50 protein-coding genes, 1 tRNA gene and 1 pseudogene (2 of these 52 cut by a window edge) are annotated in these 56,600 nt (G+C 65.8%); 35 read left to right on the forward strand and 17 right to left on the reverse strand.

Features of this window, described 5'->3' with window-relative positions; genetic code table 11:
- A protein-coding gene (locus tag ACODS2_RS00690; RefSeq protein ID WP_488997147.1) for a TonB-dependent receptor crosses the window boundary here: on the forward strand, positions 1–1,611 show its 3' portion. 729 nt of this gene lie to the left of the window's left edge; 1,611 of the gene's 2,340 nt are visible here — the last part of the coding sequence; its start codon lies off the left edge, out of view; it ends in the stop codon at positions 1,609–1,611.
- A 49-nt stretch (positions 1,612–1,660) separates the two neighbouring features.
- Here the strand turns inward: ACODS2_RS00690 and ACODS2_RS00695 are convergent, their stop codons facing one another.
- Positions 1,661–2,341 (reverse strand): YggS family pyridoxal phosphate-dependent enzyme, encoded by a 681-nt coding sequence (locus ACODS2_RS00695; RefSeq protein ID WP_488997148.1) that lies wholly within the window; start codon positions 2,339–2,341, stop codon positions 1,661–1,663.
- Positions 2,342–2,363: 22 nt separating this feature from the next.
- Here ACODS2_RS00695 and ACODS2_RS00700 point away from each other — a divergent pair, with 22 nt between their 5' ends.
- From ACODS2_RS00700 to ACODS2_RS00710, 3 genes are all read left to right on the forward strand, one after another.
- On the forward strand, positions 2,364–2,909 hold the full coding sequence (locus tag ACODS2_RS00700; protein ID WP_488997149.1) for a thiamine phosphate synthase: 546 nt from the start codon (positions 2,364–2,366) through the stop codon (positions 2,907–2,909).
- A gap of 110 nt (positions 2,910–3,019) precedes the next feature.
- Positions 3,020–5,419 carry an FtsK/SpoIIIE family DNA translocase gene (locus ACODS2_RS00705; protein WP_488997150.1) on the forward strand — a complete coding sequence of 800 codons (2,400 nt, stop codon included), beginning with the start codon at positions 3,020–3,022 and terminating at the stop codon, positions 5,417–5,419.
- Positions 5,420–5,634: 215 nt separating this feature from the next.
- On the forward strand, positions 5,635–6,006 hold the full coding sequence (locus ACODS2_RS00710; protein WP_488997151.1) for a hypothetical protein: 372 nt from the start codon (positions 5,635–5,637) through the stop codon (positions 6,004–6,006).
- Here ACODS2_RS00710 and ACODS2_RS00715 read toward each other — a convergent pair.
- Complete coding sequence (locus ACODS2_RS00715; RefSeq protein WP_298168898.1) at positions 5,963–6,430, reverse strand: Lrp/AsnC family transcriptional regulator; 468 nt, start codon at positions 6,428–6,430, stop codon at positions 5,963–5,965. The two genes, ACODS2_RS00710 and ACODS2_RS00715, sit on opposite strands and share 44 nt — an antisense overlap.
- A gap of 135 nt (positions 6,431–6,565) precedes the next feature.
- On the opposite strand from ACODS2_RS00715, the gene ald reads away from it, so the two are divergent.
- Positions 6,566–7,681 carry an alanine dehydrogenase gene (gene ald / locus ACODS2_RS00720; protein WP_488997152.1) on the forward strand — a complete coding sequence of 372 codons (1,116 nt, stop codon included), beginning with the start codon at positions 6,566–6,568 and terminating at the stop codon, positions 7,679–7,681.
- A gap of 52 nt (positions 7,682–7,733) precedes the next feature.
- Complete coding sequence (locus ACODS2_RS00725; RefSeq protein ID WP_488997153.1) at positions 7,734–9,443, forward strand: GGDEF domain-containing protein; 1,710 nt, start codon at positions 7,734–7,736, stop codon at positions 9,441–9,443.
- On the opposite strand, the gene ACODS2_RS00730 is transcribed toward ACODS2_RS00725, so the two are convergent.
- Both ACODS2_RS00730 and ACODS2_RS00735 read right to left on the reverse strand, forming a co-directional pair.
- Positions 9,440–9,826: an acyl-CoA thioesterase gene (locus tag ACODS2_RS00730; protein ID WP_488997154.1), complete on the reverse strand. Its 387-nt coding sequence runs from the start codon at positions 9,824–9,826 to the stop codon at positions 9,440–9,442. The two genes, ACODS2_RS00725 and ACODS2_RS00730, sit on opposite strands and share 4 nt — an antisense overlap.
- Before the next feature lie 2 nt (positions 9,827–9,828).
- Positions 9,829–11,892, reverse strand: a complete 2,064-nt coding sequence (locus ACODS2_RS00735) for a S9 family peptidase (RefSeq protein ID WP_488997155.1) — start codon at positions 11,890–11,892, stop codon at positions 9,829–9,831.
- Positions 11,893–11,956: 64 nt separating this feature from the next.
- Between ACODS2_RS00735 and ACODS2_RS00740 the strand changes: the two genes are divergently transcribed.
- From ACODS2_RS00740 to ACODS2_RS00765, 6 genes are all read left to right on the forward strand, one after another.
- On the forward strand, positions 11,957–13,774 hold the full coding sequence (locus ACODS2_RS00740) for an aminopeptidase P family protein (RefSeq protein ID WP_488997156.1): 1,818 nt from the start codon (positions 11,957–11,959) through the stop codon (positions 13,772–13,774).
- Between the two features lie 56 nt (positions 13,775–13,830).
- The gene (locus ACODS2_RS00745; protein WP_298168880.1) at positions 13,831–14,205 is read left to right on the forward strand and encodes a VOC family protein; all 375 of its coding nucleotides are present in this window, start codon (positions 13,831–13,833) and stop codon (positions 14,203–14,205) included.
- 5 nt (positions 14,206–14,210) lie between these two features.
- Complete coding sequence (locus tag ACODS2_RS00750; RefSeq protein ID WP_488997157.1) at positions 14,211–14,606, forward strand: cupin domain-containing protein; 396 nt, start codon at positions 14,211–14,213, stop codon at positions 14,604–14,606.
- 127 nt (positions 14,607–14,733) lie between these two features.
- A complete protein-coding gene (locus ACODS2_RS00755; RefSeq protein WP_488997158.1) occupies positions 14,734–15,426 on the forward strand; it encodes an EF-hand domain-containing protein in 693 nt (230 codons plus the stop codon).
- A gap of 3 nt (positions 15,427–15,429) precedes the next feature.
- Positions 15,430–16,188: a response regulator gene (locus ACODS2_RS00760; RefSeq protein WP_421836245.1), complete on the forward strand. Its 759-nt coding sequence runs from the start codon at positions 15,430–15,432 to the stop codon at positions 16,186–16,188.
- A complete protein-coding gene (locus tag ACODS2_RS00765; protein WP_488997159.1) occupies positions 16,181–17,605 on the forward strand; it encodes a sensor histidine kinase in 1,425 nt (474 codons plus the stop codon). The genes ACODS2_RS00760 and ACODS2_RS00765 overlap by 8 nt, the downstream gene beginning before the upstream one ends.
- 47 nt (positions 17,606–17,652) lie before the next feature.
- Here ACODS2_RS00765 and ACODS2_RS00770 read toward each other — a convergent pair whose 3' ends face one another.
- Together ACODS2_RS00770 and ACODS2_RS00775 are read right to left on the reverse strand one after the other, a co-directional pair.
- Positions 17,653–20,331, reverse strand: a complete 2,679-nt coding sequence (locus ACODS2_RS00770; RefSeq protein ID WP_488997160.1) for a M1 family metallopeptidase — start codon at positions 20,329–20,331, stop codon at positions 17,653–17,655.
- A gap of 130 nt (positions 20,332–20,461) precedes the next feature.
- Positions 20,462–22,036 (reverse strand): helicase HerA-like domain-containing protein, encoded by a 1,575-nt coding sequence (locus tag ACODS2_RS00775; protein ID WP_488997161.1) that lies wholly within the window; start codon positions 22,034–22,036, stop codon positions 20,462–20,464.
- Positions 22,037–22,160: 124 nt separating this feature from the next.
- Between ACODS2_RS00775 and pabB the strand changes: the two genes are divergently transcribed.
- From pabB to arfB, 4 genes are read left to right on the forward strand one after another with little or no spacing between them, the layout of a single operon-like run.
- Positions 22,161–23,966, forward strand: a complete 1,806-nt coding sequence (gene pabB, locus ACODS2_RS00780) for an aminodeoxychorismate synthase component I (protein WP_488997162.1) — start codon at positions 22,161–22,163, stop codon at positions 23,964–23,966.
- Positions 23,963–25,153 carry a pyridoxal phosphate-dependent aminotransferase gene (locus ACODS2_RS00785; protein ID WP_488997163.1) on the forward strand — a complete coding sequence of 397 codons (1,191 nt, stop codon included), beginning with the start codon at positions 23,963–23,965 and terminating at the stop codon, positions 25,151–25,153. The genes pabB and ACODS2_RS00785 overlap by 4 nt, the downstream gene beginning before the upstream one ends.
- A gap of 10 nt (positions 25,154–25,163) precedes the next feature.
- Positions 25,164–25,877: an RluA family pseudouridine synthase gene (locus ACODS2_RS00790; RefSeq protein WP_488997164.1), complete on the forward strand. Its 714-nt coding sequence runs from the start codon at positions 25,164–25,166 to the stop codon at positions 25,875–25,877.
- Entirely contained in the window at positions 25,859–26,272 is a 414-nt protein-coding gene (gene arfB / locus ACODS2_RS00795) for an alternative ribosome rescue aminoacyl-tRNA hydrolase ArfB (protein ID WP_298168856.1), read from the forward strand. Before ACODS2_RS00790 ends, arfB begins: the two co-directional genes overlap by 19 nt.
- Before the next feature lie 168 nt (positions 26,273–26,440).
- Here the strand turns inward: arfB and ACODS2_RS00800 are convergent, their stop codons facing one another.
- Complete coding sequence (locus tag ACODS2_RS00800) at positions 26,441–26,680, reverse strand: hypothetical protein (protein ID WP_488997165.1); 240 nt, start codon at positions 26,678–26,680, stop codon at positions 26,441–26,443.
- A 14-nt stretch (positions 26,681–26,694) separates the two neighbouring features.
- On the reverse strand, positions 26,695–27,006 hold the full coding sequence (locus ACODS2_RS00805) for a hypothetical protein (RefSeq protein WP_298168757.1): 312 nt from the start codon (positions 27,004–27,006) through the stop codon (positions 26,695–26,697).
- Between the two features lie 181 nt (positions 27,007–27,187).
- Here ACODS2_RS00805 and ACODS2_RS00810 point away from each other — a divergent pair, with 181 nt between their 5' ends.
- From ACODS2_RS00810 to recQ, 7 genes are all read left to right on the forward strand, one after another.
- Positions 27,188–28,207: an ArsR/SmtB family transcription factor gene (locus ACODS2_RS00810; protein WP_488997166.1), complete on the forward strand. Its 1,020-nt coding sequence runs from the start codon at positions 27,188–27,190 to the stop codon at positions 28,205–28,207.
- Complete coding sequence (gene metF / locus ACODS2_RS00815; protein WP_488997167.1) at positions 28,204–29,145, forward strand: methylenetetrahydrofolate reductase [NAD(P)H]; 942 nt, start codon at positions 28,204–28,206, stop codon at positions 29,143–29,145. Before ACODS2_RS00810 ends, metF begins: the two co-directional genes overlap by 4 nt.
- On the forward strand, positions 29,142–30,200 hold the full coding sequence (locus ACODS2_RS00820; protein WP_298168747.1) for a homocysteine S-methyltransferase family protein: 1,059 nt from the start codon (positions 29,142–29,144) through the stop codon (positions 30,198–30,200). Before metF ends, ACODS2_RS00820 begins: the two co-directional genes overlap by 4 nt.
- Positions 30,201–30,315: 115 nt before the next feature.
- Positions 30,316–32,946 carry a methionine synthase gene (gene metH, locus ACODS2_RS00825; protein ID WP_488997168.1) on the forward strand — a complete coding sequence of 877 codons (2,631 nt, stop codon included), beginning with the start codon at positions 30,316–30,318 and terminating at the stop codon, positions 32,944–32,946.
- Between the two features lie 159 nt (positions 32,947–33,105).
- Positions 33,106–34,308 carry a cation:proton antiporter gene (locus ACODS2_RS00830; protein WP_488997169.1) on the forward strand — a complete coding sequence of 401 codons (1,203 nt, stop codon included), beginning with the start codon at positions 33,106–33,108 and terminating at the stop codon, positions 34,306–34,308.
- A complete protein-coding gene (locus ACODS2_RS00835) occupies positions 34,305–35,486 on the forward strand; it encodes a serine hydrolase domain-containing protein (protein ID WP_488997170.1) in 1,182 nt (393 codons plus the stop codon). Before ACODS2_RS00830 ends, ACODS2_RS00835 begins: the two co-directional genes overlap by 4 nt.
- A gap of 69 nt (positions 35,487–35,555) precedes the next feature.
- Complete coding sequence (gene recQ / locus ACODS2_RS00840; RefSeq protein ID WP_488997171.1) at positions 35,556–37,361, forward strand: DNA helicase RecQ; 1,806 nt, start codon at positions 35,556–35,558, stop codon at positions 37,359–37,361.
- Positions 37,362–37,367: 6 nt separating this feature from the next.
- Here the strand turns inward: recQ and ACODS2_RS00845 are convergent, their stop codons facing one another.
- Entirely contained in the window at positions 37,368–38,099 is a 732-nt protein-coding gene (locus tag ACODS2_RS00845; protein WP_488997172.1) for an SDR family NAD(P)-dependent oxidoreductase, read from the reverse strand.
- A 160-nt stretch (positions 38,100–38,259) separates the two neighbouring features.
- On the opposite strand from ACODS2_RS00845, the gene ACODS2_RS00850 reads away from it, so the two are divergent.
- Genes ACODS2_RS00850 through ACODS2_RS00860 form a run of 3 tightly spaced genes read left to right on the forward strand, consistent with a single transcriptional unit; the run spans position 38,260 to position 40,548 of the window.
- On the forward strand, positions 38,260–39,465 hold the full coding sequence (locus ACODS2_RS00850; protein WP_421836230.1) for a toxic anion resistance protein: 1,206 nt from the start codon (positions 38,260–38,262) through the stop codon (positions 39,463–39,465).
- Positions 39,466–39,472: 7 nt separating this feature from the next.
- Positions 39,473–40,243, forward strand: a complete 771-nt coding sequence (locus ACODS2_RS00855) for a hypothetical protein (protein WP_488997173.1) — start codon at positions 39,473–39,475, stop codon at positions 40,241–40,243.
- Positions 40,243–40,548 (forward strand): hypothetical protein, encoded by a 306-nt coding sequence (locus ACODS2_RS00860; RefSeq protein ID WP_488997174.1) that lies wholly within the window; start codon positions 40,243–40,245, stop codon positions 40,546–40,548. The genes ACODS2_RS00855 and ACODS2_RS00860 overlap by 1 nt, the downstream gene beginning before the upstream one ends.
- Before the next feature lie 12 nt (positions 40,549–40,560).
- On the opposite strand, the gene ACODS2_RS00865 is transcribed toward ACODS2_RS00860, so the two are convergent.
- Both ACODS2_RS00865 and ACODS2_RS00870 read right to left on the reverse strand, forming a co-directional pair.
- Positions 40,561–40,854: a hypothetical protein gene (locus ACODS2_RS00865; RefSeq protein WP_488997175.1), complete on the reverse strand. Its 294-nt coding sequence runs from the start codon at positions 40,852–40,854 to the stop codon at positions 40,561–40,563.
- Between the two features lie 68 nt (positions 40,855–40,922).
- Positions 40,923–42,680 (reverse strand): fatty acyl-AMP ligase, encoded by a 1,758-nt coding sequence (locus ACODS2_RS00870; RefSeq protein ID WP_488997176.1) that lies wholly within the window; start codon positions 42,678–42,680, stop codon positions 40,923–40,925.
- Between the two features lie 134 nt (positions 42,681–42,814).
- Between ACODS2_RS00870 and ACODS2_RS00875 the strand changes: the two genes are divergently transcribed.
- Positions 42,815–43,378: a regulatory protein RecX gene (locus ACODS2_RS00875; protein ID WP_488997177.1), complete on the forward strand. Its 564-nt coding sequence runs from the start codon at positions 42,815–42,817 to the stop codon at positions 43,376–43,378.
- Positions 43,365–43,901 carry a DUF192 domain-containing protein gene (locus tag ACODS2_RS00880; protein ID WP_488997178.1) on the forward strand — a complete coding sequence of 179 codons (537 nt, stop codon included), beginning with the start codon at positions 43,365–43,367 and terminating at the stop codon, positions 43,899–43,901. The genes ACODS2_RS00875 and ACODS2_RS00880 overlap by 14 nt, the downstream gene beginning before the upstream one ends.
- Positions 43,902–43,959: 58 nt before the next feature.
- Here ACODS2_RS00880 and ACODS2_RS00885 read toward each other — a convergent pair whose 3' ends face one another.
- On the reverse strand, positions 43,960–45,009 hold the full coding sequence (locus ACODS2_RS00885) for a medium chain dehydrogenase/reductase family protein (protein WP_488997179.1): 1,050 nt from the start codon (positions 45,007–45,009) through the stop codon (positions 43,960–43,962).
- Between the two features lie 101 nt (positions 45,010–45,110).
- Here ACODS2_RS00885 and ACODS2_RS00890 point away from each other — a divergent pair, with 101 nt between their 5' ends.
- Together ACODS2_RS00890 and ACODS2_RS00895 are read left to right on the forward strand one after the other, a co-directional pair.
- Positions 45,111–45,524 (forward strand): NADH:ubiquinone oxidoreductase subunit NDUFA12, encoded by a 414-nt coding sequence (locus ACODS2_RS00890; RefSeq protein ID WP_488997180.1) that lies wholly within the window; start codon positions 45,111–45,113, stop codon positions 45,522–45,524.
- Positions 45,524–45,949, forward strand: a pseudogene (locus ACODS2_RS00895) (DUF2155 domain-containing protein); the annotation flags it as partial. The gene ACODS2_RS00890 and the pseudogene ACODS2_RS00895, both read left to right, overlap by 1 nt.
- Positions 45,950–45,984: 35 nt before the next feature.
- Here ACODS2_RS00895 and aat read toward each other — a convergent pair.
- The gene (gene aat / locus ACODS2_RS00900) at positions 45,985–46,782 is read right to left on the reverse strand and encodes a leucyl/phenylalanyl-tRNA--protein transferase (RefSeq protein ID WP_488997181.1); all 798 of its coding nucleotides are present in this window, start codon (positions 46,780–46,782) and stop codon (positions 45,985–45,987) included.
- A gap of 64 nt (positions 46,783–46,846) precedes the next feature.
- Here aat and ACODS2_RS00905 point away from each other — a divergent pair.
- The 4 genes from ACODS2_RS00905 (at position 46,847) to nusG (ending at position 49,103) form a co-directional block, all read left to right on the forward strand.
- Positions 46,847–46,922: transfer RNA gene (locus ACODS2_RS00905), tRNA-Trp, on the forward strand.
- A 125-nt stretch (positions 46,923–47,047) separates the two neighbouring features.
- A complete protein-coding gene (locus ACODS2_RS00910) occupies positions 47,048–48,094 on the forward strand; it encodes an NAD(P)-dependent alcohol dehydrogenase (protein ID WP_488997182.1) in 1,047 nt (348 codons plus the stop codon).
- Positions 48,095–48,333: 239 nt separating this feature from the next.
- A complete protein-coding gene (gene secE / locus ACODS2_RS00915; RefSeq protein WP_298168698.1) occupies positions 48,334–48,528 on the forward strand; it encodes a preprotein translocase subunit SecE in 195 nt (64 codons plus the stop codon).
- Between the two features lie 38 nt (positions 48,529–48,566).
- Positions 48,567–49,103 carry a transcription termination/antitermination protein NusG gene (gene nusG / locus ACODS2_RS00920; RefSeq protein ID WP_298168695.1) on the forward strand — a complete coding sequence of 179 codons (537 nt, stop codon included), beginning with the start codon at positions 48,567–48,569 and terminating at the stop codon, positions 49,101–49,103.
- On the opposite strand, the gene ACODS2_RS00925 is transcribed toward nusG, so the two are convergent.
- From ACODS2_RS00925 to ACODS2_RS00940, 4 genes are all read right to left on the reverse strand, one after another.
- Positions 49,096–49,797, reverse strand: a complete 702-nt coding sequence (locus tag ACODS2_RS00925) for a transposase (protein ID WP_488997183.1) — start codon at positions 49,795–49,797, stop codon at positions 49,096–49,098. The two genes, nusG and ACODS2_RS00925, sit on opposite strands and share 8 nt — an antisense overlap.
- 86 nt (positions 49,798–49,883) lie before the next feature.
- Positions 49,884–50,465, reverse strand: coding sequence for a hypothetical protein (locus ACODS2_RS00930; RefSeq protein ID WP_488997184.1), 582 nt, complete (start codon positions 50,463–50,465; stop codon positions 49,884–49,886).
- A 137-nt stretch (positions 50,466–50,602) separates the two neighbouring features.
- Positions 50,603–50,812: a CPCC family cysteine-rich protein gene (locus ACODS2_RS00935; protein ID WP_488997185.1), complete on the reverse strand. Its 210-nt coding sequence runs from the start codon at positions 50,810–50,812 to the stop codon at positions 50,603–50,605.
- A gap of 262 nt (positions 50,813–51,074) precedes the next feature.
- Positions 51,075–53,870 carry a DUF3857 domain-containing protein gene (locus tag ACODS2_RS00940; RefSeq protein WP_488997186.1) on the reverse strand — a complete coding sequence of 932 codons (2,796 nt, stop codon included), beginning with the start codon at positions 53,868–53,870 and terminating at the stop codon, positions 51,075–51,077.
- Positions 53,871–54,538: 668 nt separating this feature from the next.
- Between ACODS2_RS00940 and ACODS2_RS00945 the strand changes: the two genes are divergently transcribed.
- On the forward strand, positions 54,539–56,600 hold the 5' portion of the coding sequence (locus tag ACODS2_RS00945) for a hypothetical protein (RefSeq protein ID WP_488997187.1). Its footprint extends 5,798 nt past the window's final position; only the first 2,062 of its 7,860 coding nucleotides appear in the window; its start codon is at positions 54,539–54,541; its stop codon lies beyond the right edge, outside the window.

Genomic DNA, 56,600 nt, shown 5'->3' on the forward strand with positions numbered 1-56,600 from the left:
GATGGCCGCAACTTCGGCAAGGCGGAAACCCAGATCGTGCGCGGCGCGCTGGAATTCCTGCCGACAGACGGCATCCGCATGGTCGCCAAGGTGGAATACTTCAACAGTGATGGTGATGGCCCGGCAGCGCAGAACCACGGCGTCTACAAGCGTGACACCTTCGATTTCGCGGTCGACAATCGCGGCTTCTACCGCAACCGCACCTGGTTCGCGACGCACAAGACCGAAATCGACGTCGGCACCGGCAAGATCACCAACATCTTCGGTTTCCGCGATTTCGACGCGGCGACTGGCGGCGATATCGATGCCAAGCCTGTGTTCGTCTTCCACTCGAACACCCTGTTCAAGCAGCGCCAGTATTCGGACGAAATCCGCTACAACAACCGCTTTGGTGCGCTGGATTTCACCGCAGGCGGGTTCTGGTTCACGCAGGACCTCAGGTACGATGAACTGCGCTTCTTCCCGAGCTTCATCAGCCCGCTGACCCAGATCGGCGGCGGCCGGCAGGATCATGACGTGCTCGGCCTCTTCGCCTCGGGTGACTTTGCCGCGACCGACAGGCTGACCCTGACGGCAGGTATCCGCTGGTCGCGCGAGACCAAGGACGTGGCGGTGACCTACATTCGCCCTCGCACCAACTGCTCGGTCGTGGCCGGGACCTGCCCCACTTCGGGCACCAACTCGCTGATCCCCAACGAGAACAACGGCTTCAAGGACAAGCGTTCGTGGGAGAACTGGAGCCCCAAGCTCGGCTTCCAGTACAAGTTCAACAGCGACGCGCAGGCCTATGGCAACTGGACCCGTGGTTTCCGTTCGGGCGGCTACAACTTCCGCATCACCAACGCCCGCGCCTTCGAGGCGGTTGCCGCCACGCGCGGTCTCTCGTTCGATGAGGAGCAGGTCGACAGCTTCGAACTCGGCGTGAAGTACCGCTCGCCTGATCGCAAGCTGACGCTGAACCTCGCGGCCTTCCGCACCGAGGTTGGCAACATGCAGCGTGAAGTGAACGAGGGCTCGGCAGCGGGTGTGGCGCAGTCGATCTTCAACACGGCTGACGCGCGCATCGATGGTATCGAAGGCGAGGGCCGCTATGCGCTGGGCAAGCACTTCCTGCTCACCGCGAACTTCGGCTACATCAACGCCCGCTACACCAACGTGCTGTTCGACATCTCGAGCGACGGCAAGGTCGATGCGGCGGACAAGGCACTGGCATTGCCGCGCACCCCGAACTGGACCTACGGCTTCGGCGTGGTCGGCGATTTCAAGCTGAGCAGCGGCAAGGCGATCGTCGCACGGGCCAACTTCCAGCACCGCGACCGCTTCGCCTATACCGACAACAACTTCGGCTGGATCACTGCGTCAGACAACCTCGACGCCTCGCTCAGCTACAAGACCGGCGGGCTGACCTTCACGGTCTATGGTCGCAACCTGCTCGATCAGGTCCAGCATGGCGGTGATACGCAGCTGGGCACTGCGGCGCAGATTCCGGTCTTCGGTGGCCCGCTCTCGACCGGAGTGGATCAGCCGTTCGGTCAGAACCCCAAGGCGGGCACCTTCTCGCCGCTGGTGCGCGGCCGGGTGCTTGGCATCGAAGTGAACGCCGACTTCTGATGAGCGGCGCTGCGCGGGGGGGGCCTCCTGCGCAGCGCTTCGCTTGCCTTCAGCCGCGCGCGCCGAATAGCGCCGAGCCGACGCGGATATGCGTCGCGCCCAGCATCACGGCGGTCTCGAAATCGTCGCTCATGCCCATCGAGCGGCTGGCCAGGCCATGGTCGTCCGCCAGCTTGGCGAGGAGCGCGAAGAACGGCGCTGCCTCGATCCCGGCGGGCGGCACGCACATCAGGCCGATCACCGGCAGATCGGCAGCGCGCGCTTCGGCGAGCAGCGCGGGCAGGTCGGCAACCGCGCAGCCGCCCTTCTGGGCCTCGTCGCCGATATTGACCTGCACGAACAGCGGCACGCGGCGGCCGGTCTTGTCCATCGCGCGGGCAAGGGCGGTGAGCAGCGAAAGCCGGTCGAGCGAATGGATGCAGTCGAAGCGCCGCACCGCCTCTTCCGCCTTGTTGGACTGAAGCTGGCCGACAAGGTGCAATTGCAGATCCGGGTGAGCTTCCTGCAGCGCGGGCCACTTGGCGTCGGCCTCCTGCACGCGGTTCTCGCCGAACACGCGCTGCCCTTCGGCAATCAGCGGCAGGATCGCCTCGACCGGGTGCATCTTGGATACGGCGACAAGCGTCACGTCCTCCGCTTTGCGGCGGGCGATGGCGGCGGTGTGGGCGATGCGCTCGCGGATGGCGGCAAGCGGGGTCATGGCGGCCAATGCGGCCTCTGGATCGATCATGACGCGGTGCTATAGGCGCGGCATGCGCCGGTGTCATCCTGTCCCGCGGGTCGTCCTGCTCACCGATGCGCGCAACGATCATCGGCTGGAATGGGCGATTTCCCGCATGCCGCGCGGCAGTGCGCTGGTGTTCCGGCACTATCATCTGCCGATCGCTGCCCGCCGCGCGCGTTTCGAGGCGCTGCGGCGGCTTTGCGCCCGGCGCGGCGTGCTGGTCATCACCGCTGGGGATGCGCATGGCTGGCGCGCGGATGGGCACTATGGCGCACCGCGCGATCTGGGCCGAGGGTCCGGCCTGCGCCCTGGCCAGCGACCCGGTTTGCGTCTCGCTACTGCCCACTCGCTTGCCGAAATCGGCGCGGCGGTCCGCGCGCGAGCCTGCGCCATCCTGCTCTCGCCAGTCTTCCCCACCCGCTCGCATCCCGGCGCACCCGTCCTCGGGCCGGTCCGCTTTCTGCTGCTCGCCCGCCGCTCGCCGCTCCCGGTCGTCGCGCTGGGCGGCATGACGAAACGCCGCGCGGCGCGCCTCCCCGTCTGGGGCTGGGCGGCGATCGACGGACTCGCGTAGAACCCGCAGAAACCCGCGACTCGCCGGGATTCCTAGGGTTTCGCCTGCCATGAATTCTTGACGCCATCCCCACTCTCGGCGCATGAAGAGCGCAGGAAGGGACAGGCTTCATGGCATCTCGCGCACTCGTTTCGCCCGCCGGAGGGCGCGCCGCCAAGGCTGCAGACTGGCGCGCGATCCTGCGCCGCAGCTTCCGCCGTAGTGCGGAGCTGATCGGGGCGGCCCTGCTGTTTGCCGCAATGATCGCGCTCACCCTCGCGCTGGCGACCTATACCCAGACCGATCCTTCGGGCAGCACCGCCTCCGGCAGCCCGGTCGAAAACTGGATGGGCCTGCCCGGCGCCTGGGCGGCCGAGCGCGTGCTGCTGTTCTTCGGCTTGCCCAGCGTGTTGCTCCTGCCGCTGCTTTATGTCTTCGCGCGGCGGCTGTGGGATGCAGCCGGCGATCTGATCGATATCGACGAGGAGGACGAGGAACTCCAGCCGCTGCCCGCCTGGTGGCGCCTCTCGGCGATGCTCGTGCTCGCCATGGCGCTGATCGGAACGGCCTTTGCGCTGATGTTCACCGGCCCGGGGGGCACGCTTCCCGCCGGTGCGGGCGGGCTCGGCGGGCTGCTTGGCGCGGCGCTCGTGCGCGGCGCGGCGCATTGGCTGCCGGCAGCCGGATTGTGGATCGAGCGCGGGGCGGCTGTCGTCACCGTGGTCGCCGGTCTCGTCGTCACCGCGCAGGTCTTCGCGTTCGACTGGCACCGCCTGCCCCGCATGCCGGCCTTCCTGCGCCGCGGCGGACGTCCGGCGCTTCCTGCGGCTGCGGGTGTCGCCGCGCTTCTGCCGAAGCGCCAGCCCAAGCCGCGCCCCGAGGCGGGCGAGGATGCCGCGGTCGTCGCCTCCGATTTGCCGCCCTCGCGCCGCCGCCCGACCGAGATCACTGATCCCTCGCGCCCGCCAGCGCCCGCGCAGCTTGCCGGGAAGGCACGGCAGGGAGATCTGTTCGACCAGTACGAGCTTCCCGGGCTCGACATTCTCGAGCCGCTTCCTGTCGCGACAGGGCCGAAGATCGACAAGCTCGCGCTCGAACGCAACGCGCGCCTGCTCGAAAACGTGCTCGACGATTTCAACGTGAAGGGCGAAATCACTGCGGTGCGCACCGGCCCGGTCGTCACGATGTACGAACTGGAACCGGCCCCCGGCATCAAGGCCAGCCGCGTCATCGGCCTCGCCGACGATATCGCCCGCAACATGAGCGCGATTTCTGCGCGCGTCTCCTCGATCCCCGGCCGCACCGTGATGGGCATCGAACTGCCCAATGCGGTGCGCGATATGGTCTCGTTCCGCGAGCTCGTTTCCTGCGACAAGTTCGTCAATTCCAAGGGTATGCTGCCGATCATCCTCGGCAAGGATATCGCGGGCGAACCGATCGTGGCGGATCTTGCCACCATGCCGCACCTGCTCGTCGCGGGCACCACCGGCTCGGGCAAGTCGGTCGGGCTCAACTGCATCCTGCTCTCGCTGCTCTACCGCCTCACCCCGCAGCAATGCCGCCTGATCCTCGTCGATCCCAAGGTGCTCGAACTCAAGTCCTACGATGATATCCCGCACCTGCTCTCGCCGGTGGTGACCGAGCCGTCAAAGGCGGTCCGCGCGCTCAAGTGGGCGGTCGAGGAAATGGAGCGGCGCTACCGCATGATGTCCTCGGTCAGCGTGCGCAATATCTCGGGCTTCAACGAAAAGGTCCGCGCCGCTGCCAGCAAGGGCAAGCCGCTCGGCCGCCGCATCCAGGTCGGGTTCGATCCCGATAGCGGCGAGGAACTGTTCGAGGAGCAGCAGCTCGATTATCAGGTGCTGCCGCAGATTGTGGTGATCGTCGACGAGCTTGCCGATCTCATGGTCACCGTCGGCAAGGAAATCGAAGTCCTGATCCAGCGCCTCAGCCAGAAGAGCCGCGCTGCGGGCATCCACCTCATCATGGCGACTCAGCGCCCCTCGGTCGATGTCATCACCGGCGTGATCAAGGCCAACCTGCCGACCCGCATCAGCTTCGCCGTCACCAGCCGCATCGACAGCCGCACGATCCTTGGCGAACAGGGCGCCGAACAGCTGCTCGGTAAGGGCGACATGCTCTACAAGCCCAGCACCGGCGCGATCAGCCGCGTTCACGGCCCCTTCGTGAGCGACGAGGAAGTGGAGCGCGTCGCCGATCACTGGCGCGGGCAGGGCAGCCCTGACTACGTCGATTCGGTGACGGAAGAGCCCGAGGACGGCAGCTTCGGCTTCGACGACCTCGACGCGACCGCATCAGACGCGCCCGAGGAGCGCAAGTACCGCCAGGTCTGCCAGCTCGTGTTCGAAAGCCAGAAGGCTTCGGCCAGCTGGGTCCAGCGCCAGATGGGCGTGGGCTACAACACCGCCTCCAAATGGATCGAGCGCATGGAAGCGGACGGCTTTGTCGGGCCCGCCAACCATGTCGGGCGGCGCGACATTTACCGTGACAAGGACGGCAATCCGCTGTGAAAACGCCGGGCGCGTTCGCGTCCCCTTAATCCTTGCCAGCCGCCGCCGTTCTCACTTCATGACCGGCGGCCTCGTGCTCTGCCCATCGGCGCGGCCGCCGGTCTCCCGGTTCCCGTCCGGGATGGCGTCCAACGAGCGAGAAAGGTCACGGCGTGCCCTATGTTGCGCTGTCTCAGTGCTGGTTCACGCGGCAACATCAGCCGACGGCGTGGCGCGTGCACGAGGACGACGGCGGGATTTACAGCATCTGCCGGCACTGCGGCCGCCGCATCGTCACCTGGGGCCGCCATCGATGGACGATTGCCGACGGCCTCGACATGACGCATCTGGCCGAGACCGTGAGCGGCCGCTTCCTTACTGTGCTCGACAGCGCCGCCGAATTCGTCGTGCGCCGCTTCACGGTCGATCACCTGCCCGATGAGGAGGCGATCGAGGCGTTCAAGCTCGAACTGCGCGAGCGCTATCGCATGGATGAGCCCGGCAACGATCTCACCCTGCTCGACAGCGCCGACAAGAAGGCGCAGCGCCCCCGCAAGCCCCCGCCTATGGCCGCCCGCGCGGCACCGGGTAGCCCGCGAACCGCTTGATCCGGCGCAGCGAAAAGCTCGATCGCATCGAGGAGACACCCGGCAACCGCGCCAGACAATCGCGGTGGATATGGTCATACTGATCAAGGTCCGCCGCCGCCACACGCAGCAGGTAGTCCGCCCCGCCCGACATCAGGTGGCATTCGAGGATATCATCGAAATCCCCCACGGCCCGCTCGAACCGGTCCATCGCTTCGCGGCTCTGGCTGGTCAGCGTGATCTCGACGAACACCTCGACCGCAAGGCCCACGCGTCTCGGATCGATCCTCGCCGCATAGCCGCTGATCACCCCCGCTTCCTCCAGCGCGCGGATGCGGCGGTGGCAGGCCGATGGCGAGAGCGCCACAGCTTCGGCAAGCGCGGCAATGGGCCGCGACGAGTCATGTTGCAGTGCATCAATCAACGCGGCATCAATGCGATCCATGCAAGATTTTCCTGCGTAATGGTGTAAAAGCAGGAAATATCACCAAAACTGGCACCGCGATACCGCCAATGAGGTGAAACAGCGCGCGCGCCAGAGTGTATCCTTTCGCCATCCGAGAACGAAAAGGATCCTGCCATGCGTGTCGGTACCGTCCGTGAAATCAAGAACCACGAATACCGCGTCGGCCTGACGCCCGAGAGCGCGCGCGAGCTTGCCGCGCATGGTCACGAAGTCTGGGTCGAAACCGGCGCCGGGCTCGGTATCGGCGCGGCGGACCGCGACTACGAAGCCGCCGGTGCGGTGATCAGGCCAGATGCGGCAACGATATTCGCAGGCTGCGAGATGGTCGTGAAGGTCAAGGAACCGCAGGCGATCGAGCGCGCGCAGCTGCGCGAAGGTCAGATCCTCTTCACCTATCTCCACCTCGCGCCGGATCCTGAACAGACTGCCGATCTCGTGAAGTCCGGTGTCACCGCGATTGCCTATGAAACCGTGACCGGCCCGGGAGGCCAGCTCCCGCTGCTCAAGCCGATGAGCCAGGTTGCCGGCCGTATGGCGATCCAGGCCGGCGCGACCGCGCTGGAAAAGGCGCATGGCGGACGCGGCGTGCTGCTCGGCGGCGTTCCGGGCGTGCTTCCCGCCAAGGTCGCGGTGATCGGCGGCGGCGTCGTCGGGTTCAACGCGGCGCAGATGGCCGCCGGCCTTGGTGCCGACGTCACCATTCTCGACCGCGATCCCGATGTGCTCGAACGGCTCGGCACGCACTTCGAAAGCCGCGCCAAGACGCGCTTCTCCAATCAGGCCAATCTTGCAGACTGCATCGCCGAAGCGGATCTGGTGATCGGCGCGGTGCTGATACCCGGTGCTGCCGCGCCCAAGCTGGTCACGCGCGCGATGCTCGCCACGATGAAGCCGGGGGCGGTGCTGGTCGATGTCGCTATCGATCAGGGCGGCTGCTTCGAAACCAGCCACGCCACCACCCACGCCGAACCGACCTATGTGGTCGATGGCATCGTCCACTACTGCGTCGCCAACATGCCCGGCGGTGTCGCCCGCACCAGCACGTACGCGCTCAACAACGTGACCCTGCCGCATGCGCTGAAGATCGCCGATCTCGGCTGGAAGGCGGCGCTCGCGGCCAATCCGCACCTCGCCGCAGGGCTCAATGTCCACGCCGGTGAAGTGACTTACGAAGCTGTCGCGCGCGAGCTTGGCTATGCCTATCGCCCGGTCGAGGAACTCCTCGCCTGATCGGGCGGCCAAGTTAACTCCCCAATAAGCCCCTTTCGCTAGAATCGGGCTTATGGACTGGATGTGGCGCAAGTTTGTGCTGTTCGGGCTGGTGGCATTGCTATCCGGCCTGTTCGGCATGCCTGCTGCTGCGGCGCCCATTGTCGCAAGCCAGACCTGCCATGCCTCGGCTGACGCCGCAGAAACCTACGCAGACCTGCGCCGCGCGCCGGACCGGTGGATGTGCTCTGATTCCGAATACGACATCGGGCCTGAAAGCCTGTTCCTTCGCTACCGCCTGACCGATCCGGCCAAGCCGCGCGCGCAGAGCCTTGTCACCCATGCCTCGCCGTTTCGTGCCATCACGATCTGGGTGGTCGACGAGTCTGGCTCGGTCCGCACGCAGCGCTATTCGTCGGCTTCGGCCCACCATCTGATCGACGGGCCGATGATGGTCCTGCCCCTGCCGCAGACCCCGGCGCGCCCGCGCCTTGTTACCGTGCGGATCGATCAGCCGTGGAACAAGACCATCGCCAGCGAGGCGCGCCTCGATAGCGAGCCTGAAGGATCCGGCTGGGATATGGGCGTGGTGGTCGCGATGGCGGCGATCTGCGGCATGCTGGTCGTGCCGCTTCTGCTCAATTTCGGCTTCTACCTCGTGCTGCGCCGCCCGTTCGTGCTGTGGCACATCGTGATGGTTGGGCTGATGCTGGTGGAGACCGTGATCGGCACCGGCTTCATCCACATCGGGGCGGACCCCGATGCGGCGACCGAGATCGCGATCAACAGTCTGTGCTTTGGCGCGGTGGCCGCGGCGGGGCTGATGTTCCTTGTCACCTTCCTCGAACCCGATGCGCTATCGCCATGGCTGCGCCGGTTGATGGTCGGCTGCGCACCGCTGGTCATGGCCGGAGGCATCTTCACCGCGCTCCCGATAGAGGCACTGCGCCCGTGGAGCGCGCTGGGCATCTACTCCGGCATTTCGCTCGCAATCGTGATCATCTTTATCGGCATCTCCGATGCCTGGCGGCGCGGCAGCAAGCTCGTCTCGTTCCTCATGGTCGGCTGGAGCCCTGTGCTGCTGGTCGGGGTCTACCGCATCGGCAGCTACCTCCTGCCAAACGCGCGACCGACGGAATCAGTCGTCATTTTCCAGCTTGCGCTTGCGGCCGAAGTGCTCGCCAATTCGCTGGGCATCGTGATCCGGTTCCTTGAACTGCGGCGCGAGCGCGACCTTGCCAATGCGCGCGCGACCGAGCTTGAAGGCGTTGCCGGCCGCGATGCGCTGACGGGCCTGTGGAATCGCCACTCGATCGAGCGGCGCTTCAACGATCTGTTCTGCCTCGGTTATCGCACTATGGCGGTGATCGATCTCGATCATTTCAAGCGGATCAACGACCTGCATGGCCACGCGGTCGGCGATGCGGTGCTCAAGGTGGTCGCGACCACGCTGGCCGAAGATCCCGAAGCCTGCGCGATCCGCATGGGCGGTGAGGAATTCCTGCTGCTGCTGCGCGGCCCCGGCAGTGCCGAGCGGGCAGAACGCTGCCGCCGCGCGCTCAGCACACGGATCGCTGCTGCCGTGCCGGGCCTCGGCCATGTCGTCACCGCCAGCATGGGGCTGGTCGAACACGACCTTTCCGGCACGCTCGATGTGGAATTTGCAGTGCTCTACAGCCACTGCGACCGCTTGCTCTATGAAGCCAAGCGCCTGGGTCGCAACCGCACGATGCGCGAGCGGCTGACCGGCTTTGCGCCAGAATTGCAGTTGCGAACCGGCTAAGCGGTAAACAGCGCCGCCATCTCCGCCGACACGCGCTGGATGCGCCCGCTGGCCTTGTCGATCAGCACCCACTGCGTGCGCGCGCTGACGATCACCTTGCCTGCGGCGTTGCGGAAATCGACCCGCCGGTCGAACCGCGCCCCGCGTGGGGCATCGGGCACGAAGGTCTCGCCCGTCACGCCTTCGCCCAGCGCGATGTTTCCGCGATAGTCGATCTCGTGCCGCGTCACGACCCACACGTAAGCCGCCTGCCACGCCGCCGGGGCCAGCGCCTCCCAGTGCGAGGTGGCAAGCGCTTCCATCCACTGCACCCACACTGCGTTGTTCACATGGCCCAGCACGTCGATGTGCTCCGGCCCGGCGGTGAAGGTCATGCTATGCATGATCAGGCCGCAACCCCCAGCTGCGCGAGGATGAAAGCAAACTCCTCTGCCGTCTCGCGCAGCCCTTCGAACCGGCCCGACTTGCCGCCATGCCCTGCGCCCATGTTGGTCTTGAGCAGCAGTTCGTTGGCGTCGGTCTTCAACTCGCGCAGCTTCGCCACCCACTTGGCGGGCTCCCAATAGGTTACACGCGGATCGTTGAGGCCTGCCGTCACCAGCATCGGCGGATAGGCTTGGGCAGACACCTGATCGTAGGGCGAATAGGACCGGATCAGCTCGAACGCATCCTTGTCCTCGATCGGATTGCCCCATTCGGGCCACTCGCCCGGCGTCAGCGGCAGTTCGGCATCGAGCATGGTCGCCAGCACATCAACGAACGGCACATGCGCCGCCACCGCGCCCCACAGTTCGGGATCGGAATTGATCACTGCGCCCATCAGTTCGCCGCCTGCCGAGCCGCCCGCAATTGCGATCCGGCCCGCCTGCGTGAACCCTTCCGCGATCAGCCCCTTCGCCACATCGACGAAATCGTTGAACGTGTTGGTGCGCTGCTCAAGCTTGCCCGCCTTGTACCAGCGCCGCCCCAGATCATCGCCGCCGCGGATATGCGCGATGGCGTAGGCAAAGCCGCGGTCGACAAGGCTTAGCCGCGTGGTTGAAAAGCCCGGCCCGATGGCAATGCCATAAGCGCCATAGCCATAGAGATAGAGCGGCCCGCCCGCTTTGCGGCCCTTGCGCCAAACGACCGAGACCGGCACCGCCGTGCCATCCCGCGCGGTGATCTCCAGCCGCGCGGTTTCATAGAGCGAGGCGTCATAGCCGCTCGGGATTTCCTGCGTCTTCAGCAGTTCGAGCCGCTGTTCGCCCACATGATAGTCATAGACCGAGGCTGGGCTCGTCATGGACTCATAGCTGACGCGCAGCTTGTCCATCGCCCATTCCGGATTGTCGCCCAGCGAAGCCTCGTAGCTCGCTTCCGGGAATGCGATGGGTTCGATCCGGCTGGGATCGTCGTAATACCGCACCTCGATCCGATCGAGCCCGCGCACCCGGCCTTCGACCACATAGAAATCGCGGAAAAGGTCGAAGCCCGTAAGATAGAAATCCTCGGTCCCCTCGATCAGCGTAGTCCATTCGCCGGGGCTGGCGAGCGATGCCGTGGCGAGGCGGAAATTCTCGTGGGTGTCGTTGGTATGGATGAACAGCGTCTCGCCGCGCACATCCACATCGTACTCGACGCCGGTCTGCCGCGCCCGCACCAGCAGCGGCGCGGCCAGCGGATCGGCAGCGGGCACCAGCCGCACTTCGCTCGTCTCGTGGTCGCCGGTCGAAATCACCAGCCACTCATCATTGGCCGAAAGCCCGGCGGAAACGCGGAAGCCCTCGTCATCCTCATGATAGAGCTCGACATCGCTTTCCACCGGCGTCCCCAGCCAGTGCAGCCGCGCGTTGTCCGTGCGCCACTGCGCATTGGCGAGGCTGTAGGCCAGCGCCCTGTCGCCCGCCGCCCAGATGAGCGCGGAAAGCGTGCCGGGGATTACATCGGGCAGCACTTCTCCGGTCGCGATCACCTTGATCCGCGCGGTAAACCGCTCCGATCCGTTGTCGTCCACCGCCCAGGCCAGCATGCGCCCATCGTTCGAGACCGAAAGCGCGCCCAGCCGGAAGTACTCCAGCCCCTCGGCAAGGGCGACCTCGTCGAGGATCAGCTCGTCCGGTCCGCCTGCCACGGGCCTGCGCCACCACTTCTTGTACTCGGCGCCTTCCTCGTATTCGATCCAGTAGAGCCAGTCGCCGTCCTTCTGCGGCACCGACTTGTCGGCTTCCTTGATCCGCCCCCGCATTTCGGCAAGCAGCGTTTCGACCGTGCCCTGATGCGGCTTCATCCGCGTTTCGAACCACGCGTTCTCGGCCTCCAGATGCGCGAGCACTTCGGTATCCGTCACCTCGGGATAGCCGGGATCGCGCAGCCAGTTGTAGGGATCCTCGATTGTCACGCCGTGATGGGTGAAGGAATGGGGCTTCTTGGCCGCAACCGGAGGCGCGGTGGGGGTGGTTTCCGTCATTCCCCGCATCTATGGTGTGCAGCATAAGCCCGCAAGGCGGGTGATACGCTTCAGGACACGACCCATGCTGATGAAAGTTGAACAACAGGGGCACGAAGCCCGGCTCGAAGCCCTGCGCAAGGAACTTGCGCGGCAGCAGCTCGATGGCTTTGTCATCCCCATTTCCGATGAGCACATGAGCGAATATGTCGGCGCCTATGCCCAGCGCCTCGGCTGGCTGACCGGCTTCGGCGGCTCGGCGGGCACCGCTGTCGTGCTCAAGGACAAGGCCGCGATCTTCGTCGACGGGCGCTACACGCTGCAGGTGCGCGAGCAGGTCGATGGGCGGCTGTATGAATACCAGTCGGTGCCGCAGACCTCCGTCGCGGCATGGCTGGGTGAAAACGCCCCCGAAGGCGGCCGCATCGGCTATGATGCCTGGCTCCACGGCAAGGGCTGGGCCGATAGCGCCGCCGCCGCGCTGAAGGCACGCAAGACCGCGCTTGTCGCCGTCCAGCAAAACCCGATCGACGCGATCTGGCAGGATCGCCCCGTGCCTTCCGCTGCCCCCGCGCTCGTGCATGCAGACGAATATGCCGGTGCTTCGGCCCACGAAAAGCGCGCCGAAGTCGCCGCCTGGCTCACCGCGCGCGGGCTCGATGCCGCCGTGATCTCCGCGCTCGATTCGGTCGCCTGGCTGCTCAACATGCGCGGCTCGGATGTGGACTGCACGCCGGTTGCGCTCTCCTTCGTGCTCGCTCATGCAGATGGCACGGCAGACCTGTTCATCGCACCCGAAAAGGTCACGCCCGAGCTTGCCCAGCATCTTGGCAACGCGGTGCGTGTGCAGGATCGCGCCGCTTTCACCCCCGCGCTCGCCGCGCTCGCCGGCAAGAAAGTTGCGGTCGATCCCGAACGTGCGGTCGCGGCCATCTATCAGCAGCTTGCCGCCGCCGGTGCCGAAACAGTCTCTGTCACCGATCCCGCGGTGCTGCCCAAGGCCCGCAAGAACCCGGTTGAGCAGGCCGGTCACCGCGCCGCGCAGGCGCGCGATGGCGCTGCGATCACCCGCTTCCTCAACTGGCTCTCGAATACCGCGCCAAAGGGCACTGAAACCGAGCTTTCCGCCGCCGCAGCGCTCCGCGCCGAGCGCGAGAAGACCGGCCTCCTTCGCGATCTTTCGTTCGACACGATCTCTGCCGCCGGCCCCAACGGCGCCAGCCCGCACTACAAGGTGGACGAACATACCAACCGCCAGATCGAGCCGAACAGCGTCTATCTCGTCGATTCGGGCGGCCAGTATCTCGATGGCACGACCGACATCACCCGCACCGTCTGGATCGGCCCCGATGCGCCGCCCGCCGAAGTGAAGGACCGCTTCACCCGCGTGCTCAAGGGCCATATCGCGCTCGATCAGGCGGTGTTCCCCGAGGGCACTAACGGCAGCCAGCTCGATAGCTTCGCGCGGCAGTTCCTGTGGTCGGCGGGGCTCGACTATGCCCATGGCACCGGCCACGGCGTCGGCAGCTTCCTTGCCGTCCACGAAGGCCCGCAGCGCATCGCCAAGGCGGCAGGCGGGCAGGCGGGGACTGGACAGGCCCTGCTCCCCGGCATGATCCTCTCCAACGAGCCCGGCTACTACAAGGCGGGCGAATACGGCATCCGCATCGAGAACCTCGTCCTCGTCGAGGAGCGCGATATCCCCGGCGCCGAGGGCATGTTCATGGGCTTCGAAACGCTGACTTTCGCGCCGATCGACCGCACGCTGGTCGAGCCTGCGCTGCTGCTGGAACACGAGCGCGCGTGGTGGAACACCTATCACGCAAAGGTCGAGGCGCTGCTCGCCCCGCAGCTGTCCGGCGCGGACCTCGCCTGGCTGGAGGCTGCCTGCACCCCGTTGTAAGCTTCTTTGTTCGTGTTATGTTCTGATTATCGCGACTCGGCGAAGAGGAGGTTTGGATGATCGGTTACGTAACTTTGGGGACCAACGATCTGGCGCGCGGCGCCGCGTTCTATGATGCGCTGGCCGCCGAACTGGGCACCAAGCGCATGTACGAATGGGACGGCGCGATTGCGTGGGGCGAAGCGGGCGGTGCCGCCGGCATCGGCCTGATGAAGCCCTACAACGGCGAGCCCGCCACCGTCGGCAACGGCGTGATGGTCGCGCTTGAAGCGAAGGACAATGCGCAGGTGGACCGGCTATACGCCGCTGCGCTCGCCAACGGCGGAACCTGCGAAGGCCCTCCGGGTCCGCGCGGGGAAGGCGGGTTCTATGCCGCCTATTTCCGCGATCCCGATGGCAACAAGCTCAACGCCTTCGTGATGGGGAGCTGAAAGCCATGGCGCACCAGCTCGATAGGCACCCCATCCATATCGGGCCCGGTGCGCGGGCCGTGCCGCAGCCGCCGTTCACCGGCATGGACTGGTATGGCGATTACATGGCCCGCCACGGGGCTGACGGCGCGGAAGGCCGCCTCGTCAGCCAGCATACTTTCACCGAGAGCTGGGACAGCTGGGAAATGCATCCGGCGGGCGACGAGGTTGTCCTGATGCTGAGCGGGGAGGGCGTGCTGCATCAGGTTCTCGCCGATGGATCAACCGTCGAAGTGCGCCTCGTTGCCGGGGAATACGCGGTCAATCCGCCCGGCGCGTGGCACACGATGGACCTGATTTCGGCGGAGGCGACTGCGCTCTTCATCACAGCCGGTCTTGGCACAGAGCACCGCCCGCGCTGAAACCCGCGCGACAAAGTGCGACAAAACAGTCCGCCGGCGGCATAACCCTGCGACATCCCCGGTCTAGACGGCAGTCTGCGGAAAGCCCCCGTTCCGCCTGTGCATTCTGCCTGAAGGACCGAAATCCATGAAGAAATCCACGCTCGCCGCCTCTGCGGCCGTTCTGCTCACCGCCTCCACGGCGCTCTACGCCGTCTATCCCGCCTTCGCCGAGCCTGGCCGCGACCCGATGGGCGACGCGACGGTGACCTGGGCCGATGCCAAGGCCAAGGCCGACACGATGTGGACGAAGCTGGACGTCAACAAGGATGGTGTGCTCAATGCCGCTGACCGCGAGGCCAAGATGGCCGAGATGTTCGACATGATCGATACCAATCACGATGGCTCGATCAGCAAGGCCGAATTCATGGACCACCACAAGAAGATGATGGAAGGCGGCTGGAAGGGCGGAAAGGGCCGCGATGGCGCGCCCGGTGATATGCCGCCGCCGCCTCCCGGTGCAGGCATGGGTAAGGGCATGGGCATGGGCATGATGATGGGCCCCGGCGCGCACATGCTCCACGAAATGGCCGAGAAGGCCGATGCCAACCACGACGGCACGATTACCCGCGCCGAATTCGATGCCGCCGCCAAGGCGCGCTTCGATGCTGCCGATACCAATCACGATGGCAAGCTGACCGCCGCCGAGCGCCGCGCTGCGTGGATGTCCATGCGCAAGGAGCACGGCGGTTGGGGTCAGGGCCGCGGGATGCGCGGTCATCACGGCATGGGCGGTGACATGGGCGATATGCCGCCCCCGCCACCACCCCCGGGTGCCTGAAGCATGGCGGCAGCTCCCGCACCTCTACCTGTGAGCACCCGCGTGCTGGTGGTTGATGACGAGGCTGCTCTGCGCGAGCCCCTGGCGGACTATCTTGTCCGCCAGGGGTTTGCTGCGGAGCAGGCCGCCAGCGCCGCCGAAGCCCGCGCCCGCCTTGCCGCAGAGGCCTTCGATATCGTCCTCCTCGATATCATGATGCCCGGCGAGGATGGCCTCTCGCTCTGCCGTCACCTGATCGAGGCGCGCGGCCTCCCGGTGATCTTCCTCACTGCGCGCGGCGAGGCGACCGACCGCATTGTCGGGCTCGAGATCGGCGCGGACGACTACGTGGTGAAGCCGTTCGATCCGCGCGAGCTGGTCGCCCGCATCCGCTCCGTGCTCCGCCGCGCCGCCCGTGCGGCGGGCACGGCAGACAGCGCGGCTGCGGACGAGTTCCACTACACCTTCGAAGGCTGGCGGCTCGATCCGCTGCGCCGCCGGCTGATCGACAGCGAAGGCGCGGTCGTCGCCATCTCTTCCGCCGAGTTCCGTCTCCTCGTCGCCTTCCTCGATCACCCCCGCCAGGTGCTGGACCGCGACCGCCTGCTCGATATGGTGCAGGGCCGCGAGGCGCATCTGTTCGACCGTGCGGTGGACAACCAGATCAGCCGTCTGCGCCGCAAGATCGAGCGCGACAGCCGCAATCCCGAACTGATCCAGACCGTGTGGGGCGGCGGCTACATGCTCGCTGCCGAAGTGCGCCGGGTCCCTGCTGATGGCTGAACCCGCACAAGGTCTCCGCCTGTGGCCGCGCAGCCTGCAAGGCCAGATGCTCCTTGCCATCGCGCTCGCGCTGATGGTCGCGCAGGGGCTTTCCGCCGCGCTGATGTGGCGCATGCAGCACGAGCGGCATTTCGCCGGACTTGTCAATTATGCCGCGTTCAGCCTGCTTGGCCGCAATCCGCGCGCGCAGTTTGGTCCGCCGCCACCGGCAGACGGGGAGGGGCCCGAAATCGGCTTCCGCATGCCGCGCCCGCTGCGCGTGCAGGAAGAAGCGCGCGCGCCTCAGCTTGCCGGTGATCGCCGCCGGCCCGAAATCGAACAGGCGCTGCGGCAGGTGCTCGAAGCGCAAGGCGTCGATGCCACGCAGCTCTTCGTGGCCGAGCGCGATCCGGCGCGCGATCCGGTCATCACCGAATGGCTGGCGCGGCGCGGACCGCGCATGGCCCGCCCGCTGGGCATGCCGCGCCCCCGCCTGATCGTTGCCGCGATAGGCCGCGCCGATGGCACATGGCTCACGGCGCGTCTGCTCGCCCCGCGCACCGAACGCGCGATGTTAACGACGCTGATCCTGCAGACGCTCTTCATCTACGTGGTGCTGGTCGGCGCCGTCGCGCTGATCCTGCGCCGCATAGCGCGCCCGCTCAAAGCACTCACCGCGCAAGTCGAAGCCTTTGCCCGCTCGCGCGCGCTCGCCGGACAGCTGGAGCCGGAGGGACCGGATGACATCCGCCGGCTGATCGTCGCGCACAACGCGATGGAGCGCCGCGTGGGCGCGCTGCTCGATGAGAAAGACGTGATGCTCGGCGCGATCGGCCACGATCTCAAGACACCGCTCGCCGCGCTGCGCGTGCGGATCGAGGCGGTGGAGGACGATATCGAGCGCGGCCGCATGGCGGCCACCATCGAGGACATCAACCGCTCGCTCGACGATATCCTGAGCCTCGCGCGCGTCGGCCGCCCGTCCGATCCGCTCGAGCAGACCGAGTTCAGCGCCCTCGTTGCCGATGTCGTCGGCGAATACGAGGACATGGGCGAAGACGTCACGCTGGGCGATGCGCCTCGCATCGTCATGCCGCTGCGCGCCACCTGGCTCAGGCGCGCGCTGCGCAATCTCGTCTCGAACGCGCTGCGTTATGGCAGCCGCGCCCGCGTCACCCTCCTGCGCGACGGGGGCGAGGCCGTGCTCATGGTCGAGGATGACGGCCCTGGTATTCCCGAGCACGAGATCGCCCGGATGCTCGAGCCGTTCACCCGGCTCGAAGCCTCGCGCAATTCATCGACCGGCGGCGCGGGCCTGGGCCTGACCCTTGCGCGCGCGATTGCGGACCAGCACGGCGGCTCGCTCACCCTCGCCAATCGGCAGCAGGGCGGCGAGACCATCGGCCTCACCGCCACATTGCGCCTGCCGCTCCAATAGCCCTCTCCCCTTCAGGGGAGAGGGTTGGGAGAGGGGGGGATCGCCGCTTAGTTGAGCTTCGCAATTGCCGCGGTCAGTTCGGCCCCGCGCACGTCCTTGAGCTTGCCGCACGACCGCACGCGTTCGATCGTCCGCTCCAGTTCGAGCGCGCCCGACTTGCCCGCGAACTTTGCGCGCAGCCCGTCGAATTCGTCGGCGGAAGCAACCGAGCAGAAGTTGCCGAGAATCTGCGGAAGCCGCGCGCCGAAGAAGATGCCCGCGCCGCCATTGAGCAACTCGTCGAGGTGCGCCTTCATCCAGCTATAGCCCCAGTCGCGCGTTTCGGGCGTGTAGACCACATAGCGCACGAAATTGAGCTTCTCGGACTGGCGCAGGCGCTTGTCCTGCAACTCGTCGAGCAGCCACTTCGCGGTCTCGGCGTTACCGCTCGATCCGATCGCGCCCAGCGCGGCGGGGCGGAACAGCGGGTCTTCCGAAGCGAGCGCCTTGTCCATCAGGGTCTTCGCGCCGTCGAGCTTGCGCTCGCCGAGCCAGGCATCGAAAGCCGCGCCGAACAGCGCCGGGTCGAGCGCGGACTGGTCACCGCCGAGATAGGCATCGACCGCCTTGCTCAGCTGCGCGCGCAGCGCGCCATCGCGGGCGGTGCCGGCGAGAAGCTCGACAAGCTGGACGCGGCGCTGCTGCTTCTCCGGATCATCCCCGGCATGCGCGCCCGCACGCGGATCGAGCCCGAGCGCCTTCAGCTGCGGGGCATAGAGCCCGTCGACAAAGGCGCGAAACTTCGGCTTGGCGCTTTCCGCAATCACGCCGCGATCCGCCATCGCTTGCAGCAAGCCGGTGGCATCGCCGCTGGCATAGCTGTCCGGGTTGGCGGCCAGTGCGCGCGATCCGGCGATCAGCTGATCGGCGGTGACGCGGCCTGCGTAGAAGCTGGCGTTGAGGCTGTCTTCCACGGCCAGCGCCTCGCTGCCGCTCAGACTAGGGGTTGCCGCGATCAACGCGTCCCAGTCCTTCGCGGGCAGTTCGAAACGGTAGTATCCGGTGCCGCCCGCGTTGGGCATGATCGGCCCTGCGCTCTTGATCGTCACCGTCGTGGTGGTGTCGGTCATCAGCGAGCACTGGCGGATGTCGCCCTGGCGCACGCACAGCGGAATGCCCCACTTCGTCACCGGACCCTTCATGCCGTAGCGCACGTAGCGGCTCTGGGTCACCTTCCAGCTCTGCGGTCCCGCTCTCTCCAGCGTTACCAGCGGCACGCCCTGCTGATCGGTAAAGCTCTGCATCGCGGGCAGGATGCGCGGATCGCCCGCCGCCTCGGCCATCGCTTTGAAGAATTCGGCACTCGTCGCGTTGCCATACTTGTGCGCCGCCATATAGCCGCGCACGCCGTCGCGGAACTTGGTGTCGCCCATGAACGCGGCGATCATCGCGACGACATGGCCGCCCTTGCCATAGGTGATCGTATCGAAGGCGGCGTCGATCTGGGCGTTCTTCTCGATCTTCTGGTGAATCGGCCGGCCCGCGACCAGCGCATCGATGCCCATCGCGCTGAAGCCTTCGGCCAGCGCGCCCGCGCCGATATTGAGATCGGGGCGCCATTCGTTGCCGATGCGGAAGCCCATCCAGTTGGCGAAGCTTTCGTTCAGCCAGATGTCGTCCCACCATGCCGGGGTGACGAGATCGCCGAACCATTGGTGCGCCAGTTCGTGGCTCACCACCATGCCGAAGGTGCGCTTCTGGGCGGTCGAGGCCTTCTCATCCATGACGAGGATGCTGTCGGCATAGAGGTCAGCGCCCGCGTTCTCCATCGCGCCCGGGAGGATCGGTGTCGTGATCTGGTCGAGCTTGGGATAGGGGAAGCTCTGGCCGAAATAGGCCTCGAGGTGCTGGACCACGCCCTTGGTCCCTTCGAGCGCAAAGTCGAGCTTGCCGGCGTTTTCCTTGGTCGAAACGATGCGGATCGGCAGCGGCGCCGGGCGCTGCGGCGTTGGCGGCACCACGCCTTCCACGGTCACGAACGGCCCAACCATCAGCGCCACCAGATAGCTCGGCAAGGGCAGCGTCTGACCGAACGTGTGGACGGTCATGCCGTTCGCGGTCTCGGTCTTCACCTCGGGCGCGTTGCTCACGGCCTTGAGGCCCGCGGGCGTGCGCAAGGTCACGTTCCACGGCACCTTGAAGCCGGGCTCGTCGAACGAGGGGAAGCTGGCGCGCGCATCGATCGATTCGTGCTGGGTCCAGCTGTACCAGTCATCGCCCACCTTGAGGTGAAACATGCCCGCCGGGCCTTCACCGAACGGCGCGTCGTAGTCGAAGGCAAAGGTCGTCTTGCCCGCCGGCAGCGGCGCATCGAACGTGACAAGCGCCACGCCGGTCGGATCGACCTGGCGGAACGTGCCCGAAACCGGCTGGCCGCCGACCATCGCGGTCACCTTGCCGACCTTGAGGTCGCGCCCGTGCATCCACACATAGCGCCCGGCCTTCTTCACCTCGGCGTCGATCTCGACATGGCCGGAGAAGCGCTCCTTGGTCGGATCGACGGTGAGATCGAGCCGGTAGCCCTGCGGCACCACCGCGCCATCGAGCTTGCCTACGGGCATCACGCCCGCTTCGGCAGGGATGGGAGCTTCGGTAGCCGGCTGCTGCGCCAGCGCAGGAGAAGCGAGGAAGGTGCCGGCGAGCAATGTCGCGGCCAGAATAGCCGCCTTGGGCATGATCGAACGCATGAAAACCTTTCAGGTCAAGCCGGGGTTGGCCCGGGTTGGAATGCTGCCTGCCTGCCCCGATCCTGTTGCATCCGCAACCGGATTCGACGAACCGCATGGCCCTGTCGTTGAACGACAGGCAGGCACAATATCAGCGCAGCAGCCCGCCCAGCAGCCCGCGCGCAAACCGCCCGAAGGCCGCACCGCCGATCTGCGTCGCAATCGTGCCGACAATCGCGCTGGCGCCGGATTCGATCGGCGATGCGCGGGATTTCTTGCCGGTCATCTGCGCCGCGATCACCGATCCGGCCGACGCGGCAATCGCGCCGACCGCAGCCTTGCCTGCCTTGCTCCACATCGAAGGCGTCTGGCGCGCGGTAGCCCGCTGTGCGTCCACACCTTCGGCCTCGACCTGCTGCGCGGCAGCCGCCGCATCGGCTGCCTTCTGCGCCAGCACTTCGGCGGCGGATTCGCGGTTTACGGCAGCGTCATACTTGCCGTCGAACGGGCTGACCGACTGGATCACAGCCCGCTCCTTGGGCTCCAGCGGCCCCAGCCGCGAGCGCGGCGGCGCCACCAGCGTGCGTTGCACGATCCCCGGCGCGCCATCGGCATCGAGCGTGGAAACCAGCGCTTCGCCCACCTTCAGCTCGGTGATCACCTTTCCGACATCGAGATCGGGGTTGATGCGGAAGGTCTCCGCCGCGGCGCGAATCGCCTTCTGGTCGCGCGGGGTGAACGCGCGCAGCGCATGCTGCACCCGGTTGCCGAGCTGGCCGGCGATCTTCTCGGGAATGTCGATCGGGTTCTGCGAAACGAAATAGACGCCCACGCCCTTCGAACGGATCAGGCGCACGACCTGCTCCACCTTGTCGAACAGCGCTTGCGGGGCATCGTCGAACAGGAGGTGGGCCTCGTCGAAGAAGAACACCAGCTTGGGCTTTTCCGGATCGCCCACTTCGGGCAGCGCCTCGAACAGCTCGCTCAGCAGCCAGAGCAGGAACGTGGCATAGAGCTTGGGGCTCTGCATCAGCTTCTCGGCGCTGAGCACGTTGACGAAACCGCGCCCCTGATCGTCGGTCTTGATGAAGTCGTTGATTTCGAACGCGGGCTCGCCAAAAAATCGATCCGCGCCCTGGCTTTCGAAGGCCAGCAACTGGCGCTGGATCGTGCCGACGCTCGCCTTGGAAACGTTGCCGTACTTGCCGGCCAGTTCGCCCGCATTCTCGGCGCAGGCCATCAGGGTTGCCTGCAGGTCGGGCAGATCGAGCAGCAGCAGCCCGTTGTCGTCGGCATAGCGGAACGCGATGTTGAGCACGCCTTCCTGCGTCTCGTTGAGGCCCAGCAGCCGCGCCAGCAGCAGCGGGCCCATCTCGGAAATCGTCGTGCGGATCGGGTGCCCCGCCTCGCCGTAAAGGTCCCAGAATACCGCCGGATTATCGGCATAAGTGAAGGGATCGATGCCAAGCTCCTTGGCACGGCTCTCGATCTTGTCGGCGTGCTTGAAGGTCGGGTTGCCCGGCATCGCGATGCCGGCAAGATCGCCCTTCACGTCCGCCAGAAACACCGGCACCCCGCGCGCGGAAAACTGCTCGGCCATGCCCTGAAGGGTGACTGTCTTGCCGGTGCCAGTGGCCCCCGCCACAAGTCCGTGCCGGTTTGCCCGGTCCAGTCGCAGCACCTGACGTTCGCCGCCCGCACCGAGGCCAATGTAGATATCGTCCATATGCAGTATTTCCGCGCCTCTATCGGTTTCTTCCTCGTCCCGGATTTCTTGTCCTCCGGAATGCCAGAGTAGGAAAGCGCTTTTTGCATCCGGATCAGTCCGCCGCTAAAGGCCGCTGGCAAGCATGACACAGGCCCCCTTCATTCTGCTCGACGATGCCCGCGTGGAAGGGGCAAGCCTTGCGCGGCTCTATACCGTGCCCGAGCAGATCATCATCGCGCGCCAGCCGGGAGAAGTGGAAGCTGCGCTCGCCAGCATCGGCGCCGCGCCCGGCCATTGGGCAGGGATTATCGCTTACGAAGCAGGACTTGCGCTCGAACCGCGTCTGGCGCCCCGGCTTCCCGCCCGCACCGGTGCGGCAGGCCCGCTCGTGTGGTTCGCGCGGTTCGCCGAAATGCGCGAGATGACCGAGGCGGAGGCGGAAAGCTGGCTCGATACTGCGGTGGGGGGGACGGGTCGGCTCGGCCCGCTCGATCCGCAGGTTTCGCCGGGCGGCTACGGCCTCGGCTTCGACCGGCTCAAGTCCGCAATCACGGCTGGCGATATCTATCAGGCGAACTACACCTTCGAACTCGGCGGATCGTGGGCGGGTGATCCCCTCGCCATCTACCGCGCGCTGCGCGGTGATGCCCGCTCAGGCTATGGCGCGGTCCTCTGGGATGGCGCGCACTGGCACCTCTCCGTCTCGCCCGAGCTGTTCTTCACGCTGGCTGAGGGCCGCGCCGAAGTCCGCCCGATGAAGGGCACCGCCCCGCGCGGACGCACGCCGGAGGAAGACGCCGCCTTCAAGGCCGCGCTCGCCGCCAGCGTCAAGGATCTCGCCGAGAACCTGATGATCGTCGATCTCATGCGCAACGATCTTGCCCGCGTGGCAGAGCCTGGCAGCGTGCGGGTGGAGGCCCCCTTCGCAGTCGAGACCTACCCCACCGTCCACCAGATGGTGACCACGGTTCACGCCCGGCTCCAGCCCGGCGCGGACGCGCGCGATCTCGTTCGTGCGATTTTCCCCTGCGGCTCGATCACCGGCGCGCCCAAGATCCGCGCAATGGAACTGATCGACGATATCGAGCGCGACGCGCGAGGGCTCTATTGCGGCGCGATCGGGCGGATCGATGTTCCGGCAGATCATCAGGCTGGTGACGCTGCCTTCAATGTGGCAATCCGGACGGTGCGGCTGCTTCCGGACTACTCGGGGGCGGGCCGGGGGCGCGCCACGATGGGGGTCGGTTCCGCAATCGTTGCGGATTCCGCAGCCCTCGCAGAATGGCGCGAATGCCTGGTGAAAGGGGATGTCTTGCGTCTGGAGGCCAGCAGCGCCGATCTGATCGAGACCATGGCGTTCGATCCCGCGCAGGGCATTGCGCTGTTGGAACTGCACCTCGAACGGATGAAAGCCAGTGCAGTCGAACTCGGCTTCGAATTTGATCGCCACGCCTTGCGCAACGCGATCCACGTTTTGTGCTTCGATCTCGATGCGCCGTCGCGGGTGCGGTTGCTTGTCTCTAAAAGCGGTGCCCACGCGCTCGATGCCTCCCCCATGCCGCCCGCCATGCCCGATCCCGCGATCTGCGTGGTGCTCCCGCTCCCCGTGGCAGAGGGCGATTGGCGCCTCCGCCACAAGACGAGCGACCGCCACTTCTACGAAGACGCCTTGCGCGCGGCCAAGGCTGCCGGTGCGCACGAAGCACTGCTGCTGCGCGATGATGGCCGGCTGACCGAGGGCAGCTTCACCAACCTGTTCGTGCCGCGCGGCGATGGTCTGGTCACCCCGCCCGCTGCCTTGGGCCTGCTCCCCGGCGTACTGCGCCGCAGCCTCCTCGAAAGCGGCCGTGCGGTCGAAGGTGATGTCACGATGCAGGATCTCGAGGCGGGCTTTTTCATCGGCAATGGCCTGCGCGGCCTGATGCCTGCCAAGCTGCTCGGCGCATGAGCGAACCGCACTACAGCGCCGCCCACCTTAGTCCGGCATTGCAGCGCATCGCCGCCTCGCGCACCACGGTGATGACCGATCGCGCCATCGCGCTGCGCGGTGAAGGCCGCGATATCATCTCGCTTTCGGTGGGGGAGCCCGATTTTCCCACTCCGCCGCACGTGATCGCAGCCGCCAAGGCCGCGCTCGATGCAGGCGATACGCGCTACACCGCCGTCCCTGGCACCGCCGCCCTGCGCGAGGCTGCGGCGCTCCACTTCGCGCGCGATCTCGGCATCGAAGTGCCGCCCGCGCAAGTCATCGTCAGCGCGGGTGGCAAGCAGGCGATCTTCCTCGCGATGGCTGCCACCGTCGGTCCGGGCGACGAAGTCCTGATCCCCGCGCCGTGGTGGGTCAGCTACCCCGAAATCGTCCGCTTCGCCGGGGCCGAACCGGTCGCGATCCCGACCACGCCCGCGACTGGCTACCGCATCAGTGCCGAACAACTCGAAGCCGCAATAACCCCGCGCACGCGCTGGCTGCTGCTCAACAGCCCCGGCAACCCCACGGGCGCGGTCTATTCCGTGGACGACCTCGCCGCGCTCGGCGAAGTCCTGCGCCGCCACCCGGATGTGCTGGTCCTCAGCGACGATATCTACGCCCCGCTCCGCTACGGCGCAGGCGCGCACGCCACGCTCGCGGTCGTCTGCCCCGATCTGGCCGAACGGGTACTCACAGTCTCGGGCGTCTCCAAAAGCCATGCGATGACCGGCTTTCGCATCGGTGTCTCCGCCGGGCCAGGGTGGCTGATCGGCGCGATGGCCAAGCTGCAGTCGCATGCCTCGGGCAACCCCTGCTCGATCAGCCAGGCCGCCGCCGTTGCGGCCTTTACCGGGCCGCAGGATTTCCTGCTCGATTGGCGCGAGCGCTTCCGCGTGCGGCGCGATATGTCGGTCGCCGCGCTCAATGCCGTGCCTGGGCTTTCCACCCCCGTGCCCGATGGCGCGTTCTACTGCCTTGTCGATGCCGGCCCGCTGATGGCGCGCTTCGGGGATGACGAGGCGCTGGCATTGCACCTGCTGGACCACGGCGTCGCGGTCGTCGCGGCCTCGGCCTTCGGCGGGCACGACGGTTTCCGCATCAGCTTTGCGGCAGACGATGCCCGCCTTGCCGAAGCCCTTTCCCGCATCGCCAAGGCCCTGAAATGACAATGGCGCAATGACCACGCTTCCCATCCTGTTCGAGGACGCCGAGGCGCTCGTCATCGACAAGCCCGCCGGCCTGCCCATCGATCGCCCGCGCGCCGGGGGCACCAGCCTCGAAAACTATCTCGATGCCCTGCGCCTCGGCTTCCAGCGCTTGCCGCTCGCGGTCCATCGGCTCGATCAGGATACCTCGGGCTGCCTGCTCCTCGCGCGCAACGCCAAGGCGCACAAGCGCTTTGCCGCCGCTTTCGAGGCGCGGCAGGTGGAGAAGGTCTATCTCGGCGTCGTCGCCGGTCCTGTCGCGGAAGACACTGGAACTATCGCGCTCAACCTGTCCAAGATCAGCAGCGCGGAGAAGGGCTGGCGGATGATTCCCGCGCGCGCCGGAAAGCCTGCCGTCACGCATTGGCGCGTGCTTGATCGTAAAGAGGGTATGACCCTCGTCGAATTCCGCCCCGAAACCGGGCGCACTCACCAGATCCGCATTCATGCGCTGGCAGGGCTCGGTGCGGCACTGCTCGGCGATCCGATCTACGGCAGCGGGGCCGATGCAGCGAGGGGCGCGCGGCGCACCATGCTCCATGCCGCCGCGCTCACCGTCCCGCGCGAAGGCAAGGCGCCGATTGCCGCCACCGCGCCGCTCCCGGCCGATTTCGCCGCACTGGGGTTTGTCGCGGCCCAGCCCGAGGCCGAACCCGAGGCCGAGTCATGTCCACCGACGCCCTGATCGAACGCGCCCTTGGCCTGATCGAGGAAAGCTTCATCGCCTCGGCCGGGCCCGGCGGGCAGAACGTCAACAAGGTGGCGACGGCGGTGCAGATCCGCCTCGACGTTTTCGCGCTGCGCCTTGAGCCGCAAGTGTTCCATCGCCTCAAGGAACTCGCCGGCAGCAAGATGACCGCGCGCGGCGAGATCGTGATGACGGCGCGCAGCTATCGCACGCAGGAACAGAACCGCGAGGACGCGCGCAGCCGCCTCGGCGATCTGCTGCGCGAGGCCGCGACATTGCCCGCCCGCCGCGCGAAATCCCGGCTCAACCGCGTGGGCAAGACCGAACGTCTGGCAGGCAAGAAGAACCGCAGCGCCATCAAGGCCGGGCGCGGCAAAGTGCGTTTCGATTAGGCCGTAAACTCATGAACCGCGCCATTTGGTCGCCCCGAAGGGGTTTAGCCAGAATCGCCCATTGCTGCGTCGGAAAGGCTTGAGATATCGAGATATCCCTGCGCCTTCCCTCCTTGCACTGAGCCATTATGCCCTAAACCTCGATGGCGCGGTTTATGAGTTTACGGCCTAAGGCTTCGCGCTGGCGCTGCCGGTCGCCCCGGCGGCCGGAGCAGTCGCCAGATCCGCCGGGACGGTCGCATCCACCAGCGGCGGGGCAGGGCGCTTTTCCAGCATTTCCGCCGCTTCATCGAGCGCGCGGGCTTCACCCACGGTTACGCCGCCCGGCCCCGGATCGGTGTCTTTCTGACAGCCGCCGAGGCAGAGCGCTGCGGGGAGCAGCGTGGCGGCGGCCAGCGCCGCGCGCATGCTCCCCGCGCCGATCACTGCTGCGGCTTCTGCTCTTCGGCGGCAGCAGCGGCTGCGGCCTTGGCTTCCTCTGCAGCCGAAACCGCGCTGTCGGCGGCGCTCTTGGCAGCGTCCTCGGCGCTCAGCGCGGCCTGCGAGGCATCGGCGGCGGGGGCCGGGGCGGCAGCCGAAGGCTCGGCCGAAGGCAGCTCGTCAGCGGGCATCTCGACGTTGTCGGCAGTCGCGCCGGCCGAAGCGTCGTCGGTCTTGCCGCAGGCACTCAGCGCAAAGGCGGCCGCGCAAGCCAGCACGGTGGCGAGGCGCTTGATCTGGGTGGTCTTGGTCATGTTAGTCCCTCAGGCTGTTCGATATGATCGGTTCTCGCGGCACACCGCCGCTGTGCCGGCGCGTTCTAGTGCGCCCTCCCTGCCATGGCAAACCTCAAACCACCAACCCGGCTTGTTATTGGACTGTTATGCCATATAAGGAATTCCTTATATGGCTTGCATGATATAAAGAAGGCTTTATATGCCTATCACGATGTCCGTGCTCGAAACCCTCCGCGCCTTGGCCGATCCTACCCGGCTTCGCATCATGCGGCTGCTGGCCAGCATGGAACTGGCCGTGGGTGAACTTGCGCAAGTGCTCGGCCAAAGCCAACCCCGCGTTTCGCGCCACATCAAGATCCTCTGCGATGCCGGCCTTGCCGAGCGCCGCCGCGAAGGCGGCTGGGTGTTTCTGCGCGCGGCGGTCAGCGAGGGCGGCGCGCCCGATGCGCTCGGCACCGCACTTGCCCGCGTGCTGATCAGTGCCGAGTCCGCCGATGCCGATTTCGGGGCCCAGTGCGCCGAAGACCGACAGCACCTCGGCGTGATCCGCTCCGCGCGCGAAGCCAGCGCGGCGGACTATTTCGCCCGTCACGCCGCCGAATGGGATGAACTGCGCAGCCTCCACATCGCCGATGGCCCGGTCGAGGCGGCCCTGGGCGAAATGCTCTCCGGCCAGATCGGCCGTCTGCTCGATGTCGGCACCGGCACGGGCCGCATTGCCGAACTGTTTGCCGCGCGCGCCCAGCATGTCACCGCGCTCGACAAGAGCCCCGAAATGCTGCGGCTTGCCCGCACCCGGCTGCAGCATCTGCCGGCCGGGCACGTCAGCCTCGTGCAGGGTGATTTCGCGCAGCTGCCATTCCCCGATTCCGGCTTCGATACGGTGCTGTTCCACCAGGTCCTCCACTATGCGCTGGCCCCGCAGGCCGTGCTGGCAGAGGCCGCGCGCGTCACCGCGCCGGGCGGGCGGGTGGTGATCGTCGATTTCGCCTCGCACGAGCGCGAGGAACTGCGCACCGCGCATGCCCATGCCCGCCTCGGCTTTTCCGACGCGCAGGTTGCCGCGCTGCTCACCGCTGCCGGGTTCGATCCCGCCGGTGATCGCGCGCTTCCGGGGCACGAACTCATCGTCAAGATCTGGACCGGCGTGCGCCGCGAGGGCCGCGCCGCCATCAGCAAGTTTCCCGGCACCGAGTTTCCAAGACTGGCAGCACAATGACCACAACCTTCGATCAACTGCGTGAAGCCCGCACCGCGCTCGATACCCCGCTCTTTGCGGGACTGCCGGGCGATATCCGGGTCAGTTTCGAATTCTTCCCCCCGCGCACCGATCCCTTGATGGAGCAGCTGTGGGAAGTGGTGACCACGCTCGCCCCGCTGCGGCCCAGCTTCGTCTCGGTCACCTATGGCGCGGGCGGCTCCACGCGCGACCGCACCCACGGCACCGTCGCGCGCATCATCAAGGAAGCGCGCCTCCCCGCTGCCGCACACCTCACCTGCGTTGATGCCAGCAAGGCCGAAATCCGCGAAGTGGCGGAAAGCTACTGGGAAGCGGGCGTGCGTCACATCGTCGCGCTGCGCGGGGACATGGGCGCGCCGGGCGTACCCTTCACGCCGCACCCCGATGGCTATGCCAATGCGGCGGATCTCGTCGCCGGCCTCAAGCAGATCGCGCCGTTCGAAATCTCGGTCGCGGCCTATCCCGAAAGCCACCCGGATTCGCCCAGCGTCGAAGCGGATGTCGACAACCTGAAGCGCAAGCTCGATGCCGGGGCCACCCGCGCGATCAGCCAGTTCTTCTTCGAGCCAGAGACCTTCTTCCGCTTCCGCGACAGGCTCGCCGCCGCCGGGATCACTGCGCCGGTGCTGCCGGGCATCCTGCCTGTCTCCAACGTCGCGCAGACGCGCAAGTTCGCAGCGGCCTGCGGCGCGCAAATCCCGGCATGGATGGACGGCCTGTTCGAAGGGCTCGATCATCATCCCGCCTCGCGCCAACTCGTCGCGGCGACCATTTCCGCCGAGTTCTGCCGCCGTCTTTACGCAGGCGGCGTGCGCGATTTCCACTTCTACACCCTGAACCGCGCCGAGCTGTCTTACGCGATCTGCCACTTGCTCGGCCTGCGCCCCGAACGCGCCCCGCTGGAGCAAGCTGCATGACGATTACCCCATCCGCTGCTCGCACGGCTCTGCTCGAACAGGCCAGCAAGCGCATCCTCATCACCGACGGTGCTTTCGGTACCGAAATCCAGAACTGGAAGCTGACCGAGGCCGACTACGCCGGCACGCTCGGCCTTTCGCGTGATCAGAAGGGCAACAACGATATCCTCGCGCTTTCCGCGCCACATGTGCCCGAATCGATCCACCGCGCCTATTTCGCGGCGGGTGCGGATATTGCCGAAACCAACACCTTCTCTGCCAACCGCATCAGCCAGGCCGACTATGGCGCCGAGCATCTGGTGCGCGAAATCAATCTCGAAAGCGCCAAGCTCGCCCGCCGCGTGGCGGATGAATTCCAGGCCGATGATGGCCGTCCGCGCTTCGTCGCCGGTGCCATCGGCCCGACCAACAAGACCCTCTCGCTTTCCCCCGACGTCAACGATCCGGGCTTCCGCGAGATCGACTGGGATTTCCTCGTCGAAGTCTACCGCGAACAGGCCGAGGCTCTCGTCGAAGGCGGCGCTGATTTCATCCTCGTCGAGACGGTGTTCGACACGCTCAACGCCAAGGCCGCGATCATGGCGGTGCGCCTGCTCGAACAGCAGCTCGGCCGCGAAGTGCCGATCATGCTTTCGATGACGCTGACCGATCTTTCAGGCCGCAACCTCTCGGGCCACACGGTCGAAGCCTTCTGGTACGCGGTGCGCCATGCGCGCCCTGTCACCATCGGTCTCAATTGCTCGTTCGGCGCGTCGCAACTGCGCCCCCACGTCCGCGCGCTCTCGCAGATCGCGGATACGCTGATCATGGTCTACCCGAACGCGGGCCTTCCCAACGAACTCGGCCAATACGACGAGATGCCCGCCACCACTGCCGGCCTCGTCCACGAATGGGCCGAGCACGGGCAAGTCAACGTGCTGGGCGGCTGCTGCGGCTCCACACCGGAACACATCGCGGCCATCGCCCGCTCGGTGCAGGGCCTGCCGCCGCGCGTGCTGCCTGGACACCAGACCGCCACAGCCCTGGCCGGGCTCGAACCGTTCGTGATGGCCTGACCAATCTCCCCTTCCGCTTGCGGGAGGGGCCGGGGGAGGGCCTGTTGCCGCTCCCCGAATCGAACATACCCTCCCCTAGCCCCTCCCGCCTGCGGGAGGGGGACTGGAACCCGAAATGACAACCGATACCGCAACTCGCCCCACCGGCTCATCCTTCGTCAACGTCGGCGAACGCACCAACGTCACCGGCTCCGCCGCGTTCAAGAAGCTGATCCTCGCGGGCGACTACACCCGGGCAGTCGAAGTCGCGCGCCAGCAGGTCGAGAACGGCGCGCAGATCATCGACGTCAACATGGACGAGGGCCTGCTCGATGCGGTCCACGCCATGACCACGTTCCTCAAGCTGATCGCCGCCGAGCCTGATATCGCCCGCGTGCCGGTGATGATCGACAGCTCGAAGTGGGAGGTGATCGAGGCCGGGCTCAAGTGCGTTTCGGGCAAGCCCATCGTCAATTCGATCTCGATGAAGGAGGGCGAGGAAGCCTTCCTCACCTCGGCGCGCAAGTGCATGGATTATGGCGCCGCTGTCGTCGTCATGGCTTTCGACGAGAAGGGCCAGGCCGATACCAAGGCGCGCAAGGTCGAGATCTGCGCGCGCGCCTATGACCTCCTCCTCGGCATTGGCTTCCCGGCCGAGGACATCATCTTCGATCCCAACGTGTTCGCCGTCGCCACCGGCATCGAGGAGCATGACCGCTACGCGCTCGATTTCATCGAGGCCGCGCGCGAGATCCGTGCCCGCTGCCCGCACGTCCATATCTCGGGCGGCCTTTCCAACCTCTCGTTCAGCTTCCGCGGCAACGAGACTGTCCGCCGCGCGATGCATTCGGTGTTCCTCTATCACGCGATTCCGGCGGGAATGGACATGGCCATCGTCAACGCCGGCCAGCTCGATATCTACGACCAGATCGACCCGACCTTGCGCGAGGCCTGCGAGGACGTGCTCCTCATGCGCCACCCGGACGCCACCGAGCGGCTGATCAACCTTGCCGAAAGCTACAAGGGCAAGGATGCCGTCGCCGAAAAGGCCGCCGAGGAATGGCGCGGCTGGGACGTCGTCCGCCGCCTGGAGCATGCCCTCGTGAAGGGCATCGACATGTACGTGGTCGAGGATACCGAGGAAGCCCGCGCCGAAATCTTTGCGCGCGGCGGCAGGCCCATCGAAGTGATCGAAGGCCCGCTGATGCAGGGCATGAACACGGTTGGCGATCTGTTCGGATCGGGCAAGATGTTCCTGCCGCAAGTGGTCAAGTCCGCGCGCGTGATGAAGAAGGCGGTCGCACACCTCATCCCGTTCATCGAGGCGGAAAAGCTCCCTGGCGCGCGACCCAAGGGCCGGATGATCATGGCCACCGTGAAGGGCGACGTCCACGATATCGGCAAGAACATCGTCGGCGTCGTGCTCCAGTGCAACGGCTACGAAGTGATCGACCTGGGCGTCATGGTGCCGTGGTCGAAGATCCTCGAAGTCGCCAAGGCCGAAGATGTCGACATGATCGGCCTTTCCGGCCTGATCACCCCCTCGCTCGACGAGATGGTGACCGTGGCGGAGGAAATGCAGCGCGCGGGCTTCACCATCCCGCTCCTCATCGGCGGTGCGACCACCAGCAAGGTCCACACGGCGCTGCGCATCGATCCGGCCTACAAGGGCCCTGTCGTCCACGTGCTTGATGCCAGCCGCGCGGTCGGTGTCGCCAGCCAGCTTTTGTCTGACACCCAGCGCGATGGCTTTGTCGAGGCGACGGCGCACGAATACCAACACGTGCGCGATCTGCGCGCCGGCAAGGAGGCTTCGGTCCTCCTCAGCCTCGCCGATGCCCGCGCCAATGCCTATGCGCCCGATCTTTCGGAAAAGGCGCCGCCGCCCGAACAGCCCGGCATCCATGTCTTCCCCGAATGGGATCTCGCGGACCTTGCCGAATGCATCGACTGGACCCCGTTCTTCCGCGCCTGGGAGCTCGCCGGCAACTACCCCGCGATCCTCGATGACGAGATTGTTGGCGAAAGCGCCCGCTCGCTCTTTGCCGACGCGCGCAAGATGCTCGATCAGGTGATCGCGGAAAAGTGGTTCACCGCAAAGGGCGTCGCGGGCTTCTGGCCCTGCCACCGCGAGGAAGACGATGTCGTGCTCTACCTCCCGGAGGAAGAGCGCCACGTGCGGCTTCCCTTCCTGCGCCAGCAGATCCGCAAGAGCCGCGACCGCAAGAACATGTGCCTTGCCGATTTCATCGATCCGCAGGGTGATTGGCTTGGCGGCTTCGCAGTCGGCATCCACGGCATCGAGCCGCATCTCGCACGCTTCCAGGCCGCGCACGACGATTACAACGACATCCTCCTGAAGGCCCTCGCGGACCGCTTCGCCGAAGCTTACGCGGAACGCCTGCACCAGTATGTGCGCACCACGCTCTGGGCCTATGCGCCGGGCGAGCAGCTCACCAACGAGGCGCTGGTCCGTGAGCAATACCGCGGCATTCGCCCCGCACCCGGCTATCCGGCTTGCCCCGATCACAGCCTCAAGCCGATCCTGTTCGATCTGCTGAGGGCGCAGGACAATGCCGGCATCGTGCTCACGGAATCGCAGGCAATGCTGCCGACCGCCGCTGTCTCCGGCTTCTACTTCGCGCACCCCGAAAGCCAGTACTTCGGCGTTGCCCGCATCGGCCGCGATCAGGTGGAGGACTACGCTGTCCGCCGCGGCTTCGATCTTGCAACAACGGAACGCTGGCTGCGGCCCAATCTGGATTGATCGCGCCGCGCCCACACGCTTCGCCCTTCTTGCGAAGGCGGGAAACCGGAGCGATTCGACACTAATGTCTGACTTTATCCACGACCTCCAATCACCCGGGATGCAAAGGCAATAGCCCTTGCCCGGCAGAGGCAATAAAAGTCTCACGCTATGGCGACGATGAGCACCTCCGAAATCTTCCTGATCGCACTGACGATCATCCTTGCCGTTCCCTATGCGGTCTGGCGCCTGCTGCGGACGGACCACTATGCCCCGCTGGTGGTGGTGCAGATCGTCGGCGGCATCATCCTCGGACCCGGCGTGCTCGGCGCCGCGTTTCCCGGATACTACAGCTTCGTGTTCAACCCGCAGGTCATCGGCGCGCTGAACGGCGTGGCGTGGTGGGCAGTGATGATGTTCGTGTTCGCCGCAGGGCTCGAACTCGATCTCGGCGATGCGCTCGGCAACTGGCGCGAGACGGCGATCACCGCAGGCTGCGCGCTGATTTTCCCGCTCCTGCTCGGCGCGGGGGCGGCCGCGCTTCTGCTGCAGGAACCGGGCTGGATCGGGCCCAAGGGAAACTACGGCCAGGCCGTGCTCGGCATCGGCATGGCCTGCGCGGTCACGGCGCTTCCCATCCTCGTGCTGCTGATGGAAAAGCTCGCCATCTTCCGCACGCCCTTCGGTCAACGCCTGTTGCGCTATGCCAGCCTTGACGACGTGCTGATCTGGGGCGTCCTCGCGCTGATCCTGCTCGATTGGGAGCGGGTCGGGCGGCAGGGGCTGTTCCTCGTCATCTTCGCGGTCGCGGCCTGGGCCGTGCGCCAGCTCGTTGCGCGGATTGGCGAGAACGACCGCTGGTACGTCAGCCTTATCTGGCTCTCCGCCTGCGGCTTCGCGGCAGACTGGTCGGGCCTGCACTTCATGGTCGGTGCGTTCCTTGCGGGCGCTGTGCTCGATGCCAAGTGGTACAGCCGCGAGCGGCTCGACGCTTTTCGCGAATTCCTGCTGCTTGCGGTCATGCCGGTGTTCTTCCTCTCGACCGGCCTGCGCACCAACTGGGGCGTTGGCGGCACGGCCGTATTCGGCGCGGCGGCGCTGTTCCTTGCCGCAGCCGTGATCGGCAAGCTTGCCGGCGTGCATCTTGCCGGCCGCATTCTCGGCTGGACCAAGGGCGAGGCAGCGGTGATCGGCTGGATGCTCCAGACCAAGGCGCTGATCATGATCATCTTCGTGAACGTGCTGCTCGACAAGCAGATCATCACCGCGGAAACCTTCACCGCCATGCTGCTGATGGCCGTCGCCAGCACGATGCTGACCGTGCCCAACGTCCGCCCGCGCCTTGCTCGGTTGGGGCTGGGGCTCGGGGCGGGGCAGGGGTGAGGGCGGCTCTCGCCCTCCTCGCAGCGATCTTGCTCCCGGCAGCTGTGCGGGCAGAGCCGCCCGCAACTGTCGCCGTTACCTTCGATCGCCACACGATCCGCCCGGTCCTCGCCGAAGGGCTGGCGGATCGCGCCAGCGGCCGCAAGGCCACTGCCGATGATCCGGTCCGCGTGGCCTCGATTTCCAAGCTCGTCACCACGCTCGGCGTGCTGCGGCTGGTGGACGAGGGTAAGCTCAATCTCGATTCCGATGTCTCGGTCTGGCTCGGCTGGCCCCTGCGCCACCCGCAGTTCCCGGATCGCCCGATCACCCTGCGCCTGCTTCTCTCGCACCGCTCGGGCCTGACCGACGGCGCGGACTACATCATCCCGCTCGGCGAAACGCTGCGCCAGCGCCTGGCCGATCCCCGCGCCTGGGATGCCGCGCATGGCCCCGGGGATGATTGGTTCCACTATACCAACCTCAATTTCCCGGTGGTCGCCTCGGTCATGGAAGCTGCCACGGGCGAACGCTTCGATCGCCTGATGCAGCGCCTTGTCCTGAAGCCGTTGCGGCTTTCCGCCTGCTACAACTGGTCTGGCTGCGATGCCGCCGCAGCCGCCCGCGCGGTGGTGCTCTACCGCGCCGATGGCAGCGTCGCGCGGGATGATCTCAAGGGCGCATTGCCCGCCTGCCCGGTCGTGGTGATCGAGGGCAAGCCCTGCGATCTTGGCGCCTACACCCCCGGCTGGAATGGCGCGTTGTTCTCGCCGCAGGGCGGTCTGCGCATTGCGATGCGCGATCTCGCCCGCATCGGCCAGATGCTCGCGCGCGGCGGGCGCGGCTTCCTTTCGCCCGCCAGCTACGCCGCGCTCACCACCCCTGAGTGGCGCCTCAACGGGCACAATGGTGTTGGCGAAAATGGCGAGCCCGATGGCTTTTTCTGCGCCTATGGCCTCGGCCTCCAGCCGATTGCGAACCGCATGGAAGGCTGCCACGACGACCCATTCGGCGATGGCGTCCCCCGGCTCGGCCATCCCGGCGAGGCTTATGCCCTGCGCTCCGGCCTCTGGCTCGATCCGAAAACCGGCCGCGGCATCGCCTTCTTCACCACGGCGGTGCCCGATGATGCCGCCAAGGGTGCAAGCGCCTTCACCGCCGCCGAAGAAGCCGTGATCGCGCGGGCGCGCAGCCGATAAACCGGGGATAATCCGCCGCGGAGCCAATAGGGCTTTTCCTTAGTCCATGCGATCTGCCATGGCAGTTTCGTGTCGACGATCAGCCCCGAAGCCCTGGACGACGCGCAATCTGCGTCACTGGCCGCCCTTGCCCGCATTTTCGGCTTTTCGAGCTTCCGCGGCGTGCAGGACCAGGTGGTCAGCCGGGTGCTGGCGGGGCAATCCACCCTCGCGGTGATGCCAACCGGCGCGGGCAAGTCGCTCACATACCAGCTCCCCGCCGCGATGCTGCCGGGCACCTGCGTGGTTATCTCCCCGCTCATCGCGCTGATGCACGATCAGCTGCGCTCGGCCAATGCCAATGGCCTCGCCGCCGCTGCACTCACCAGCGTCGATATGGACCGCGAGCAGACCATCGAGCGCTTCCGCTCAGGCCAGCTCGACCTGCTCTACGTCGCGCCCGAACGCGCCAGCCAGCCCCACTTCCGCGAACTGCTGACCCGCGCCCCCATCGCGCTGTTCGCTATCGACGAGGCGCATTGCGTCTCCGAATGGGGCCACGATTTCCGGCCGGATTATCGCCTGCTGCGCCCACTGCTCGATAGTTTCGCCGATGTCCCGCGCCTCGCGCTCACCGCCACGGCAGACCGCCACACCCGCGCCGATATCCTCGCCCAGCTTGGCATCCCCGATGCAGGCCTGATCATTGCCGGGTTCGACCGGCCCAATATTCGCTATCACATCATCCCGCGTGACAACGCGCTGCGCCAATTGAAGGCCCTGCTCGCCGAACAGCCAGGGCCGGGGATCGTCTATGCGCCCACGCGCAATGGCGTGGAGAAACTGGCAGAACAACTCTCGGCAGGCGGTCGCCGCGTGCTGCCCTATCACGCAGGCCTGCCTGCCGAGGTGCGCGCCGCCAATCAGGCCGCGTTCGTCGCCAGCGAAGACATGGTCATGGTCGCCACGGTCGCTTTCGGCATGGGGATCGACAAGCCGGATGTCCGCTTCGTTGCCCATGCGGGCCTGCCCAAATCGATTGAGGGCTATTATCAGGAAACCGGCCGCGCCGGGCGCGACGGGGATGATGCCGTCGCCTTGATGCTCTGGGGCGCAGACGATTTCGCCCGCGCCCGCATGCGCATCGGCGAAGTCGAGGAGCACCGCCGCGCCAGCGAACGGGTGCGCCTCGATGCGCTCGCCGGTCTTGTCGAAACCCACACGTGCCGCCGCGCCGTTCTCCTGCGCCATTTCGGGGAGAACCCGCCCGAACGCTGCGGCAACTGCGACAATTGCCTTCACGCGCCGGGGGTGACAGACGCGACGCAGCTGGCGCGCAAGTTGCTCTCCGCGGTCTATCGCACGGGGCAGATGTTCGGCCTTGGCTACCTCGAGAAGGTGCTCACCGGCGCAGCCGACGAACGCGTTACCGATCGCGGCCACGATCAGCTTTCGGTCTTCGGCATTGTCCCCGGCGATGAGGCGCCGCTCCTGCGCTCTGTCGCGCGCGCGCTGCAGGCCCGCGGCACGCTCGTCACCAATGAGCACGGCGGCTTCATGCTCGGCGGCGATGCCCGCGCGCTGCTCAAGGGCGAGGGGCGGCTCGATCTCGTCGTCGCACCCAAGACTGATCGCACCAGCCGCCGCCGCCGGGGCGGGGAGGCCGTGCCCAACCCGGTGGGCGAGCCCCTGTTCGAAGCCTTGCGCGCCCTGCGCCGCGAGCTTGCGCAAGAAGCCGGCGTCCCGCCTTACGTGATCTTCCACGATTCCGTCCTGCGCGACATGGCGGCGCGGCGGCCCACCACCCAGCAAGACCTCGGCGCCATTGGCGGTGTTGGCGCACGCAAGCTGGAAGCCTACGGCGACCGGTTCCTTGAGGTGATCCGGGGGTTTTGAGGTCGCTCAGAACGGAATCTCGGCCCCGTCCCACGCAAACAGTCCGCCGCTATCCTCCGGCGTCAGCCCTTCCAGCACCCCCAACAACGCCCCTGCCGAAAACGCTGGCGTAAACAGCTTCTCCGCCGCCACGCCGCGCTGAAACGGTGCCGACAGTGCGCTGTCCACGGTGCCCGGATGCAGCGTCACCGCAACGGCCTGCGGGTGGGTTCGCGCCAGTTCCAGCGCGAGGTTCTTGACCAGCATGTTCAGCGCCGCCTTGCTGGCGCGGTAGGCATGCCAGCCGCCTAGTCGGTTATCCGCAATCGAACCGACGCGCGCCGAAAGCGCGGCAAACACCGTGCGTCCGTCGCGCCGCAGCAGCGGTAGCGCGTACTTCGCGATCAGTGCCGGGCCGATGGTGTTCACCGCAAAGAGTTCCGCCATGCCCTCGGCGCTCAGTGCGCGGTACGATTTCTCCGGCCCCGTCCCGTCCGCACGGGTGAGCCGGCCAGTGGCGACGAGCACCATGTCGAGCGGCCCGCCGATGCCAGTGCAGGCGGCGGCAATGCTTGCCTCGTCCTGCAAGTCGAACGCGAATGGCCGCAGCTTGCCCCCACCTGGTGCATCGCCGCGCCGCGCTCCGGCGTGGACTTGGGCAACATCGGCGCGCGAAGCCAATGCCGCGGCGAGCGCACCGCCAATGCCGCCGGAAGCGCCGAACACTGCGCAGCGCAGGACAGGGGAATGACCGTTCATGCCTCGGAATTGGGCGCTCGGCGCCCCGCTGTCGAGCAGGTCCGAAGGGCAGTGGCTGTATTATCTTGCCAATACAGCTTGCGAACCGGCGATCGGCACGCCACATTGCCAGCACAAGCGCCCGCCGACTATCCCGGGGGCGGGAGTGAGACACGACGCCATGGCCAGCAACTCGACCGATACCGTTTCCCCCATCACGCTGACTCCGCCCGATCCCGTGCCGGTGGTCGCGCCGACGCAGGCGGCAGGCCTCGTGCCGGTGAGCGACGACACCAGGTCCAAGCTCGAAGCGCGCGCGGAGGCGTTCGTCGCCGATCTCGTCGCGCAGGATGCGGCGAGCCCTGAATTCGGCAAGCGCGTCGATCAGCTCTCCAACATGGGCCGCAAGGAAATCGCGCAGGCGGCGGGCATGTCGAACCGGTTTCTGGATCGCCCAGTGCGCGCGATGGACAAGGATGGCGGCGTCGGCGCCGATCTCGCCGCGCTGCGCCGCACGGTGGAGGAGCTTGATCCCGGCCGCCAGGGCAAGCTTTCCGGCCCGCGCAAGATCCTCGGCATCATCCCCTTCGGCAACAAGCTGAAGACCTATTTCGACAGCTACCAGTCCTCGCAAGGCCACATCAAGGCGATCCTCGACCGGCTCGCTTCGGGCAAGGACGAGCTGCTGATGGACAACGCCGCGATCGACGTGGAGCGCGGCAAGCTGTGGGAAGCGATGGGCAATCTCGAGCAGATGATCCACATCTCGAAGGTGCTCGATCAGAAGCTGGAAGATGCTGCTGCCGATCTTGATCACACCGATCCAGCCAAGGCCAAGGCGATCCGCGAAAGCGCGCTGTTCTACACTCGCCAGCGCACGCAGGACCTGCTGACCCAGATGGCGGTCACGGTGCAGGGCTATCTTGCGCTCGATCTGGTGAAGAAGAACAATGTCGAACTGGTGAAGGGCGTGGACCGCGCGGGCACGACCACGGTCGCCGCGCTGCGCACCGCCGTCACCGTTGCGCAGGCGATGACCAACCAGCGGCTGGTCCTTTCGCAGATCACCGCGCTCAACACGACGACCGCGAACATCATCGATTCCACCGGCAAGCTGCTGCGCGAGCAGACCGGCAAGATCCATGAGATGGCCGCCTCCAGCACGATCCCGCTGGAGACACTGCAACGCGCGTTCCAGAATATCTACGAGACGATGGACACCATCGACACGTTCAAGCTCAAGGCGCTCGATGCGATGAAGCAGACGGTCGATACGCTTTCGGGCGAGGTCGAGAAGTCCAAGGGCTATATCGCGCGCGCCGAGGGGCAGGCGCAAGCGAAGCTCGCAGGAGACGCCACCTCACCGCTGCTGAGCCTGGAGGGCTGACCTTCACATGGCGGAAAGCGCGAGCGAGAGCAGCCGGATCCTTGCCGAAGCGCGCGCCAGCCTGCAGCGCCAGCAGGCCGGCGGGCGCCGGGTCGGTGGTCGTTCGATCGGGCGGCGTTCGGCGGAGCTGAAGCGGCTTCACCTGGCGCGCAAGGCCGCGCGCATGGCGTTTGCGGTCATGGCGATCCTGCTCGGCGCGTTTGTGACGGGGCTGGTGATCAACGGCATTGGTTTCACCGGGATCGTGGTGACCTTCCTGGCCATCGTCGCCGCGCTGGCGGTGCTCGGCACGTTTCCCAAGCTCAAGGTGCCGGATCTCACGGCGCTGAACCGGGGCGACGTCCGCACCATGGTCGCGCGTACCGAACTCTGGCTCGAAGCCCAGCGCCCGGCGCTGCCTGCGCCTGCGGTGAACCTGATCGACCAGATCGGCGTGCAGCTCGATGGCCTCGGCCTGCAGCTCGAAGGTGTCGATCCGGCTGAACCCGCCGTCACCGAAGTGCGCAAGCTGGTGGGCGAGCATCTTCCTGGCATGGTCGAAAGCTATCGCCGCATCCCGGCGGGCCTGCGCCGCGAACAGCGCGACGGGCGCAACGCCGATCAGCAGCTCACCGATGGGCTCGGCAAGATCAGCCAGGAGATCGATGCGGTCACGCGCCAGCTGGCGGCCGGCGATCTCGATGCCCTCGCGGTGCGCGGGCGCTTCCTCGATTACAAGTACGGCGGCGAGCTCGATCAGGCGGCCCCGCAGCTTGCTGCGCCCAAGGCTGACGTCTGATGCGCGTCTCGATCCCCCACACCCTCGGCAAGGATGAACTGCGCCGCCGCATGGCCGCCCGGCTGGGTGACGCGGAGGCCAAGGCCAAGGGCATGCTCGGCGGCCTTGCCACGGTCGAAACCAGCTGGGTCGATGAAGACACGCTGGACGTGGTTGTCAGCGCGATGGGCTACACCATCCCGTGCAGCGCCGCGATTGCCGATGCCTCGCTGGATTTCGAGGTCGAGATTCCCGCAGGCGCCGGTTTCGCGCGGCGGATGATCGAAAGCGCGGTGCGCGAAAAGGGCGAGAAGCTGGTCGGTTGACCGGCGCACGTTTCAGGCGAGGCGCGCTTCCATCTCCGCAATCAGGGCATCGAGCGTGCCGAGGCCGTCGAGCGTCGGCGCGTCGATCAGGACTTCAACCTTGCCGCCGCGTTCGCGCAGGACTGCCGGAAGCGGGATGCCCTTGTGCGGCGTGTCATCCTTGTGCTGGAACACCGCCGGCATCGGCAGCCCCGCGAGCCACTTCCGCCACTTCGGGTCCATCCGCAGCGAACCGTAGGTCACCGCACAGAGGCTGCACGGGTACGTCGATGGCGAGAGCGTCTTGTGCAGCGAATCCAGCGCCATCTACACCAGCCCGCCATTGGCGTTGTAGATGAAGATCAGACGGTCCGCTGCGGGCGAGGCGGGCGCGCTCACGCCGCCAGGCTGTACGGCTCGATCTCACCGGTGAGGTACAGCTTCTTCGCCTTGGCGCGGCTCAGCTTGCCCGAGCTGGTGCGCGGCAGCGTGCGCGGCGGCACGAGTTCGATCACGCAGTTCATGCCAGTGATCGAACGCACCTTCTCGCGGATCGCGTCGCGCAGCTTCACGCGCTCTTCCGGATCGGACACGCGGCAGTGGACGAGCACCGCCGGGGTTTCCTCCCCGTTTTCGGTCTCGACCGAGAAGGCGGCGATATCGCCCTGATGGAAGCCGGGCAATTGCTCGACCGCCCATTCGATATCCTGCGGCCAGTGGTTCTTGCCGTTGATGATGATCATGTCCTTCGCCCGGCCGACGATGAACAGGTAGCCTTCTTCGTTGAGGTAACCCATGTCGCCGGTATCGAGCCAGCCGCCCACCATGCAGGCTTCGGTCGCTTCGGGATCGCGGAAATAGGAGTGCATGACCGAAGAGCCCCGGCACCACACCTTGCCGATGTGGTGGTGGGCAAGGGCCTCGCCGTGCTCGCCGCGCACTTCGACTTCCATGCCGCGCACGGGAACGCCGCAGTTGACGATGGCGCGGTAGCGGGCGGGCCGGGAGAGATCCCGAGGGGTGCCCGAAAGGCGCTCTTCCTCCACCAGTTCCACCCGGATGCCTTCGCCCGGCGGCATCACCGTGACGGCCAGCGTCGCTTCGGCAAGGCCATAGCTCGGCAGGAAGGCGCTTGCCTTGAAGCCGGCGTCGGCAAAAGCGTTGACGAAGCTCTGCATCACATCGGGCCGGATCATGTCCGCGCCGTTGCCTGCAATCCGCCAGCGCGAAAGGTCGAAGCGTTCGGCCACGTTGCTCTGGCTGGAGATGCGGCGCGCGCAGATGTCATAGCCGAAGGTCGGCGAATAGGACATCGAGGTGCCCTTGTTGCGGCTGATCAGATCGAGCCACGCCAGCGGACGGCGCGCGAAATCCTCGGTCTTGAGGTAATCGGCGGAAACCTGGTTGGCGATCAGCGAAAGGAAGCAGCCGACGAGACCCATGTCGTGATACCAAGGCAGCCAGCTGATCGCGCGGTCGCCGGGCTGGAATTCCATGCCGTGCGAATGGCCCGCAAGGTTCGCCAGCAGCGCGCGGTGGGTAACGGCAACGCCGTGGGGGAAGCGGGTCGAGCCGCTCGAATACTGGAGGTAGGAAATCGCGTCCGGATCGGGCGTCGGCAGTTCGGTATCAGCCGGCTCTGCCGCGGCGGCGAATTCCTGCCAGGTCAGGCCCTTGCAGCCGCAGCGCTCTGCCGCAGCGGCGCAGATTGCTGCGATCTCGTCGGGGTAGAGCAGCATCGCGGGATCGGAGCTGGCGATCTGCACCGCAAGCTGGTCGATATAGTTTTCCTTGCCGCCGAAGCTGGTAGGCAGCGGCAGCGGCACCGGCCAGGCACCTGCATACATCGCGCCGCAGAACAGCGAGGCGAAGTCTGCACCGGTCTCGGCGATCAGGGCAATTCGGTCGCCCGGCTGCACGCCCATCGCGATGAGACGGCGCGCGGCGACGAGCGCATCGGCGCGCAGCTCGGCATAGGGATAGACGCGCACCAGCGTTCCACGCGCATCGTGGAAATTGAGGCCGCAAGGCCCCTCGGCGGCGAAGTCCAGCGCCTCGCAGAAAGTGGTGAAATCGGCGAACCGACGCGGACGCCCATCGTCGTTGGGCGTCGGAACCAGCGCGGCCTTGGCGGCGGCGTCCAGGACAGTCATGCGTTACCCCGTTATGGTTCTGGGTTGAATGCGATAGGGGCCCAACCGGGCTGTTCTGTCCCCGCAGACGATTGCGGGACGTTCCCATTTACGCGGGACTGTGGCACGAATGTGGCATGGCGTTTACTAGTTCCGTGCACGCGTCGGGCCGAGCCGGGGGGAGACGGCAGAAAACCCCGCCTCCGCCGCTCGATCAGGCTGCCCTCGATGCGCTCGCGCTGACCTATGTGGCGCGTTTCGCGACAAGTTCGGGGCGGCTTGCGGACTATCTGCGCCGCAAACTGCGCGAGCGCGGCTGGGCGGAAGAGAGCCCGGCCGACATTGCCGCTCTCGTAACGCGGATGGCGGAGCGCCGCTATGTCGACGATGCTGCTTTCTCGGCCGCGAAGGGCGAGAGCCTGCGCCGCCGCGGCTATGGCGCACGGCGGATCGACGATACGCTGAACCACGACGGCATTGCCGAGCCCTTGCGCGCCGCCGCGCGCGGCAACGAGACCGAGCGCCGCCAAGCAGTGCTCGCCTTTGCCCGGCGCAAGCGGTTCTGGCCTTATTCAGGTGAACCCTGCCTTGATCCTGCCATGCGCCGCAAGCACCTCGCGGCCTACCTTCGCGCCGGGCACGGGCTTGACCATGTACGCCGGGTGATGGATGCGCGGGACCTCAGTGACCTCGAAGAATGGGCCGATGAACATGAATAAGGCGATCTGGCCGAAGACGCTCTGGAATAGGGCCGCCAGCCTTGCGCTGCTGATTGCGGCAGTCGGCTGCTCGCCGCTCGGCGCGGGATCGACGAGTGCTCAGGGGACGGCCACCAATGCGCCAGCCGCACAGCTTTCGGTCCACCCTGTCTCCGGCCTCACCGTCGTGCCGCTGACCGTGACGACCGCCAGCGGCGCGCACGTGTTCAAGGTTGAAGTGGCCGCCACGCCGGGCGAGCAGGAACGCGGCCTGATGTTCCGCACCGTGATGGGCGCGGACGAGGGGATGATCTTCCCGATGAACCCGCCCCGGCCCAGCGCGTTCTGGATGAAGAACACGGTGATCCCGCTCGACATCATCTTCATCGGCGCGGACCACAAGGTGCTCAACATCGCGGCCAACGCAGTACCCTATGATCTCTCGCCGCTTCCGTCGGTTGGCGCTGCGGCGGGCGTGCTGGAGCTCAACGGCGGGCGGGCCGCGCAGATCGGGCTGAAGGCGGGCGATACGGTCAGCTGGTAGGTCCTTGGGTCTAAACTCAATCAGGGCGCCTCGAACGCGCCATGATTGAGTTTGGACACTAACCCCAGGGCAGCAGCACGACCTTTCCGCCAAGCCCACCGTTTTCGATCCTACGGTGCACATCGGCGGCGGCGGATAGCGGCAACCGGTCTGCCACGTTTGGACGGATGCGGCCTTCCTTCAGACAGCCCAGCAGCTTGGTCAGATCGTCGGCGAATTGTCCGGAATGCGCTTTGCGCCTTTCAGTAATCGAATACCACACCGCGCGGCGGCCGCCGAGCAGCGGGCTGAGCAGCGACCAAAGCTTGAGGCGGGCGAGGCCGAGCCCGGCGGCAATCAGGCTTTCCCCGCCTGTCGCCATCGTCTGCGAACCATATCCGACCAGCACGCCGCCCTTCGCCAGCGTGCTGAACGAGCGCTTGAAATGCGCGCCGCCAATCGCATCGAACGCTGCATCGACCCCCCGCCCGCCTGTCGCCCGCTTCACGGCCTCGGCAAAGTCCTCGGCGCGGTAATCGATCGCCTGCGCGCCGTAGCTTTCAACCACGCCCAAGTTTGCGGCGGAGCAGGTGCCGATCGCGCGCAGCTGCATCGCCCGGGCCAGATCCAGCAGCGCCGTGCCCACCGACCCCGACGCGCCGACGACGAGGATTGTCGCGCCCGACTGGATCGCTGCGGCGCGCGCCAGCATCTGGTATGCGGTCATGTAGGCCAGCGGGAGGCAGACCGCTTCTGCCGGATCGATACCCTCCGGCACCGGCACCAACGAGGCCGCCGGCCGCACGGCATATTGCGTGTAACCGCCAACCACGGTGAGATCGGCCACCATCTCACCCAGCGCCGGGCGGGTGACGCCTTCGCCCAGCGCATCGACCGTACCGACCAGATCATAGCCCGGCGTGAAGGGCAGCGGTCCCTTGAAATCCGGATAGCGGCCCATGCGGATGAACGCGTCGGTAAAGCCGGTTCCCGCCGCCAGCACCTTGATGCGCACTTCGCCCGGGCCGGGCACAGGCAGCGCGTCCTCGCGCACAAGTTCAAGGACGTCTGGCCCGCCGAACCGGGCAATCTCGATATGCTCCCACGCCACGCGACCATCCTGTTGCAAGGGGCTTTGCCTTGCAGACTATGAACACAGGGCAGCAATGCAATCCCTTATGCGATGATGCGCTTGCATGGCCCCCCTGTCAGACGCTAAGCGCGCATCCCATGAGCATCCTCGGCAAGATCTTCACCTGGTGGGACGGCGCCACCTTCGGCACCATGCTCGACAGCGCGCGCAATGGCGTGAAAGTCGGCACCGACGTGCAGGGCAACACCTACTATCGCGCGCGCAAGCCCTATCCCAAGGGCCACCCCTTCGCCGGGACCGAACGCCGCTGGGTGATCTACAACGGCGCAAACGACGCGAGCCGGGTGCCCGCCGAATGGCACGGCTGGCTGCACGGCAATTTTGACGGCACGCCCGAAAGCAACCTCCCGCCGCCACGGATCTGGGAGGTCGAGTTTACCCCCAACGCCACCGGCACATCTGCCGCCTACCGCCCGCAGGGTGCGCTTGAGCGCGGCGGCAAGCGCGCGCGCGCCACGGGCGACTACGAAGCCTGGTCGCCCGAGGGCTGATGCGCCGCTTCGCACCGCTGCGGCTGACGCCTGCTCTGCTGGCGGTGGTTCTATCCGGATTGGCGGCATGCAGCGGCAACAAGAACGCCGAGGCCCCGCCACCTAGCGAGGCGACGCAAGGGGCAGGCCCCGCGGCCGATGCGTCAGGCGTCGTCGAAAGCGAGTTCGGCACCCCGGTCAAGGACCGCGTGGCAACGCTCGGCTTCCTCAACAAGCGCAACAACATCACCCAGATCATCACGCTGAAGACCGGCGAATCGCGGCGTATCGGCAATGCGATCATCAAGCTTGCCACCTGCGAGCGCACAGCGCCGTGGGAGGATCCGCCCGAAACCGGCGCTTTCGTCCAGCTCTTCGTCGAGGAGCGGGCCACCACGAAGGACAAGCTCGCCTGGCACAAGGTCTTCTCGGGCTGGCTGTTCAGGAATGCGCCCGCGCTCAACGTGGTCGAGCACCCGGTCTATGACGTATGGGTCAAGGATTGCGCGATGAAGTTCCCCGGCGAGGAGGACAGCCCTGCCGCCGCAGCATCTACCAGCAGCCCGGCAAAGCCAGCCGGCAAGCCGCCCGCCGCCGCCGCCGCTCCGGCAGCACCCGCCGCGCCGAACGACGCCCCGGCAGACGATTCGCCGCCAACCTGAGCGCCCGGGCCCGGCGCCAACGCAGCCTGCAGCATTTCGAGGTAGCGCGCCTGCGTGATCTCCACCGCACCCAGTGAAGCAAGGTGCGGTGTGGTGAACTGGCAATCGAGCAATTGTGCCCCCGCCCGCCGCAGTGCCGCGACAAGCCACGCCAGCGCCACCTTCGAAGCATCGCTGGTGCGGCTGAACATGCTTTCGCCGCAGAACACCCGGCCAAACCCGACGCCGTAGAGCCCGCCGACGAGCACTTCGGTGCCGCCCGGCCCTTCTTGCCAGGTTTCGATCGAATGAGCATGCCCGTGGCGGTGCAACTCGCGGTAGCTTGTCGCGATGCGCAGGCTGATCCAGCTGTCCTCGGCATCGACACGCGGCGCAGCGCAGGCATCGAGCACCGCGTCGAAGGCCTCGTTGCAGGTCACGCGGAAGCGGCCACGGCGCAAGGTGCGCGCAAGACTGTGCGACACGTGAAACCCGTCCAGCGGCAGGATCGCGCGCATCCGCGGCTCGACCCAATAGACTTCAGGGTCATCGCGGCTGTCCGACATCGGAAAAATGCCGGCGCGATAAGCCTGAAGCAAAAGTTCGGGCGGAATGATCGAGGTGTCGTGACGGGACATCTTTGGCCGAATCTTCTTTGGTTGCGCTGGCCGCGTCAACCCACTAAGGGCGCTTCTCCGGCACAGGAGTGTAGCTCAGTTGGTAGAGCATCGGTCTCCAAAACCGAGGGCCGTGGGTTCGAGTCCCTCCACTCCTGCCAAGTCCTGCGGATAGATTCCGCAGTAAGGGCTCGGTGCCGGTTCCCACTTTCGTGAGTTTGTCCCTTGTGCCGCCGCCTGCCATGGTGCGGCGACAAACCACCACTCCTGCCGAAAGCACCCAGCCATGACCGTCAAAGCCTATGCCGCAGCGGCCGCCGACCAGCCGCTTGGGCCCTTCGCGATCGAACGCCGGGAAGCCGGCCCGAACGATGTGGTGATCGAGATCGCCTATTGCGGGGTGTGCCATTCCGATCTGCACACCGTGCGCGGCGAATGGGGCGGCACGATGTTTCCCTGCGTGCCGGGCCACGAGATCGTTGGCACGGTCAGCGCCACCGGCAGTGCAGTGACGCGATTCGCGCCCGGCGATACGGTCGGCGTCGGTTGCATCGTCGATAGCTGCCGCACTTGCGCGGCCTGCGGCGAAGGGCTGGAGCAGTTCTGCGCGAGCGGGATGACCGGCACCTACAATTCGCCAACGCCCGATGCGCCTGGCCACACGCTCGGCGGATACTCGCAAGCGATCGTGGTCGATCAGGCCTATGTGCTGGCGATCCGCCACCCGAAGGAGCAGCTCGCCGCCGTTGCGCCGCTGCTCTGCGCCGGAATCACCACTTGGTCGCCGCTGCGCCACTGGAATGCCGGGCCGGGCAAGCGCGTCGGCGTGGTCGGTATCGGCGGCCTTGGCCATATGGGCATCAAACTTGCCCGCGCGCTCGGCGCCGAAGTGACCGGCTTCACCACCAATCCCGCCAAGCGGCAGGCGATTCTCGATCTCGGCGCGCACCATGTCGTGGTCTCGACCGACAAGGCGGAAATGAAGGCCGCGCGCGAAAGCCTCGATCTCATCATCAACACTGTCTCGCACAGCCACGATCTCGATCCCTACCTCCTGACGCTGACGCGCGACGGGACGATGGTGATGGTGGGCGGGCCGGAAAAGCCGCACCCGATGCCCACGCTGTTCCACTTGCTGACCCGCCGCCGCAGCATCGCCGGCTCGCTGATCGGCGGCATCGCTGAAACGCAGGAAATGCTCGATTTCTGCGCCGAACATGGCGTGGTCTCCGACATCGAGCTGATTCGCATGGAAGAAATCGAGGCGGCCTATGCGCGCATGCTGAAGAGCGATGTGCGGTATCGCTTCGTGATCGATACGAAGACGATCTGACCGGCTGCGCTGGCAGGCCGCTCCCCTGCCGGAGCCGGAGGTTTGCCAGCGCGCCGCCGCTCCCCCGGCCTCTTGCCAAGTGCCGCCCCAGCGCCTAAATGCGGGCTTCTTCCGACATCGGAAACTTCGCCTGCCCCTCCCGGACCTGTCCGGGGCGGCGATGAGGCCTAGCCGGAAGCCGTGGAAGCCCGTGCGATGGACGTGCGGCCCCAAGTTGAAGTGATTGGCAGGAACACGTGATGGCAAAGCTCAGCCCCGGCGAATTCATCAACCAGGTCCGCGCCGAAGCGCGCAAGGTGATCTGGCCGACGCGCGCGGAGACGACCACGACTGCGATCTTCGTCGGCATCATGATGCTCATCCTTGCGGTGTTCTTCCTCGGCATCGATTCGATCTTCAGCCTGATCGTGCGCTCGCTGCTGACGCTCGCCTGATCAGCTTTACTCTCAGTAGATTCACGCAAGGACTGCACATGGCCCGCTGGTACATCATCCACGCCTATTCCGGTTTCGAGAGCAAGGTGAAGGATGCGATCCTCTCCGAAGCCGAGCGCATCGGGCTCTCGCAGCTGGTCGAAGCGGTCGAAGTGCCCACCGAAACCGTCACCGAGGTGAAGCGCGGCAAGAAGGTCCAGGTCGAGCGCAAGTTCATGCCCGGCTACGTCCTCGCCAAGCTGGCGATGAACGATGACATCTATCACCTTGTGAAGAACACGCCCAAGGTCACCGGGTTCCTCGGCAACAACAACAAGCCGCAACCGATTTCCGATAAGGAGGCCGCCCGCTACTTCGGCGCACGCGAAGCCGCCGCTGCCGAGCCGCGCAAGCAGGTGCTGGTCGATTACGAGATCGGCGATTCGGTCAAGGTCAACGCCGGCCCGTTCGCCTCGTTCAACGGCACTGTCGAAGAGCTCGATTTCGAGAAGCAGCGCGTCAAGGTCGCCGTCTCGATCTTCGGCCGCGCGACGCCGGTCGAACTGAGCTTCGAGGAAGTCGAACTGGTCAAGTAACGGCGGGGGCAGCTCGCCCCCGCTCTCCGCCCCCCGGCTTCGGCCCGCGCTTCTGCGGCGCGAGCGGGCGGCCGAGCCGCGCCTCCATGTCCGCCAGCCACTCGGGCGAGCCCACCGGCCGCCCCACGCTTTCCGCCTTGCGCAGCGCGGCATAGGTCAGCGCCTCGTCAAAGGGTTCGCCCAGAAACGCCGCAAAGTCCCCCACCCGCTCCAGCGCCGGCGCCACGGTGACGACGTGATCATCCTGCCCCGCCAGCAGCGCCCGCGTGCTCGACCACGGCCAGTCCTCCGCGCGGGCCACAAGCCGCGCCCGCACCGGATTCAGCGCGATATACCGCAGCGCCGTCACGAAATGTGCCTCGTCCATGGCGACCGAGCCATAGCGGCCCTGCCAGAGGTGGCCGGTTGTCCGGCGGCGCGCATTGATAAAGCCGGTATAGCGCCGATGCAGATCGCTGAACGTACGCCACAGCCCGTCCTGATCCCTCGGCACCAGCACGACATGGACGTGGTTCGGCATCAGGCAATAGGACCACACCTCCACCTCCACCTGCGCCCGCTCCGCCGCTGCCGCCAGCAGATCGAGATAGAGCGCGTAGTCGCCGTCCTCGAAGAAGGTGCGTTGCCGCCCGTTGCCGCGCTGGGTCACGTGGTGCGGAATGCCCGGAATGACGACGCGGGAGAGTCTTGCCATGGCGGGAGCTTGGGTGGATTTGGGGGTTTAGTAAAGTGTCACCTTAATCCAGAGTGGGGTTTACGCAGATGTTGGGTTAATTAAACCTATTGGTGTGACGCTGTAAATTTTCGCAACCTCATATCTGCAAATAAATTTTTCCGCGATAAAGAATAAGTTTTTATTGAAACTGGACCAATTGACTTCGCGTAATTCACAATTTCAAAAATATTTATAACAGGATCGCTACGAGATATTGAAACGCACTCATCAATAAATTTATCGCCAAAATAGCAACCTTCCCTAGAAATTATTTTAAACCTTATAATTTGATTAACTTTTTTCTTTTGATTGTATTCAATATAATCCCAAGATGATCCCACTTCACCTCTGTATTTAAATATATGATGACCCGTATCCAAGTCTACAATGTCACCATTTTGATCCGCAAGAATCGAAATGTCATCCTCTGAAGGATTAACTTGCAGAATATAGCCATCCTTTAGTCGATCAGAAATGCTCCACACTTCGCATCTCACGCGCCCCTTTTTCGAGGGTATCCCGCAAAATTTCCAAGAATTTCCAACAGCAAGCGGAAAAAATCCCCCGCCCGATCCAATCTCGCTGGCAGCATTTGCCGGAAACGCAGCAAAGAGAAAATAGATCGGAGCAAAAATCACCAATTTCATAATCAGTCTCTCAAATATTAGTTATTGTCCGGATTACGGTGACACTTTACTAAATCCCCAATTACCGCACCCCGTCCGTCACCCATCTGCTGGCGCAGCCTAATTTGGGGATTTAGTAAAGTGTCACCGTAATCCTTTTATCTTGCTACCCGAGCAGACCACTCCAACCTCGCTCGATTCAAGCTGTGTTCGTTAGCTCCACCTGCAAAGTCGGGGTCTTCACTTTGAACTGGATCATCTTCCCAACCACACACGCTGCATACTTCGTACACGCCTAGCTCTGTCAGGGCGTACGCCCCACAGCAAGGACAAGGCAAAAAATTACCATAATTGAGGATATCACTCATTGCTTATTCCAATAATTTATGCCGGCTTTAGGACGGAACATCGTGCGAGGGGCGCCATTCGCGGCCTGCGATGCAAACGTATTAGTGTTCGGATCGTAAAATAGCCGATCACCATTGGGTCGCGTTTTTGTCAATGTTCCACTCGGCGGGTTGTTAGGATTACGGTGACACTTTACTAAATCCCCAATTACCGGATTACGGTGACACCTTACTAAATCCCCAATTACCGCACCCCGTCGGCCACCCACACAAAGACGCACCCTCACGGCTTGATCCCGTAGTGCGCGTAAAAGTGCCCTACATCCGGAAACACCGTCTTCGCCGCCTTGCTCAGCGCCGCCGCCTTCGTCTTGTCGCCCATGCGGTCCGCCACGATTCCGGCCATGTAGAGCGAGGCGGTCTGTTCGGGTTCCGCCGCCAGCGCGGCTTCGTAATCGGCCATGGCTTCTTTCAGCCGGCCCGCGCGGAAGTGCACCAGCGCGCGGCTGTCCATGTACATTGCCGGGTCGGAATCGAGCTCGATCGCCTTGTTGCAATCGGTGAGTGCCGTATCGAGCGCGGTGTTCCTAAGGCCGAGATACCAGCAGCGCGCATTGCGCAGCTTGGCTGACGAGCCGCGCTTCTCCAGCGCTTCGTCGAGCATGGCGAGCGCCTCGTCATGCCGGTCGGCCTGTTCGAGCCGGTCGACCTTTTCGAGGAAGTTCGAGAGGCCGTCGTCGGTGGCGAAGTCGAGGTCGGTGGGCAGCAGGTCGAGCCCGTCGTCTACCTTGCCAGCCTCGATCAGATCATAGGCAAGGCTGCTGCGGGCATCGGCATTGCCCTGCTCGAGATCATAGGCAGCCTGCGTATCGGCGAGCGAACCAGCACGATTGCCGATCTTGCTGCGCAGGCCCGAACGCTTGAGATAGCGGTCTGCCGAGGCATCGAGCGCGATGGCGCGGGTGTAGTCGGCTTCGGCTGCAGCCCAGTTGAACAGCGTCCGTTCGAACCAGGCACGGTCGGTCAGCCGGGTCGCATCGTCGGGCTTGTCGGCAATGCGCGCATCGAGGATCGCACGCACTTTGGCGAGGGCGGGGCTGCCCTTGCGCCGCGCCACATCATCCCACCACTTCGGGTAGGACGGGTCGAGCGAGAGGCGCGCGGTGCGTTCCATCGCATCGGAAATCGCCTTGGCGGTGCTGCTCGCCTTGTCGGGCGCAATTTCGGCGCCACTCTCGCGCGAGACGATTTCCTCCGAAAGCGTGCCTCCGGCGAGAGCAAGGCGGCGCTGCCAGGTGGCGGCGGGCAGGTCGAGGCTGCCGGGATCGCCGCCGCTCAGCGTCACGCCCTTGCCCGCATCGGGCAGGCCCCACGTTGTGCGCAGCCGCGCATGCCACGGCTCGCTGATCAGCGCCGGGATCGCGCGCCACGCCGCCCGGTCGCGCGGGGCGTCGTAGGTGACCTTGAGGCTCGGCGGCACTGCGAGTGCATAGTGCCCGTCGCGGTACTTCCAGTCCGGATAGGCAATGCCGTCGAAGTCCAGCGTCCACACGGCCGCCTCGGCATCCCAGGTCGAGCGCGGTTTGCCGACGAACGTGTCGCCGATCCAGTTGGTGGCCGCCTTTTCGGCAAAGCCCGTCAGCTTCTCGTCGTAATTCGGGCCCGGATCGACCTTGTAGGCCGCGGCGTACGTGCCGTTGTAGCGCAGTGTCAGGTGATAGGGCGTGGCAAGGTGCGGCCCGGCGGCCATGTCGTAGGAAAGGTCAGCCTCGATATCGGGCCGGGTATGCGCGCGCAGCGGCAGCGCAAACAGCGCGGGCTTGCTGCCTTCGATCGTGCCGCCCATCGGCAGCACCGTGCCATAGCGGGGTACATCGCGGATATCGGCGAGGCGCGAACCCAGCATCGTGCCGTCGAGCCAGAAGTCCTCCTCACCCACCTTGGCGTGGACGAAGACATGGTCGAACGCGAGCGCGGCGGGTACCATGTCCGGCACCGCATCACCGCGCTTGCTGTTCGCCATCACCGGCTCGGCCTTGATCCCCAGCCGATCGAGCACTGCGAGGAGCAGCAGCGTCTTGGCCTTGCAATCGCCATAGCGCTTCGCCCAGGTATCGGCGGGGGCCTGCGGCACATAGTTGCCGTTGCCCATCGCGATCAGTTCATAGCGCACCTCGTCCTGCACCAGCCGCAGCGCATCGGCCATGCGGGTGACCGGATCGGCGGATCGTTTGGCAATCGCATCGACCCGCGCGGCAAGGTCAGAGCCTGCCGGGATCGTGTCCTTCACCGCGTAGAGTGGCGCCATGACCTTGGCGACCGCGGCCCAGTCAGGGAAGCTGGTGAACTGCAGCAAGGGCACCGGCGTGAACCGGCTCGGTGCATTCTTGGGGACATCGGGCAGCTTTGCCACCGGCAGCGGCACCACGATTTCGGTCCAAGTCGCGTCGACGGGCTTCGGCGTGGGCGTGACCCCCGGCGCCAGCGACCTCACCGTCAGCGGACTGGCCGTCCGCCACACCAGCCGCGCCCGGCCGAAGCCGACCTTGAGCGGCGCGGGCAGCAGCACGAGGCCATCCTGCACGTGGCCCGCCAGCGCAGTGTCGCGCTCAGAAATGCTGAACACCATGCGCAGCACGTCACCCACGCGAAGGCCTTCGATATGCTTGACCGCCGTGAGCTGGCCATCGACCATCAGCCGCTCCAGCCCCGCCTCGCGCCGGATCACGGTGATGCCTTCGCCCTTGCCGAGTGCATCGATCACGGAATCGCCGCGGATGATTTCCAGCTTGTGCAGCGTGAGGTCGCCGTGGTCCGGCTGCCAGGGCAAGGTCAGCGTGCCCATTTGCAGCAGGGCTTCCGGGCTCGAGGCCTGGCGCATGGTGTCGATATAGACGGTGGTGGTGTCACCATCGACCTGCACCTGCTCATCGAAGCGCACCGCGCTGTCCGCCTTTAGCACGGGCGGGGCCTGCGTCACCCAGGCGGGCACCGGGGCGATCAGGACCTTGTCAGCCGCGCGTGCAGACGTGGAGGCAAGCGCCGAAACAACGACTGCGGCAATTAGGTTTCTGTGCAAGTGAGGCCCCGACGAACGACTGAAGAGTCAAGGGATAACCATGTGGCGACAAAGCGCAACGGTTCGTCCGACCATATCGGCAGGGCCGGGAAATCGCGCCTCGCCGTGTGGCTGGCCAATCGTCCTTCGTGCCGATCAGGCCGCAAACGCACAAACCACGCCTTCGTGGCAACCCGACGGCAAAATTCAGGAGTTTACTGTTTGATACCCAGGCCAGCCGCGGCTGGTTCCCTTCCGGAACCCCGGCGCGGCCGCATTGGCCGCGAATTCTGCGCGATCGGGGGGGATAACCTGATTGGTTAACAAGTGGCCCGAAAGCGGTGTGATCAAGTTCGGCTACCGGTACTTGCTCCGGTGACTTATGCAGATTTGTTCGGAACCGCTGGTGGCAAATCTATGCATTCACAGCGCTGAAGACAATATCGATGCCAAGGCTGGCAGAAAAATGTGCGCTGATGACAATGGAACCTGAGCAGATTGATCAGACCAACAGGTCAGCGACCGTCCGCCTCACTTACATCAATGTCAACCCAGAATGGAGCGATTCCCGAAATTGTACCGGGCTTGCATAATCATGGTTGACCGTAAGACTACGTATATGCATCCTAACGCGTAGGGGATTCGGCCAAGAAGGCCCAATTACATTTTCAAAAAAGGTGATCTGGGGCATGGCAATTTTCATTGGCCAGGCGGCCACCAATAATGTGTTCTCCGGAACCGCGGTAGCCGATACTTTTCAATTCGCAGCAGCGGATCTCAATTCGCTCGATACCTTGACAGGCGGCGGCGGGGCCGACGTCCTGCAATTGACCACTGCGGGTGCCCTGGCAATTGACGCACTGGCCGGTGTTACTGGAATTCCTTCGATCCTGTTCGCTGCAGGCGGCAACAGCATCACCTTGCTCAACAGTAATCTGACCGGGGTAGCCGGGTCAAAGATCATCGTTACTGGCGGCGCGGGCGACGACACGGTTGACGCCTCCGGGCTGACCGGCGTGAATGCAGTTGATATCCGCTCGGGAGCAGGGTTGGACACACTGAAGGGCGGCGCGGGCGGAGACTCGTTCCGCTTCGCCGCAGCAGACCTCGCGGGTGACACCATCATCGGCGGTCTTGGCACCGACTTCCTGGTCCTGACCACCGCCGGCGCGCTCGGTGCAACCGCGCTCGCCAACATGAGCGGTGTCGAGATCATCCAGCTCACCGCCGGCACCAACGCGCTTACGCTCGTCGACGGCAACTACACCGGCGTCAGCGCCAAGATCACCGTCTTCGGCACCAGCGGCAACGACACGATCGACGCCGCAGGATTGACCGGCACGAACAGCGTTGATTTCCGTGCAGGCGCGGGTTCGGATGTGCTCAAGGGCGGTGCGGGCAGCGATCTGTTCAATTTCGCAGCTGCGGACCTCGCAGGCGATACGATCACCGGCGGCCTCGGCACCGATTTTCTCGTCCTGACGACGGCAGGCGTGCTGGCGGCCAACGCGCTGGCGAACATGAGCGGCGTGGAGGCGATCAATCTCGCCGCAGGCACCAATGGCGTTACGCTGGTCAACGCCAATTCCACCGGGCTCACCGTTGGCCGCATCACCGTCAACGGCAACAGCGGCAACGACACCCTCGATGCCTCGGGTCTCACCTTGGGGACCGGGGCCGACTTGCGCGCCGGTGCTGGCAGTGACGTGCTCAAGGGCAGCAGCGGCAACGATCTGTTCGGCTTTGCCGCTGCCGATCTTGCTGGCGATACGATCACCGGCGGTCTTGGCAACGATATCCTGATCCTGTCCACCGCCGGTGTGCTGGGGGCAACCGCGCTGGCGAACATGAACGGCGTTGAGTCGATCAACCTCGCTGCGGGTACCAACAGCATCACACTGGTCAATGCCAACTACACCGGTGTGGCGACCGGGCGCATCATCATCAACGGCACCAGCGGCAATGATACGCTCGATGCCTCGGGCCTCACCGGCACCAACGCAGCCGATCTTCGTGCGGGCGCGGGTACGGATGTCCTGAAGGGCGGCGCCGGTGCCGACTCGTTCCAGTTTGCGGCAGCGAACCTCGACTCGCTCGACACGATCACCGGCAATGGCGGTGCAGACTTGTTGCAGATGACCAGCGCAGGCGTGCTGGCCGCCAACGCGCTGGCCGGCCTGACCTCGGTCGAAACCATCACCCTCGCCAACGGCACCAATTCGATCACGCTGGCCAACAGCAACTACTCCGGTGTTTCGGGCGCGAAGATCGTCGTCAACGGCGGTACCGGCAACGACACGATCGACGGCTCGGCCCTCACCGGCGCCAATGCCGTCGATATCAAGGCTGGCCTCGGCGTCGATGTGCTGAAGGGCGGCGCAGGCTCGGATACGTTCCGCTTTTCCGCGAACGAGTTGGCAGGCGATACGATCAGCGGCGGCCTTGGCACCGATTTCCTCGCGTTGAGCACGGCCGGCGCGCTAGGCGCCACCGCGCTCGCGAACATGACCGGGGTCGAGATCATCCAGCTGGTGGCGGGCACCAATGGCCTGACCATGGTCGATGGCAACTTCACTGGAGTGGCATCGGGCACCAGGATCACTGTGTTCGGCAACAGCGGCAATGATACGATCGATGCCTCCGGCCTGACCGGCACGAACGCGGTGGATATCCGCTCGGGCGCAGGGGTCGACGTGCTGAAGGGCGGCGCAGGGGCCGATCTGTTCACGTTTGCCTCGGCGGATCTTGCCG

The sequence above is a fragment of the Novosphingobium sp. FG137 genome (assembly GCF_057809735.1).

Excerpts from the sequence above, each read along its gene's own strand:
- ACODS2_RS00695 (WP_488997148.1), bottom strand. The coding sequence starts at position 2,341 with ATGATCGATCCAGAGGCCGCATTGGCCGCCATGACCCCGCTTGCCGCC.
- ACODS2_RS00700 (WP_488997149.1), top strand. The coding sequence starts at position 2,364 with ATGCGCCGGTGTCATCCTGTCCCGCGGGTCGTCCTGCTCACCGATGCG.
- ACODS2_RS00705 (WP_488997150.1), top strand. The coding sequence starts at position 3,020 with ATGGCATCTCGCGCACTCGTTTCGCCCGCCGGAGGGCGCGCCGCCAAG.
- ACODS2_RS00715 (WP_298168898.1), bottom strand. The coding sequence starts at position 6,430 with ATGGATCGCATTGATGCCGCGTTGATTGATGCACTGCAACATGACTCG.
- ald (WP_488997152.1), top strand. The coding sequence starts at position 6,566 with ATGCGTGTCGGTACCGTCCGTGAAATCAAGAACCACGAATACCGCGTC.
- ACODS2_RS00725 (WP_488997153.1), top strand. The coding sequence starts at position 7,734 with ATGGACTGGATGTGGCGCAAGTTTGTGCTGTTCGGGCTGGTGGCATTG.
- ACODS2_RS00730 (WP_488997154.1), bottom strand. The coding sequence starts at position 9,826 with ATGCATAGCATGACCTTCACCGCCGGGCCGGAGCACATCGACGTGCTG.
- ACODS2_RS00735 (WP_488997155.1), bottom strand. The coding sequence starts at position 11,892 with ATGACGGAAACCACCCCCACCGCGCCTCCGGTTGCGGCCAAGAAGCCC.
- ACODS2_RS00740 (WP_488997156.1), top strand. The coding sequence starts at position 11,957 with ATGCTGATGAAAGTTGAACAACAGGGGCACGAAGCCCGGCTCGAAGCC.
- ACODS2_RS00745 (WP_298168880.1), top strand. The coding sequence starts at position 13,831 with ATGATCGGTTACGTAACTTTGGGGACCAACGATCTGGCGCGCGGCGCC.
- ACODS2_RS00750 (WP_488997157.1), top strand. The coding sequence starts at position 14,211 with ATGGCGCACCAGCTCGATAGGCACCCCATCCATATCGGGCCCGGTGCG.
- ACODS2_RS00755 (WP_488997158.1), top strand. The coding sequence starts at position 14,734 with ATGAAGAAATCCACGCTCGCCGCCTCTGCGGCCGTTCTGCTCACCGCC.
- ACODS2_RS00760 (WP_421836245.1), top strand. The coding sequence starts at position 15,430 with ATGGCGGCAGCTCCCGCACCTCTACCTGTGAGCACCCGCGTGCTGGTG.
- ACODS2_RS00765 (WP_488997159.1), top strand. The coding sequence starts at position 16,181 with ATGGCTGAACCCGCACAAGGTCTCCGCCTGTGGCCGCGCAGCCTGCAA.
- ACODS2_RS00770 (WP_488997160.1), bottom strand. The coding sequence starts at position 20,331 with ATGCGTTCGATCATGCCCAAGGCGGCTATTCTGGCCGCGACATTGCTC.
- ACODS2_RS00775 (WP_488997161.1), bottom strand. The coding sequence starts at position 22,036 with ATGGACGATATCTACATTGGCCTCGGTGCGGGCGGCGAACGTCAGGTG.
- pabB (WP_488997162.1), top strand. The coding sequence starts at position 22,161 with ATGACACAGGCCCCCTTCATTCTGCTCGACGATGCCCGCGTGGAAGGG.
- ACODS2_RS00785 (WP_488997163.1), top strand. The coding sequence starts at position 23,963 with ATGAGCGAACCGCACTACAGCGCCGCCCACCTTAGTCCGGCATTGCAG.
- ACODS2_RS00790 (WP_488997164.1), top strand. The coding sequence starts at position 25,164 with ATGACCACGCTTCCCATCCTGTTCGAGGACGCCGAGGCGCTCGTCATC.
- arfB (WP_298168856.1), top strand. The coding sequence starts at position 25,859 with ATGTCCACCGACGCCCTGATCGAACGCGCCCTTGGCCTGATCGAGGAA.
- ACODS2_RS00800 (WP_488997165.1), bottom strand. The coding sequence starts at position 26,680 with ATGCGCGCGGCGCTGGCCGCCGCCACGCTGCTCCCCGCAGCGCTCTGC.
- ACODS2_RS00805 (WP_298168757.1), bottom strand. The coding sequence starts at position 27,006 with ATGACCAAGACCACCCAGATCAAGCGCCTCGCCACCGTGCTGGCTTGC.
- ACODS2_RS00810 (WP_488997166.1), top strand. The coding sequence starts at position 27,188 with ATGCCTATCACGATGTCCGTGCTCGAAACCCTCCGCGCCTTGGCCGAT.
- metF (WP_488997167.1), top strand. The coding sequence starts at position 28,204 with ATGACCACAACCTTCGATCAACTGCGTGAAGCCCGCACCGCGCTCGAT.
- ACODS2_RS00820 (WP_298168747.1), top strand. The coding sequence starts at position 29,142 with ATGACGATTACCCCATCCGCTGCTCGCACGGCTCTGCTCGAACAGGCC.
- metH (WP_488997168.1), top strand. The coding sequence starts at position 30,316 with ATGACAACCGATACCGCAACTCGCCCCACCGGCTCATCCTTCGTCAAC.
- ACODS2_RS00830 (WP_488997169.1), top strand. The coding sequence starts at position 33,106 with ATGAGCACCTCCGAAATCTTCCTGATCGCACTGACGATCATCCTTGCC.
- ACODS2_RS00845 (WP_488997172.1), bottom strand. The coding sequence starts at position 38,099 with ATGAACGGTCATTCCCCTGTCCTGCGCTGCGCAGTGTTCGGCGCTTCC.
- ACODS2_RS00850 (WP_421836230.1), top strand. The coding sequence starts at position 38,260 with ATGGCCAGCAACTCGACCGATACCGTTTCCCCCATCACGCTGACTCCG.
- ACODS2_RS00855 (WP_488997173.1), top strand. The coding sequence starts at position 39,473 with ATGGCGGAAAGCGCGAGCGAGAGCAGCCGGATCCTTGCCGAAGCGCGC.
- ACODS2_RS00860 (WP_488997174.1), top strand. The coding sequence starts at position 40,243 with ATGCGCGTCTCGATCCCCCACACCCTCGGCAAGGATGAACTGCGCCGC.
- ACODS2_RS00865 (WP_488997175.1), bottom strand. The coding sequence starts at position 40,854 with ATGGCGCTGGATTCGCTGCACAAGACGCTCTCGCCATCGACGTACCCG.
- ACODS2_RS00870 (WP_488997176.1), bottom strand. The coding sequence starts at position 42,680 with ATGACTGTCCTGGACGCCGCCGCCAAGGCCGCGCTGGTTCCGACGCCC.
- ACODS2_RS00880 (WP_488997178.1), top strand. The coding sequence starts at position 43,365 with ATGAACATGAATAAGGCGATCTGGCCGAAGACGCTCTGGAATAGGGCC.
- ACODS2_RS00890 (WP_488997180.1), top strand. The coding sequence starts at position 45,111 with ATGAGCATCCTCGGCAAGATCTTCACCTGGTGGGACGGCGCCACCTTC.
- aat (WP_488997181.1), bottom strand. The coding sequence starts at position 46,782 with ATGTCCCGTCACGACACCTCGATCATTCCGCCCGAACTTTTGCTTCAG.
- ACODS2_RS00910 (WP_488997182.1), top strand. The coding sequence starts at position 47,048 with ATGACCGTCAAAGCCTATGCCGCAGCGGCCGCCGACCAGCCGCTTGGG.
- secE (WP_298168698.1), top strand. The coding sequence starts at position 48,334 with ATGGCAAAGCTCAGCCCCGGCGAATTCATCAACCAGGTCCGCGCCGAA.
- nusG (WP_298168695.1), top strand. The coding sequence starts at position 48,567 with ATGGCCCGCTGGTACATCATCCACGCCTATTCCGGTTTCGAGAGCAAG.
- ACODS2_RS00925 (WP_488997183.1), bottom strand. The coding sequence starts at position 49,797 with ATGGCAAGACTCTCCCGCGTCGTCATTCCGGGCATTCCGCACCACGTG.
- ACODS2_RS00930 (WP_488997184.1), bottom strand. The coding sequence starts at position 50,465 with ATGAAATTGGTGATTTTTGCTCCGATCTATTTTCTCTTTGCTGCGTTT.
- ACODS2_RS00935 (WP_488997185.1), bottom strand. The coding sequence starts at position 50,812 with ATGAGTGATATCCTCAATTATGGTAATTTTTTGCCTTGTCCTTGCTGT.